General features: G+C 64.0%; 53 protein-coding genes and 1 tRNA gene (1 of these 54 running past the window's edge). 33 read left to right on the top strand and 21 right to left on the bottom strand.

Translation table 11 applies throughout. The features are described 5' to 3' along the window. From topA to tldD, 3 genes are all read right to left on the bottom strand, one after another. On the bottom strand, positions 1–304 hold the beginning of the coding sequence (topA, locus tag AC0IPL_RS17450; protein ID WP_474276194.1) for a type I DNA topoisomerase. 2,357 nt of this gene lie to the left of the window's left edge; only the first 304 of its 2,661 coding nucleotides appear in the window; its start codon is at positions 302–304; its stop codon lies off the left edge, out of view. Between the two features lie 252 nt (positions 305–556). Continuing rightward, the gene (gene dprA, locus AC0IPL_RS17445) at positions 557–1,762 is read right to left on the bottom strand and encodes a DNA-processing protein DprA (RefSeq protein ID WP_474276192.1); all 1,206 of its coding nucleotides are present in this window, start codon (positions 1,760–1,762) and stop codon (positions 557–559) included. Between the two features lie 250 nt (positions 1,763–2,012). After that, positions 2,013–3,434 (bottom strand): metalloprotease TldD, encoded by a 1,422-nt coding sequence (gene tldD / locus AC0IPL_RS17440; protein WP_474276190.1) that lies wholly within the window; start codon positions 3,432–3,434, stop codon positions 2,013–2,015. Positions 3,435–3,627: 193 nt separating this feature from the next. Between tldD and coxB the strand changes: the two genes are divergently transcribed. From coxB to AC0IPL_RS17385, 11 genes are all read left to right on the top strand, one after another. Next, positions 3,628–4,473 (top strand): cytochrome c oxidase subunit II, encoded by an 846-nt coding sequence (gene coxB, locus AC0IPL_RS17435; RefSeq protein WP_474276188.1) that lies wholly within the window; start codon positions 3,628–3,630, stop codon positions 4,471–4,473. Positions 4,474–4,572: 99 nt separating this feature from the next. Then, positions 4,573–5,514: a heme o synthase gene (gene cyoE / locus AC0IPL_RS17430; protein WP_474276186.1), complete on the top strand. Its 942-nt coding sequence runs from the start codon at positions 4,573–4,575 to the stop codon at positions 5,512–5,514. Position 5,515: 1 nt separating this feature from the next. Next, a complete protein-coding gene (locus tag AC0IPL_RS17425; protein WP_474276184.1) occupies positions 5,516–5,704 on the top strand; it encodes a cytochrome C oxidase assembly protein in 189 nt (62 codons plus the stop codon). Then, positions 5,704–6,291: a cytochrome c oxidase assembly protein gene (locus AC0IPL_RS17420; RefSeq protein ID WP_474276181.1), complete on the top strand. Its 588-nt coding sequence runs from the start codon at positions 5,704–5,706 to the stop codon at positions 6,289–6,291. The genes AC0IPL_RS17425 and AC0IPL_RS17420 overlap by 1 nt, the downstream gene beginning before the upstream one ends. Before the next feature lie 24 nt (positions 6,292–6,315). After that, positions 6,316–7,125 carry a cytochrome c oxidase subunit 3 gene (locus tag AC0IPL_RS17415; RefSeq protein WP_474276180.1) on the top strand — a complete coding sequence of 270 codons (810 nt, stop codon included), beginning with the start codon at positions 6,316–6,318 and terminating at the stop codon, positions 7,123–7,125. A gap of 117 nt (positions 7,126–7,242) precedes the next feature. Then, positions 7,243–7,926 carry an SURF1 family protein gene (locus AC0IPL_RS17410; protein WP_474276178.1) on the top strand — a complete coding sequence of 228 codons (684 nt, stop codon included), beginning with the start codon at positions 7,243–7,245 and terminating at the stop codon, positions 7,924–7,926. 5 nt (positions 7,927–7,931) lie between these two features. Beyond that, on the top strand, positions 7,932–9,320 hold the full coding sequence (gene thrC, locus AC0IPL_RS17405) for a threonine synthase (RefSeq protein ID WP_474276176.1): 1,389 nt from the start codon (positions 7,932–7,934) through the stop codon (positions 9,318–9,320). Continuing rightward, positions 9,317–10,579, top strand: coding sequence for a M16 family metallopeptidase (locus AC0IPL_RS17400; RefSeq protein WP_474276174.1), 1,263 nt, complete (start codon positions 9,317–9,319; stop codon positions 10,577–10,579). Before thrC ends, AC0IPL_RS17400 begins: the two co-directional genes overlap by 4 nt. Further along, positions 10,579–11,169: a GNAT family N-acetyltransferase gene (locus tag AC0IPL_RS17395; protein ID WP_474276171.1), complete on the top strand. Its 591-nt coding sequence runs from the start codon at positions 10,579–10,581 to the stop codon at positions 11,167–11,169. Before AC0IPL_RS17400 ends, AC0IPL_RS17395 begins: the two co-directional genes overlap by 1 nt. Positions 11,170–11,626: 457 nt before the next feature. Beyond that, positions 11,627–12,415, top strand: coding sequence for an MBL fold metallo-hydrolase (locus AC0IPL_RS17390; protein ID WP_474276169.1), 789 nt, complete (start codon positions 11,627–11,629; stop codon positions 12,413–12,415). A gap of 92 nt (positions 12,416–12,507) precedes the next feature. Then, positions 12,508–13,926, top strand: coding sequence for an FAD-binding oxidoreductase (locus AC0IPL_RS17385; protein ID WP_474276167.1), 1,419 nt, complete (start codon positions 12,508–12,510; stop codon positions 13,924–13,926). Between the two features lie 273 nt (positions 13,927–14,199). Here the strand turns inward: AC0IPL_RS17385 and AC0IPL_RS17380 are convergent, their stop codons facing one another. The 3 genes from AC0IPL_RS17380 to AC0IPL_RS17370 form a co-directional block, all read right to left on the bottom strand. After that, positions 14,200–14,739: an adenine phosphoribosyltransferase gene (locus tag AC0IPL_RS17380; protein ID WP_474276165.1), complete on the bottom strand. Its 540-nt coding sequence runs from the start codon at positions 14,737–14,739 to the stop codon at positions 14,200–14,202. Between the two features lie 135 nt (positions 14,740–14,874). Then, positions 14,875–15,900 (bottom strand): DUF418 domain-containing protein, encoded by a 1,026-nt coding sequence (locus AC0IPL_RS17375; protein WP_474276163.1) that lies wholly within the window; start codon positions 15,898–15,900, stop codon positions 14,875–14,877. A 174-nt stretch (positions 15,901–16,074) separates the two neighbouring features. Further along, complete coding sequence (locus AC0IPL_RS17370) at positions 16,075–16,938, bottom strand: S-methyl-5'-thioadenosine phosphorylase (RefSeq protein ID WP_474276255.1); 864 nt, start codon at positions 16,936–16,938, stop codon at positions 16,075–16,077. Positions 16,939–17,362: 424 nt separating this feature from the next. Between AC0IPL_RS17370 and AC0IPL_RS17365 the strand changes: the two genes are divergently transcribed. Further along, complete coding sequence (locus AC0IPL_RS17365) at positions 17,363–19,006, top strand: SulP family inorganic anion transporter (protein WP_474276161.1); 1,644 nt, start codon at positions 17,363–17,365, stop codon at positions 19,004–19,006. Between the two features lie 108 nt (positions 19,007–19,114). Here AC0IPL_RS17365 and AC0IPL_RS17360 read toward each other — a convergent pair whose 3' ends face one another. Then, the gene (locus AC0IPL_RS17360) at positions 19,115–19,756 is read right to left on the bottom strand and encodes a CatB-related O-acetyltransferase (RefSeq protein WP_474276159.1); all 642 of its coding nucleotides are present in this window, start codon (positions 19,754–19,756) and stop codon (positions 19,115–19,117) included. A gap of 8 nt (positions 19,757–19,764) precedes the next feature. After that, on the bottom strand, positions 19,765–20,370 hold the full coding sequence (locus AC0IPL_RS17355; protein ID WP_474276157.1) for a flavin reductase family protein: 606 nt from the start codon (positions 20,368–20,370) through the stop codon (positions 19,765–19,767). Between the two features lie 107 nt (positions 20,371–20,477). Between AC0IPL_RS17355 and AC0IPL_RS17350 the strand changes: the two genes are divergently transcribed. The 4 genes from AC0IPL_RS17350 to AC0IPL_RS17335 all read left to right on the top strand — a co-directional run bounded on the left by AC0IPL_RS17350 (position 20,478) and on the right by AC0IPL_RS17335 (position 23,070). Then, a complete protein-coding gene (locus tag AC0IPL_RS17350) occupies positions 20,478–20,966 on the top strand; it encodes a GNAT family N-acetyltransferase (protein ID WP_474276154.1) in 489 nt (162 codons plus the stop codon). Positions 20,967–21,014: 48 nt separating this feature from the next. Then, positions 21,015–21,785, top strand: coding sequence for an EcsC family protein (locus AC0IPL_RS17345; protein WP_474276152.1), 771 nt, complete (start codon positions 21,015–21,017; stop codon positions 21,783–21,785). 70 nt (positions 21,786–21,855) lie between these two features. Further along, entirely contained in the window at positions 21,856–22,389 is a 534-nt protein-coding gene (locus AC0IPL_RS17340) for a DUF1178 family protein (RefSeq protein ID WP_474276149.1), read from the top strand. Between the two features lie 39 nt (positions 22,390–22,428). Further along, the gene (locus AC0IPL_RS17335) at positions 22,429–23,070 is read left to right on the top strand and encodes an SDR family NAD(P)-dependent oxidoreductase (protein ID WP_474276147.1); all 642 of its coding nucleotides are present in this window, start codon (positions 22,429–22,431) and stop codon (positions 23,068–23,070) included. Between the two features lie 320 nt (positions 23,071–23,390). On the opposite strand, the gene AC0IPL_RS17330 is transcribed toward AC0IPL_RS17335, so the two are convergent. Then, a complete protein-coding gene (locus tag AC0IPL_RS17330) occupies positions 23,391–25,166 on the bottom strand; it encodes a trypsin-like peptidase domain-containing protein (protein ID WP_474276145.1) in 1,776 nt (591 codons plus the stop codon). Between the two features lie 257 nt (positions 25,167–25,423). On the opposite strand from AC0IPL_RS17330, the gene AC0IPL_RS17325 reads away from it, so the two are divergent. The 9 genes from AC0IPL_RS17325 (at position 25,424) to AC0IPL_RS17285 (ending at position 36,628) form a co-directional block, all read left to right on the top strand. Next, complete coding sequence (locus tag AC0IPL_RS17325; RefSeq protein WP_474276143.1) at positions 25,424–26,365, top strand: glycine--tRNA ligase subunit alpha; 942 nt, start codon at positions 25,424–25,426, stop codon at positions 26,363–26,365. Between the two features lie 13 nt (positions 26,366–26,378). Next, positions 26,379–26,912 (top strand): DUF6446 family protein, encoded by a 534-nt coding sequence (locus AC0IPL_RS17320; RefSeq protein WP_474276141.1) that lies wholly within the window; start codon positions 26,379–26,381, stop codon positions 26,910–26,912. 76 nt (positions 26,913–26,988) lie between these two features. After that, positions 26,989–29,052: a glycine--tRNA ligase subunit beta gene (glyS, locus tag AC0IPL_RS17315; protein ID WP_474276139.1), complete on the top strand. Its 2,064-nt coding sequence runs from the start codon at positions 26,989–26,991 to the stop codon at positions 29,050–29,052. 164 nt (positions 29,053–29,216) lie between these two features. Next, positions 29,217–31,793, top strand: coding sequence for a putative PEP-binding protein (locus AC0IPL_RS17310; protein ID WP_474276137.1), 2,577 nt, complete (start codon positions 29,217–29,219; stop codon positions 31,791–31,793). A gap of 171 nt (positions 31,794–31,964) precedes the next feature. Continuing rightward, complete coding sequence (locus tag AC0IPL_RS17305) at positions 31,965–32,618, top strand: cell wall hydrolase (RefSeq protein ID WP_474276134.1); 654 nt, start codon at positions 31,965–31,967, stop codon at positions 32,616–32,618. Positions 32,619–32,747: 129 nt separating this feature from the next. Next, positions 32,748–33,668, top strand: coding sequence for a dihydroneopterin aldolase (locus AC0IPL_RS17300; protein ID WP_474276132.1), 921 nt, complete (start codon positions 32,748–32,750; stop codon positions 33,666–33,668). Continuing rightward, positions 33,665–34,660 carry a dihydropteroate synthase gene (gene folP / locus AC0IPL_RS17295; protein ID WP_474276129.1) on the top strand — a complete coding sequence of 332 codons (996 nt, stop codon included), beginning with the start codon at positions 33,665–33,667 and terminating at the stop codon, positions 34,658–34,660. Before AC0IPL_RS17300 ends, folP begins: the two co-directional genes overlap by 4 nt. A 25-nt stretch (positions 34,661–34,685) precedes the next feature. Further along, positions 34,686–36,044: a phosphoglucosamine mutase gene (glmM, locus tag AC0IPL_RS17290; RefSeq protein ID WP_474276126.1), complete on the top strand. Its 1,359-nt coding sequence runs from the start codon at positions 34,686–34,688 to the stop codon at positions 36,042–36,044. 92 nt (positions 36,045–36,136) lie between these two features. After that, positions 36,137–36,628, top strand: a complete 492-nt coding sequence (locus tag AC0IPL_RS17285; RefSeq protein WP_474276124.1) for a hypothetical protein — start codon at positions 36,137–36,139, stop codon at positions 36,626–36,628. Here the strand turns inward: AC0IPL_RS17285 and AC0IPL_RS17280 are convergent. The 3 genes from AC0IPL_RS17280 to ilvC all read right to left on the bottom strand — a co-directional run bounded on the left by AC0IPL_RS17280 (position 36,622) and on the right by ilvC (position 39,648). Beyond that, positions 36,622–37,524, bottom strand: coding sequence for a DMT family transporter (locus tag AC0IPL_RS17280; protein WP_474276121.1), 903 nt, complete (start codon positions 37,522–37,524; stop codon positions 36,622–36,624). The two genes, AC0IPL_RS17285 and AC0IPL_RS17280, sit on opposite strands and share 7 nt — an antisense overlap. Positions 37,525–37,625: 101 nt before the next feature. Beyond that, a complete protein-coding gene (locus AC0IPL_RS17275; protein ID WP_474276119.1) occupies positions 37,626–38,534 on the bottom strand; it encodes a DMT family transporter in 909 nt (302 codons plus the stop codon). Positions 38,535–38,625: 91 nt separating this feature from the next. After that, a complete protein-coding gene (gene ilvC / locus AC0IPL_RS17270) occupies positions 38,626–39,648 on the bottom strand; it encodes a ketol-acid reductoisomerase (RefSeq protein ID WP_474276117.1) in 1,023 nt (340 codons plus the stop codon). 132 nt (positions 39,649–39,780) lie between these two features. Here ilvC and AC0IPL_RS17265 point away from each other — a divergent pair, with 132 nt between their 5' ends. From AC0IPL_RS17265 to AC0IPL_RS17255, 3 genes are all read left to right on the top strand, one after another. Further along, complete coding sequence (locus tag AC0IPL_RS17265) at positions 39,781–40,236, top strand: Lrp/AsnC family transcriptional regulator (RefSeq protein ID WP_474276115.1); 456 nt, start codon at positions 39,781–39,783, stop codon at positions 40,234–40,236. Next, positions 40,233–40,691: an Lrp/AsnC family transcriptional regulator gene (locus tag AC0IPL_RS17260; RefSeq protein WP_474276112.1), complete on the top strand. Its 459-nt coding sequence runs from the start codon at positions 40,233–40,235 to the stop codon at positions 40,689–40,691. The genes AC0IPL_RS17265 and AC0IPL_RS17260 overlap by 4 nt, the downstream gene beginning before the upstream one ends. A gap of 75 nt (positions 40,692–40,766) precedes the next feature. Beyond that, a complete protein-coding gene (locus AC0IPL_RS17255) occupies positions 40,767–41,891 on the top strand; it encodes an aminotransferase class V-fold PLP-dependent enzyme (RefSeq protein ID WP_474276109.1) in 1,125 nt (374 codons plus the stop codon). Between the two features lie 74 nt (positions 41,892–41,965). On the opposite strand, the gene AC0IPL_RS17250 is transcribed toward AC0IPL_RS17255, so the two are convergent. From AC0IPL_RS17250 to AC0IPL_RS17240, 3 genes are all read right to left on the bottom strand, one after another. Continuing rightward, positions 41,966–43,162, bottom strand: coding sequence for a UbiH/UbiF family hydroxylase (locus AC0IPL_RS17250; RefSeq protein WP_474276107.1), 1,197 nt, complete (start codon positions 43,160–43,162; stop codon positions 41,966–41,968). Positions 43,163–43,242: 80 nt separating this feature from the next. Beyond that, positions 43,243–43,491 carry a hypothetical protein gene (locus tag AC0IPL_RS17245; protein WP_474276104.1) on the bottom strand — a complete coding sequence of 83 codons (249 nt, stop codon included), beginning with the start codon at positions 43,489–43,491 and terminating at the stop codon, positions 43,243–43,245. A 110-nt stretch (positions 43,492–43,601) separates the two neighbouring features. Then, positions 43,602–44,246, bottom strand: a complete 645-nt coding sequence (locus tag AC0IPL_RS17240; RefSeq protein WP_474276101.1) for a pyrimidine 5'-nucleotidase — start codon at positions 44,244–44,246, stop codon at positions 43,602–43,604. Between the two features lie 142 nt (positions 44,247–44,388). On the opposite strand from AC0IPL_RS17240, the gene AC0IPL_RS17235 reads away from it, so the two are divergent. Next, positions 44,389–45,033 carry a GntR family transcriptional regulator gene (locus AC0IPL_RS17235; protein WP_474276098.1) on the top strand — a complete coding sequence of 215 codons (645 nt, stop codon included), beginning with the start codon at positions 44,389–44,391 and terminating at the stop codon, positions 45,031–45,033. Here the strand turns inward: AC0IPL_RS17235 and AC0IPL_RS17230 are convergent. After that, complete coding sequence (locus AC0IPL_RS17230) at positions 44,993–46,660, bottom strand: glycosyltransferase (RefSeq protein ID WP_474276095.1); 1,668 nt, start codon at positions 46,658–46,660, stop codon at positions 44,993–44,995. The genes AC0IPL_RS17235 and AC0IPL_RS17230 overlap by 41 nt on opposite strands. Before the next feature lie 364 nt (positions 46,661–47,024). Beyond that, positions 47,025–48,185 carry a glutamine-hydrolyzing carbamoyl-phosphate synthase small subunit gene (gene carA / locus AC0IPL_RS17225; protein WP_474276092.1) on the bottom strand — a complete coding sequence of 387 codons (1,161 nt, stop codon included), beginning with the start codon at positions 48,183–48,185 and terminating at the stop codon, positions 47,025–47,027. A 181-nt stretch (positions 48,186–48,366) separates the two neighbouring features. Between carA and AC0IPL_RS17220 the strand changes: the two genes are divergently transcribed. Beyond that, complete coding sequence (locus AC0IPL_RS17220; protein WP_474276089.1) at positions 48,367–48,840, top strand: GatB/YqeY domain-containing protein; 474 nt, start codon at positions 48,367–48,369, stop codon at positions 48,838–48,840. A 101-nt stretch (positions 48,841–48,941) separates the two neighbouring features. Here the strand turns inward: AC0IPL_RS17220 and AC0IPL_RS17215 are convergent, their stop codons facing one another. Then, positions 48,942–49,430, bottom strand: coding sequence for a DUF2244 domain-containing protein (locus tag AC0IPL_RS17215; protein ID WP_474276087.1), 489 nt, complete (start codon positions 49,428–49,430; stop codon positions 48,942–48,944). A gap of 105 nt (positions 49,431–49,535) precedes the next feature. After that, positions 49,536–51,209: a cytochrome c oxidase subunit I gene (gene ctaD, locus AC0IPL_RS17210; protein WP_474276085.1), complete on the bottom strand. Its 1,674-nt coding sequence runs from the start codon at positions 51,207–51,209 to the stop codon at positions 49,536–49,538. A gap of 241 nt (positions 51,210–51,450) precedes the next feature. Here ctaD and AC0IPL_RS17205 point away from each other — a divergent pair, with 241 nt between their 5' ends. Continuing rightward, positions 51,451–51,876, top strand: coding sequence for an HIT family protein (locus tag AC0IPL_RS17205; RefSeq protein WP_474276082.1), 426 nt, complete (start codon positions 51,451–51,453; stop codon positions 51,874–51,876). Positions 51,877–52,217: 341 nt separating this feature from the next. Beyond that, the gene (locus tag AC0IPL_RS17200; RefSeq protein ID WP_474276080.1) at positions 52,218–53,903 is read left to right on the top strand and encodes an alpha/beta fold hydrolase; all 1,686 of its coding nucleotides are present in this window, start codon (positions 52,218–52,220) and stop codon (positions 53,901–53,903) included. Between the two features lie 83 nt (positions 53,904–53,986). Here the strand turns inward: AC0IPL_RS17200 and lipB are convergent, their stop codons facing one another. Then, positions 53,987–54,640 carry a lipoyl(octanoyl) transferase LipB gene (gene lipB, locus AC0IPL_RS17195; protein ID WP_474276078.1) on the bottom strand — a complete coding sequence of 218 codons (654 nt, stop codon included), beginning with the start codon at positions 54,638–54,640 and terminating at the stop codon, positions 53,987–53,989. Between the two features lie 291 nt (positions 54,641–54,931). Here lipB and AC0IPL_RS17190 point away from each other — a divergent pair. Beyond that, positions 54,932–55,018, top strand: a tRNA-Leu gene (locus AC0IPL_RS17190). 461 nt (positions 55,019–55,479) lie between these two features. Here the strand turns inward: AC0IPL_RS17190 and AC0IPL_RS17185 are convergent. After that, on the bottom strand, positions 55,480–55,692 hold the full coding sequence (locus AC0IPL_RS17185) for a hypothetical protein (RefSeq protein ID WP_474276076.1): 213 nt from the start codon (positions 55,690–55,692) through the stop codon (positions 55,480–55,482). Positions 55,693–55,799: the final 107 nt, after the last annotated feature.

The raw sequence follows: 55,799 nt of genomic DNA, 5'->3' as shown, positions 1-55,799 counted from the left end.
TGGACCGCCGCTTGGTCAGCGCCTCTTGCAGGTGCCAGCTGATCGCCTCGCCCTCGCGATCGGGGTCGGTTGCGAGAATCAGCGCGTTGTCCTCTTTCAGCGCGTCGGCGATGGCCTTGACGTGCTTGCGGGAATCATTTGCGACCTCCCAGGTCATGTCGAAATCGGCCTCGGTGTCGACTGAGCCGTTCTTGGCTGGCAGGTCGCGCACGTGGCCGTAGGACGCCAGAACCGTATAGTCGGGACCAAGATATTTATTGATCGTTTTGGCCTTGGCCGGGGATTCGACGACGACAACTGGCATTAATTCTCTAACCTCTTCGGACCGCTACTGCGGGTTCTATGGCCGGGCAACATGTGGGGTGCAAGGGGAGAATGTCAATCTGCGGCCCCGTATCAGCCTTGTAACGGCCCTGTTTCGGCGGTGCCCAGCTCCGGTTTGGGTCAGGATTTGGTCCGAGCGACACCCAAAAGTCAGAAACGCACGCGCGGGGCAGGCGGGGCCATGGACGGGGCGGCACCGGCTGTGGTCAGCACGCAGTGGGGTGGTCTGCAATCACCCGGTATCGCCGGTGTTGTCGGGCAGGTTTCTGGACAACAGCCCACCGGGCTGGCGCTGGATGCGGCCGTCGAGTTCAAGATCTGTGAGCGCCGGTGCCAGGTCTTGCGGCGGCAGGGCCAGATCGCGCATCAACGCGGCCTCGGAGGTGGGCGAGGGGCCAAGACGACTGAGGATCTGCTGATGCAGGGCATGGGTTTCGGCCAGGCTGCGCCGCTGCGGCGGGGCAGGTGGCAGCTCTGCCATGGCCTGTTGCAGGCTGACGGGCGGCGCGGCAGGCGCGCGCGGCGCAGGGCTGCCAGCCGGGTCCAGCGGTGGCAGGGCTTCGATGACATCAGCCGCGCTGCGCACCAGCACCGCGCCGTCGCGGATCAGCCGGTTGCAGCCGGAGCTGCGCGCATCGAAGGGGTGACCGGGCACCGCCAGCACCTCGCGGCCCAGATCCAGCGCATCCTGCGCGGTTATCAGGGTGCCGGATCTGGCGGCGGCCTCCACCACCACCACAGCGCGTGCAAGGCCTGCGATGATCCGGTTGCGCTTGGGGAAGTCGCGGGCCTGCGGTGTCAGCCCCATGGGTTGTTCGGACAAACGCAATCCGCTTTCGGCAATGGCACCGGCGAGCCGGGTGTTTTCGGCCGGGTAGATGACATCGACGCCGCCCGCCTGCACCGCGATGGTGCCGCTGGTCAGCGTGGCCTCATGCGCGGCCGTGTCAATGCCGCGCGCCAGGCCCGAGACCACGACATACCCCGCGGCACCTAGATTCTGCGCCAGCGCGCGGGTCATGCGCCGCCCCAGGGACGAAGCGTTGCGGGCGCCGACGATGGAAATCAGGGGCCGGTTCAGCAGCGACAGGTCGCCGATGGCCCACAGCAGGGGCGGCGCATCCTTCAGTTCTTTCAGCAGCTTGGGATAGTCCGGATCCGAATAGCACAAAAGCCGCGCTTTGGCGGCTTTTGCGAGCTTGATTTCGGCGTCCACCGCCTTGGCAGGGCATGTTTCATACCCTTTGATACCTGCGGAACGTGCCATTTCAGGCAACGCATCCAGCGCATTCTGCGCTGAACCAAATTGAGCGAGCAGCCGATGGTAGGTCACCGGGCCGACCCGCTTGGAGCGCAACAGACGAAGCTGTGAATACCGGGCGTCTTCCGTGGTGGGTGGGAGTGGGGGGTGAGTGGAAGAATGTGCTTCTCCGGTCATCCGTCGCTCCGCCTGTTTGCAGAACCAGAATTAACCTTCAACCGGTTAACAGGAGGTGAACGCCGCGGCAATTTTTACGAATTCCCGGAAAATTTTCCTAAGTCTCGATAGCGATTGTAAAAACCCGTGCGGATGCGGCCGAGAGCGGTGATCTTCAAAGGATTTCCGCCCCGCGGTCGTGGCTGGCGGGGCGGTGTTTGGGGCTGTTTTATGGAGGCCTTCGCTGGTTTTACGAGGCTTTTGCGGAGGTTCAGGCGGCGGATCCGCCCACCGTCAGCCCGCCCATCAGGACCGAGGGCTGGCCGACGCCCACGGGCACCCATTGGCCTGCCTTGCCGCAGTTGCCCATACCCGGATCCAGCGCCATGTCGTTGCCGAGGCCGCGAATCTGCTTCAGCGCGGTGGCGCCATCGCCAATCAGCGTGGCACCCTTCACCGGGGCGCCGACCTTGCCGTCCTTGACCCGGTAGGCTTCTGTGCACGAGAACACGAACTTGCCATTGGTGATATCAACCTGGCCACCGCCGAACCCCACCGCCCAGATCCCATCCTTGATCCCTGCCACCAGATCTCCGGGATCGGCCTCGCCGCCCAGCATGTAGGTGTTGGTCATCCGCGGCATCGGCGCATGGGCGTAGCTCTGCCGCCGCCCGTTGCCGGTGGGGGCGACACCCATCAGCCGCGCATTCTGGCGGTCCTGCATGAAGCCGACCAGCACGCCGTCCTCGATCAGCGTGGTTTTCTGGCTGGGCGTACCCTCGTCATCCACGGTGATGGAGCCGCGCCGGTTCGGGATGGTGCCGTCATCCAGCACGGTCACCCCTTTGGCCGCGATCTGCTGGCCCATCAGCCCGGCAAAGGCGGACGAGCCCTTGCGGTTGAAGTCGCCCTCCAGCCCGTGGCCAATTGCCTCGTGCAGCAGGATGCCGGGCCAGCCGGGGCCAAGCACGACGTCCATTTCGCCCGCGGGCGCCGGTTCGGCATCAAGGTTCACCAACGCAATGCGCAATGCTTCGCGGACCTGGGTCTGCCAGTGGGCCGGATCCACCAGCCCGTCCAGCCCCAGCCGCCCGCCGCCGCCGGCAGACCCGCTTTCGCGGCGGCCGTCCTTCTCGGCGATCACCGACACGTTGAGCCGCGCCATCGGACGGGTGTCGCGCACCCGCACGCCGTCAGCGCGCAGGATCTCAATCTCTTGCAGGGACGCCGCCAGCGAGGCGGAGACCTGCACCACGCGGCTGTCCAGATCGCGGGCGAAGGCATCGATTTCGCGCAGCGTTTCCACCTTCACCGGAAATGGCATGGCGCTGATCGGGTCGGAATCCGCGTAAAGCTTCTTGTTGGTGGCCTGCGGTGCGTCAGCGTAGGTGCCGCCGCCGTCGCCCACGGCCAGCCTGGCGGTCTCCGCTGCGCGCTTCAGCGAGGCAATGGAGACATCGGTGGAATGGGCGTACCCCGCCACATCGCCGTTCACCGCCCGCAGGCCGAATCCTTCGGATGCGTCATAGCTGGCGCTGCGCAGACGCCCGTCATCAAACGACAGTGCCTCGGATTTGCGCCGCTCGGCAAAGATCTCGCCGTCGTCGGCCCCGTTCAGCGCATCGCGCAGCACCGTCAGCGCCTCGGCTTCGGGCAGCGTGGTTTCAAACGGGCGAAAGGCGGGGGTTACCATGGCACGGTCCTCGGTTTTTTTGATCTAAATCAAGAAAGCGACGGTTTGACGCTTGCCTGCCTCTTTATCTGTTGCCCCGAATATGATTTTAAGCGGCGTCAAAGACAACGGGGCAGGTGCGTTTTCTGGAATCAACGATTCCGAACGCGCAAGCCGCCGCAGGAACAACGCGATCAACCGATCAGGTAGAGATATGAAAAACGCTTTGACGCTTTCGGCCCTTTTCACCGGCCTTTCCAGCCTTCCCGCACTGGCGCAGGAAGGGCTGAGGACCATTGGCAAGCCGGTCAACGGCGGCGTGGACTTTCAGCCAGCAGCCACCCCGCTGATGGAGGGGATCCGCAGCCTGGACGCCATGATCCTGGTGATTATCACCGTAATCTGCGTCTTCGTGGCGGGTCTGCTGCTCTGGGCGATCCTGCGGTTCAACCGCCGCGCCAACCCGACGCCGGCCAGTTTCACCCACCACACCCCGATCGAGATCGCCTGGACCGTGATCCCGATCGTGATCCTGGTTTTCATCGGTTCCTTCTCGCTGCCGCAGCTGTTTGCCCAGCAGGAGATCCCCGAAGCCGACATCAACATCAAGGTCACCGGCTACCAGTGGTACTGGGGCTATGAGTACACCGACCACGAGTTCGGTTTCGAGAGCTTCCTGCTGCCCAAGGACCAGCTGGCCGAATACGGCTATTCCGAGGACGAATGGCTGCTGGCCACCGACACCGCCGTCGTTGTGCCCTCGGGCAAGACCGTGGTGATGCAGGTGACCGCGGCAGATGTGATCCACTCCTGGGCAATGCCCGCCTTTGGCGTGAAGCAGGATGGCGTTCCGGGTCGTCTGGCGGAACTGTGGTTCAACGTCGACGAAGGTATGGAAGGCATCTATTTCGGTCAGTGCTCCGAGCTGTGCGGCAAGGACCACGCCTATATGCCGATCACCGTCAAGGTCGTGACCCAGGAACAGTATGACGCCTGGCTGCAAGGCGCGATCGAGGAATATGCGGGCACGCCGCAGTCCTACCAGGTTGCCGCCAACTGATAGCTGACCTGCCGATGCGCCGCTGCGGCGCTGGCAGGAAAACTGAGACAAGACCTGGGTGCGCAGCCGTGCGCACCCGTTGCCGCCAAGGAACCCAAGATGAGCGACGCAAGCATCAACGCAAGCCGGGCATATGAGGACGAGGCCAGCTTTGGCGACTATTTCGCCCTGCTGAAGCCCCGTGTCATGTCGCTGGTGGTGTTCACCGCGTTCGTCGGCCTGCTGGCGGCGCCGGTGTCGGTGCATCCCGTCGTCGGTTTTGCGGCCATCCTGTTCATCGCCATTGGCGGTGGCGCCTCTGGCGCGCTGAATATGTGGTGGGATGCGGATATCGACCGTGTGATGAAGCGCACCAAGGGCCGTCCGATCCCGGCTGGCAAGGTCGAGGCGGGCGAGGCGCTGGCGTTGGGCCTGGCGCTGTCGGGCCTGTCGGTCATCATGCTGGCGCTTGCGGCGAATGTTTTTGCCGGGGCGTTTCTGGCCTTCACCATCTTCTTTTACGTTGTCGTCTACACCATGTGGCTGAAACGGGCGACGCCGCAGAACATTGTCATCGGTGGGGCCGCGGGTGCGTTTCCGCCGGTGATCGGCTGGATTGCGGCCACCGGCAGCATGTCGGTGGAACCCTGGCTGATGTTCCTTCTGACTTTCATGTGGACGCCGCCGCACTTCTGGGCTCTGGCACTGTTCATGCGCTCGGATTATGACGACGCCGGCGTGCCGATGCTGACCGTAACGCACGGGCGCCGTTCGACCCGCGTGCATATCTTGGCCTATACCGTGTTGCTGGCCGTTCTGGCCATTGGCACCGCGTTCTCGGGCATTGGCGGCCCGCTGTATCTGGCCGTGGCGCTGGTGCTGAACGCGCTGTTCCTTCATGGCGCCTGGAAGATCACCCGCCGCAACGAGGATGATTCCGAGGCCGACAACTTCAAGGTGGAACGCAGCTTCTTCAAACTGTCGCTGCTGTATCTGTTCCTGCATTTTGGTGCGATCCTGGCCGAAGCCCTGCTGAAGCCCCATGGCCTGGGAGGCTGGTAACATGGCGTTGCGCAAGGAACACGAAATCCACAAGCGCCGCTCTGGTCGCAACATCGGGGTCGGCATCCTGCTGGCGGCCTTCGTGGTGCTGGTGATGGCGCTGACGCTGGTCAAGGTCACCGCGCCGGGCTTTCAGCTACCCGATAGCCAGACCGACAGTCAGACCAGCAGCGAAACGGAGCAAAACTGATGGCCTTGCAAGGACCGAAGAAAACCGTTGTCCAGCTTGTTGGCGTTGTTGTGCTGATGGGCGGTCTGTCCTGGGCCTCGGTGCCGTTCTACGACTGGTTCTGCCGGGTCACCGGCTTTGGCGGGGTCACCCAGGTGGCCAGCGCGGGCTCCGATACGGTGCTGGACCAGACCATCAAGGTGCGCTTTGACGGCTCCAAGCAGCGTGGCATGCCGTGGGAGTTCAAACCGGTGCAGCGCGAAATGGAGATCAAGCTGGGTGAAACCGGCCTGGCCTTCTATGAGGCGTACAACCCGACCGACAGGCCGGTGGCGGGGCAGGCGTCCTACAATGTGACGCCCTATCAAGCCGGCTACTTCTTTGAGAAAATCGACTGTTTCTGCTTTACCGAGCAGGTGTTGCAGCCGGGGGAGCGGGTGCAGATGCCCGTGACCTTCTATGTTGATCCCGAAATCATCGACGACCGGGACGCAAAATACGTGCATACGATCACGCTGTCGTACACGTTTCATGAGATCGATCTGCCCGAGGGCGTTGCTGCTCTCGACACCGGGAATGGCACCGGTGCAGACGTAACAACGAACTAGGCCGCTTTGGTGAGGGACACTTAAATGGCGCACGCTAAAAATCACGATTATCACATTCTGCCGCCGTCGATCTGGCCGCTGCTCAGCTCTGTCGGCACGTTTGTCATGCTGCTTGGCGCGGTCCTGTGGATGAAGGGAATGACCGCTTGGGTGTTCTGGATCGGCTTTGTTGCCGTTCTGTACGCCGCCTTTGCCTGGTGGGCAGAGGTCGTCAAGGAAAGCCGGGTCGGCGATCACACGCCGGTTGTCCGCATCGGCCTGCGCTATGGCTTCATCCTGTTCGTGATGTCCGAGGTGATGTTCTTCTTCGCTTGGTTCTGGTCGTTCTTCAAACACGCCATGTACCCGATGGAGACCTATGTCGGCAGCGAATATGTCGCACCGGAAATCTATGCGGTTGACCCGTTCCACCTGCCGCTGATCAACACGCTGATCCTGCTGCTTTCGGGCTGCGCGGTGACCTGGGCGCACCATGCCCTGGTGCACAATAACGACCGCAAGGCGCTGATCCAGGGCCTGTCGATCGGCATTGTGCTTGGCGTCGCATTCACCTTCCTGCAGGGCTACGAATACGCCCACTTGCTGCACGAAGGCTGGAAGTTCGGCGAGGACGAGTTCTTCTCCAACTTCTTCATGGCCACCGGCTTTCATGGCTTCCATGTGGTGATTGGCACCATCTTCCTGACGGTGTGTCTGATCCGTGCGATGAAGGGTGACTTCACGCCCGAGCAGCACGTCGGTTTCGAGGCCGCTGCCTGGTACTGGCACTTTGTGGACGTCGTCTGGCTGTTCCTGTTTGTTGCTGTCTACATCTGGGGCACCTCCGGCCTGTAAGGCGCGGTGTAACCGATACATGTTTGCGGTTGATTATCCGCGGGCATGAGGCCACACACGGGGGCGCGCAAAGGACGAACCTTTGCGCGCCCCTGAACTTTTAACGGAGCAGCGTCGATGCGGCGTGTCATCTTCCTGTTGATCGTCACTGGTGCGGGCCTGGCCGTGTTGATCGGGCTTGGCAGTTGGCAACTGCAACGCATGGCCTGGAAGGAAGGCATCCTTTCCACCATCGAGGCCCGGATCACCGCGGAGCCTGCGGGCAATTTGCCGACCAAGCTGGACCGAGCGCAGGACAAGTACCGCCCGGTGCGCCTGAGCGGCGAGATCGGCAATCGGGATCTGTTCGTCGTCACGTCGTTCCAGGACGTCGGCCCCGGCTTCCGGGTCATCTCGCCTTTCACGCTGGCGGACGGCCGCCGCATCTTGATCGACCGCGGCTTTGCAACTGTGCAGGACAGGTCCGCCGAACGGCTGCGCGGCCCGGCCACCATCAGCGGCAATATCCACTGGCCGCAGGAGGTCGACAGCTACACGCCTGCGCCGGATCTGGCGGCGGGGCTGTGGTATGCGCGTGACGCTGACGCCATGGCACAGCAGCTGGACACCGAACCGGTCATGGTAATCCTGAACGCTGCGCCCCAGGGCGAGGCCCGCAGCCTGAAACCGGTCCCGGTCGACACCGCCACGATCCCCAACAACCACTTGCAATATGCGATCACCTGGTTTTCGCTGGCCGCCATCTGGGCCGCGATGAGCCTCTATTTTTTGCGGCGCAGCCGCCCTGAACCAAAGAGCTGAAGGCGATGAAATATATCTCCACACGGGGCCAAGCGCCCGAGCTGACATTCGAAGACGCCATGCTGACCGGTCTTGCCCGCGACGGTGGTCTCTATGTCCCGGCCGAAATTCCGCAGATGTCCGAGGATGAAATCGCGGCACTGGCTGGGCTGTCCTACGAGGAAACCGCCTTTCGCGTGATGCGCCCCTTCCTTGGCGAATGCTTCACCGACGATGAATTCCGCGCCATCATTGACCGCGCCTATGCGGGGTTCAACCATGCGGCCCGTGCGCCGCTGAAGCAGCTGGCGCCAAATCATTTCCTGCTGGAGCTGTTTCACGGGCCGACGTTGGCGTTCAAGGACTTTGCCATGCAGCTGATCGGTCAGCTGTTCCAGGCCGCGCTGGAGCGCCGGGGGGACCGGGTGACCATCGCGGGGGCCACCTCTGGCGATACCGGTTCGGCGGCGATGGAGGCCTTTCGCGGATTGAACAACGTGGATGTATTTATCCTGTATCCCCATGGCCGCGTGTCGGAGGTACAGCGCCGCCAGATGACCACGCCGCAGGACAAGAATGTGCACGCGCTGGCTGTCGATGGCGATTTCGACGACTGTCAGGCGCGCGTGAAGGACATGTTCAACGACTTCGACTTCCGCGACGGCGTTAAGCTGGCGGGCGTGAACTCGATCAATATCGCGCGGGTTCTGGCGCAGGTGGTCTATTACTTCTCCTCCGCGGTCTCCTTGGGCGCGCCGCAGCGCAAGGTGAGCTTCACCGTGCCGACGGGCAACTTCGGTGACATCTTTGCAGGCTTCATCGCCAAGCAGATGGGCCTGCCGATCGACCAGCTGGTGGTGGCCACCAACCAGAACGACATTCTGCACCGATGCCTGTCGGGGCAGGGGTACTACAAGGGCGACACGCAGCCCTCCGTTTCGCCGTCGATGGACATTCAGGTGTCCTCGAACTTTGAACGCGCCCTGTTCTACGCCTATGGTCAGGATAGCGGCGCGGTCGCGCAGCTGATGGATGAGCTGAAGACCGGCGGCTTTGACGTCTCGCAAGGGGCGATGCAGGCGCTGGCGGAAACCTATGCCTCCGGCCGCACGTCTGAGGAGGAAACGCTGGCGACGATCAAGGCTGAGCTGGCGTCCTCGGGTGAGTTGCTGTGCCCGCATGGTGCGGTGGCTGTGAAGGTCGCGAATGAGCACCGCGATGCCAGCGTGCCGATGGTCACCCTGGCCACGGCGCATCCGGCAAAATTCCCCGCCGCGGTCGAGGACGCCAGCGGCATTCATCCGCCTCTTCCCCCGCGCATGGCGGATCTGTATGACAGGCCTGAACGGGTGACCCGGATTGCCAATGATCTGGCCACCCTTGAGGATCACATCAGAAAGAACATCGCGCATTGACCGTACAGCAGCACACACTCGCCAACGGGTTCCGCATCGTCTCCGAGCAAATGCCGGGGCTGGAATCCGCGGCGATCGGGATCTGGGTGACAGCCGGCGGCCGCCACGAGCGGCTTGAACAGAACGGCATCGCCCATTTCCTGGAACACATGGCCTTCAAGGGCACCAAGACGCGCAGCGCGCTGCAAATCGCCGAGGCGATCGAGGACGTGGGCGGCTATATCAACGCCTACACCAGCCGCGAGGTGACAGCCTATTACGCGCGGGTGCTGAAGGACGATGTGCCGCTGGCGGTGGATGTGATCGGGGACATTCTGTTGAACCCGGTGTTCGACGCCCGCGAAATTGAGGTGGAGCGCGGCGTGATCCTGCAAGAGATCGGGCAGTCGCTGGACACGCCGGACGACGTGATCTTCGACTGGCTGCAGGAAGAATGCTATCGCGACCAGCCGCTGGGGCGCACGATCCTGGGTCCGGCGGAGCGCGTCAGCAGCTTCAGCCGCGCGGATCTGCAAGGCTTTGTCGGCGAGCATTACCGCCCCGGTCAGATGATACTGGCCGCCGCCGGCGCGGTGGATCACGACGTGCTGGTACGTCTGGCTGAGCAGATGTTCGGCCATCTCGAACCGGCGCCAAGTGTGGCCGAAGAAGGGGCCAAGTTCACCGGCGGCGAGACGCGCCATGTCAAGGATCTGGAGCAGGCACATTTTGCCCTGGCAATTGAGGGGCCGGGTTACCGCGACGCTTCGATGTACACGGCGCAGATCTACGCCAGCGCATTTGGCGGCGGCATGTCCTCGCGGTTGTTTCAGGAGGTGCGCGAGAAGCGCGGCCTGTGTTACACCATCTTCTCGCAGGCGGGATCCTATTCTGATACCGGCTCGCTGACCATCTATGCGGGCACCTCCGGCGATCAGCTGGCAGAGCTGGCAGGCATCACCATCGACGAGCTGAAACGCGCGGCCCAGGACATGAGCGATGCCGAGGTCGAACGTGCCCGCGCGCAGATGAAGGCCGGCATGCTGATGGGGCTGGAGAGCCCCTCGAACCGGGCTGAGCGGCTGGCGCGTCTGGTGCAGATCTGGGACCGGGTGCCGACGCTGGAAAGCACCGTGGCGCGGATTGACGCGGTCACCACCCGTCAGGTACGCGAATTGGCCGAGACCATGGCTGTCACCGCCCCGGCGGCGCTGGCACTTTATGGTCCGGTGGACAAGGCCCCATCGCTGGCCCGACTGCAGGAGAGGCGCGCCGCCTGATGCTGCTCAGCCGCCGGAAGGTTCGTATTGAAACGGAACGTCTGACTCTCCGGCCGCCGGTGCATGCGGATTTTCATGGTTGGGCGGCGCTCCGGCAGCAGAGCCAGGCTTATCTGACGCCTTGGGAGCCGGGCTGGGCGACGGATCATCTCAGCCGGAAGAGCTTTACCAACCGGGTCTACTGGGCGCGCCGCTCGGTCTCCAGCGGCACCGCGCTGCCGCTTTTCCTGATCCGCCGCGATGATCAGATGCTGCTTGGGGCGATCACGCTGGACAATATTCGCCGTGGCCCGGCGCAGGCCGGTACGCTGGGATACTGGACGGGCCAGCCCTTTGCTCGCCAGGGCTACATGCGCGAGGCGATCGGCGCGGTGGTGCATCACGCGTTCAGTAAGCTGGAGCTGTCCCGGATTGAGGCAGCGTGCCTGCCGGAAAACGCTGCCTCGCGGGGGCTGCTGGAGAAATCCGGTTTCAAATATGAGGGCGTCGCGCAGTCCTATCTTCAGATCAACGGCCGCTGGCGCACGCATGTGCTCTATGCCGCACTGCGGCACGACCGCCGCGGCAAGACGCTGACCGGCCAGGCCTGAGCCGCGCTTTGCGGGCCGGAGCCTGTCTTGAGAGCGCTCGTTTTCCGGCCAGCAGGATCTCCCGCCCGTCGTCGGCGCATTGTTCATGCACCGCTCCCGTTGGGGGCAGCGCCGCACCTGCGGTGCGGCGCAGGACCGCTGCAACCATCCTGTCAGTTGTGATCTGTTGCGTTGCGGGGCGGCGCTGCCGCGCCGGGCTGCAAGCCCGGCGCCGGGCCCAACGGCACGGCGAAACGTCCTGTTTCGCCAGCGTCGGCGGGAGGGACGCCGGGGATTTTTCGGCGCATAGGCTGACAGCGGCACGCAACAGACTACAACCTTCGACATGAAACTTTTTCTTCGACTGCTTTGTGTGCTCGGTTGCGCTGCCCTTGCCCTTGGGTTCGTGCGCGTTCAGGCTCAGGCTCAGGCTCAGGCTCAGGCTCAGGCTCAGGCTCAGGCTCAGACTCAGGCTCAGATGCAGGTGCAGGCGGAAGGAACGGCGCGCCGGGCCAGCCATTGCATTGCGCTGGCCCGATCAGCGCCGGGCGTTCGTTATCTGCACCAGGCCAGCTGGCGCAGCCCCGTCGCTGCGGACAGCGTGCACATTCGCTACATTGCCCATGCCTCTTTTCTGCTGCGGACCAGCGGCGGGCTGAATGTGGTGACCGACTATACCGGCTTTGTTGGTTCGGCGCCGATGATCCCGGATGTGGTCACCATGAACCACGCCCATGACACCCATTGGACGGCCCAGCCGGATCCGGCGATCGGCCATGTGCTGCCGGGCTGGGCCGAGGACGGTGGCGGGATCCGCCACCATCTGGATCTGGGCGAGATGCTGATCCGCAATGTGCCCACGGACATTCGCAGCATGTTCGGCGGGGTAGAGCCGCAGGGCAATTCGATCTTTGTTTTTGAAGTGGCGGGCTTGTGCGTCGGCCATCTGGGGCATTTGCATCATATCCCGACACCCGCGCAATATGCTGCGTTGGGGCGGCTCGATGTGGTGATGGCTGCGGTGGATGGGGGGATCACCTTGCCGCTGGATCAGATGCTGGAGGTGCTGGGGCGGTTGCGCTCTTCGGTCATCATCCCGATGCACTGGTTCACCGATCAGTCGTTGCAACGGTTTCTGTCGCAAGTCGGCTCCCAGTTTGACGTGGTGGATGAGGGGCAGAGCGCGCTGGATGTGTCACTGCGGAGCTTGCCGGACCGACCCACCATATACGTGCTGCGCCCGCGCTATCTGGCCCCGGAGGAGTAGCGGTGGCTACAGGTCCTGCGGTGCGGAACGGCCCTGCTGCCGGGACATGGTGCCATCTTGCCAGCGCACGGGGGATGCGCCATGGATAGCCCATGCACTTGAATTCCGCCGATCCCGCCTTTGCCGCCCGTCTCTCTGCAGCCCTGCCGAAGGATGTGCTTCGCCCGGCCGAACCCCGCTACCTTGAGGAGCCGCGCGGCCGCTACCGGGGCCAGGCAGGTGTGCTGGCCCTGCCGCGCAGCACCGAAGAGGTCGCGATCCTGATCCGCGAAGCTAATGCCGCGCGGGTGCCGGTGGTGCCCTATGGCGGCGGTACCGGGCTGGTGGGCGGTCAGGTGATGCCGGAAGGACCCGCGCCGCTGCTGATCTCGCTGGAGCGGATGGCGGCAATTCGCGCGGTTCATCCGCAGGAGAACGTGCTGATTGCCGATGGTGGCGCGATCCTTGCGGACGTGCAGGCGGCCGCGCGAGAGGCTGGGCGTTTGTTTCCGCTGTCGCTGGCCTCGGAAGGGTCGGCGCGGATTGGCGGTACGTTGTCGACCAATGCCGGCGGCGTCAACGTGCTGCGCTATGGCAATGCGCGCGATCTGTGCCTGGGGCTGGAGGCCGTCCTGCCCGGCGGCGAGATCTGGCGCGGGCTGACGCGGCTGCGCAAAGACAACACCGGCTACGATCTGCGCAACCTGCTGATCGGTGCCGAAGGCACGCTGGGGATCATTACCGCCGCCACGCTGAAACTGTCGCCACAGCCCGTGTCCTGCGGCACGGCCGTGTTCACGGTGCCGGACCCGGCGGCGGCGGTGGCGCTGCTGGCGCTGGCGCGCGATCACGTGGGCGAGGCGGTCAGCGCCTTTGAACTGATTCACCGGCAGGGGTTGGACTTCCTGTCCGAATGTCTGCCGCAGATCCGTCAGCCCTTGGCGGAGAAGCCGGAATGGTCCGTGTTGATCGAACTGGGCCTGCCGCGCGGACATGAGGCGGAGGAAGCCCTGGCGGCGGTGTTTGAAACTGCACTGGCGGCCGGGCTGGCCAATGATGGCGTGATCGCGCAATCCGAGGCGCAGCGCCAGGCACTGTGGGCGATGCGTGAACACATCCCGGCGGCCAACAAGATGATCGGCTCGGTTTCCAGCCACGATATTTCGGTGCCGATCTCGCAGGTTCCGGCGTTCATCGAAAAGGCGGGCCAAGTCGTGGCCGCCATCGGGAATTTCCGCATCAACTGTTTTGGCCATCTGGGCGACGGCAATCTGCATTACAACGTGTTCCCGCCACAGGGGCAGCCGCGGCGTGCCTTCGATCACTTGCGGACCGAAGTCAAAGAGGCGGTGCATGAACTGGTGGCGGAGTTCGGTGGCTCCTTTAGCGCCGAGCACGGGGTGGGGCGGCTGAAAACGGCTGATCTGGAGCGCTATGGAGATCCGGTGAGACTGGCGACGATGCGCGCGATCAAACGGGCGCTGGATCCAAATGGCATCATGAACCCAGGTGCGGTGTTGCGCACGGATTGATTCTGGGTGCAGAGGCAAAAGACAGGCAGGACGGTCAGGGGGCGGCGCTGCTCCCGCGTCTGCGCCTGCCCGGCTGCGCCGGACCGGCTGGCAGCCTTGGGCCCGGCGCCGCGCCAAGGCGCGGCGCGCCTTTCAGGCCCGGCAGGGCCTGAAAGGCCACGCCCAACCGGCAGCGTCTTTTATGCAGTAAAAGGCGTAGGGCGGGCGGGAGAGCGGTGGCCGTGGCAGGCAAGCAGGGCTGCCCGACAAGCAGCGGCGCGAGAGACTGCGACGTCAGAGACCGTCGAACTCGCACAGCACATGCACATCCTTGCCCATGCTTTCCAGCAGTTTGCGCCCGCCCAGCTCCGGAAGGTCGACGATGAAGGCGCAAGAGACGATGTCGCCGCCCAGCCGCTCAATCAGTTTGATGCCAGCGCCCGCGGTGCCGCCGGTGGCCAACAGGTCATCCACCATCAGGACTTTCTCACCCGGCTTGATGGCGTCGTCATGGATTTCCACGATCGCTTCGCCGTATTCCAGCTTGTACTCTTGGCTGATGGTGGTGCCGGGCAGTTTGCCCTTCTTGCGGATCGGCACGAAGCCGACGCTCAGCTGATGCGCAATGGCCCCGCCGAGGATGAAGCCGCGCGCCTCAAGCCCCACGACCTTGTCGATCTGCTCGCCCGCGTAGGGGTGCAGCATCTGGTCGATCGCCATGCGGAAGCCGCGCGGGTCCGCAAACAATGTGGTCACGTCGCGGAACATGATCCCTTCGTGCGGGAAGTCCACGATGGTGCGGATGTAATCTTTGACGTCGGACTTCTTGGGCATCTGTCGGCTCCATTGGCAGCGGTATCGGCAGCCCCGTGCAACAAGGGCCAACCGGGGTTTGGCCGAAGCAGCGCGGTGTTGCAAGGGGGAACGGCCCGTTGACCCGTTGTGGTTGTGCGCTGATCGGGCCGCTGGTCAGTCCCGCGCGGCAGCGGCGCGGCGCCGGGTACACCAGCGCATCAGCATTTCAAGCGGCCCGCGATCGGCCAAACTGTTCCACCCGCGCGCCAGGACCACCGATAGTACACAGAAACCGATTGAATAGCCAAAGACGCCCACCGTCGAAAGCGAACCGTCCAGTAGCCCCATCGCCTCCAGCGCGCCCATGCCCAGCAGAATATGCGCCACATAGAAGCTGAGCGCCTGACGCCCGGCGACCGTCAGCCAAGAAGAGAGACCCATCCGGTCCGGCGCCGGACACAGCAGCAGGACCAACCCGATCACCGCAGCCGCACTGCCGGTCGCGGCCATGATGTAGACCGGGCCGGGCGGCAGGGTGTCGGTATCGAACAACGCCAGCAGGTCGGGATCCTGCACCAGCAGGCCAGGCAGCCCGCCAACCACGGTCGCGCCACCGCCCCAGAGCAGCAGCCGTCGCTGCACCCGGCGGCTGGCCAGGTCCATGCGCCCCATCCACATGCCGAGGTACAGAAAAGCCACCCAGGGAAACACCGGATGCCAGCCGTTGAAAAAGGCGTGCCGCAGGAAGCCCTCCACCGTCCAGAAATCGCTATAGGTCAGGGTCTCCCAGTTCCAGTGCGCCTCGTAATCCAGCGTCAGCAGCCCAGCCATCCCGGCGAGCACCACCGCTGTGGCGGCCCACAGCAGCACCGTGGGGCGCGCAGAAAGCAGGGGCAGGGCCAGCAAAAAATAAAGTCCGTAGAAATGCAGAATGTCGGCTTCGAAGATAAGCAGGTTCACCAACCCGGCCAGAAACAGGAACACGGCGCGTCGCAGCACCTCGGCGACATCGGGGCGTCCCAGAGACAGGCCGATCCCTGCCAGAACCACAAACAGCGCGGCCGCGCGGCCCTCCAGCGCGTCGGTGAGCCGCGATGCCAGGTCGGTGCCGGGGGCGACCTGTGCCGCAATGCGGAAATTGACCAGAACCATGCCGCAGAATGCCAGAAAGCGGGCGATGTCCAATCCGTAAAGTCGCATGTGAAAATCCTGAAAGTGACTGGCCTGAAAGCAATAGCCTCAAGGTAGAGGCTGCACCCGGGCAGGAAAACCGCGTAACATCAGAAAGATCCGAAGGAAAAAGTCAGTGGGTTCGCAAGAAAAAGGGCGACCCATCTGGACCGCCCGAACCCCGTGAGTCAGCTTTTAAGGGGGTCAGCCCAGCACCCGGCCCGCCACCGCGTCCAGACGCGCCAGCAGCGCCGGGTCGCGTTTTTCCGGTGCGGTCATGATGGCGTATTCCAGGGCCTTGTCGCAGCGATGCGGGCAGTCGGTGCGCTGCGGGCCCAACAGGCCGGGCAACCGGCGCACCAGTTCGCGGGCATTGGCGGAGTTGCCCTGTAGGGTGGCGATAATTTCGGTAATTTCCACCGCGCCGTGGTCGGGGTGCCAGCTGTCGTAATCGGTGACCATGGCGACGGAGGCGTAGCAGAGTTCCGCCTCGCGGGCGAGTTTGGCCTCTGGCATGTTGGTCATGCCGATCACGTCGCAGCCCCATTGCTCGCGGTAGAGTTTGCTTTCCGCCATGGAGGAGAACTGCGGCCCCTCCATGCACAGATAGGTGCCGCCACGGTGGATGTTGATGCCCGCGTCCCTGGCCGCTGTTTCGGCCGCATCGCCCAGCCGTTCGCAAGTCGGATGCGCGACGCTGACATGGGCAACGCAACCGCTGCCGAAGAAGCTTTTCTCGCGCGCGAAGGTGCGGTCAATGAATTGATCCACGACGACAAAATCGCCGGGGGCCATATGGTCGCGGAAGGAGCCGCAGGCGGAGACGGAAAACACATCCGTCACGCCCAGCCGCTTCAGCGCGTCGATATTGGCGCGATAAGGGACCTCGGTCGGGGCATGCACATGGCCGCGTCCATGGCGCGGCAGAAAGGCCATTTTGACCCCCTCCAGGGTGCCGGTCAGGATCTGGTCCGACGGCGTCCCCCAGGGCGTGTCGACCGACACCCATTCGGCATTTTCAAGCCCGTCGATGTCGTAAATGCCGGAGCCGCCGATTACGGCGATCATGGTGTTACGGGGGTCTGATGCGGTCACGAGCTGGCCTCCTGTTGCTGCTATCCGGGATATGCGCAAGCGATGGCGGATTTGGCAAGGGCAAGGTGATCAACAGGCGGTGACGCAAGCATGCCGCACCCTCCGCAAGTCACCGAGGGACACCAGGGCTGCGCCTCTGGCGGGAGTATTTGGGGAAAGTTAAAAAGTCTGGGCGTCGCGACGGGGGGGGCGGCTGGCAGAGGCGGCGCATTGGCGGGGCTGGGAGCAGGTGAAGGATGCTGAGAAGGGGGACTGGAATGGCGCCCGTGTCGGCGTGCCTCAGCTTGCGTTTCCGCGTCCATCGGCGCAGGCGCGGCGGCGGCACCCTTGCCCAGTTGGCGATTTTCCGCTAACGGGCAGGCAGCGAACACACCTCCTCCAACCGCAGGTATCCTGAATGAAACGCGCAGCCGTGGCTTTGCTGGCCAAGCAGATTTCCCCACCCAACCTATCGATCATGCAGGATGAGGGCTTTACCGTGGCCCGTGTCCGCACTGAGCTTCTGTCCGGATTGACCGTGGCGCTGGCATTGGTGCCGGAAGCGGTCGCCTTTGCCTTTGTGGCCGGGGTGCACCCACTGGTGGGGCTATACGCGGCGTTTATGGTGGGGCTGATTACCGCGGTGTTTGGCGGACGGCCCGGGATGATCTCCGGCGCGACAGGCGCGCTGGCGGTGGTCATGGTGGCGCTGGTGGCCCAGCACGGGGTGGAATATCTGTTTGCCACCGTGGTGTTGATGGGCATCCTGCAAATCATCGCGGGCGCCTTGCATTGGGGCAAGTTCATTCGTCTGGTGCCGCATCCGGTGATGCTGGGGTTTGTGAATGGTCTGGCGATTGTAATCTTCCTGGCGCAGCTGACCCAGTTCAAGGATCCGGCCACCGGCGGTACGGAATGGCTGCAGGGTGGCTCGATGCTGCTGATGCTGGGGCTGGTGGCCCTGACCATGGTGATCATCTGGGGCATGCCCAAGGTGACCAGTATCATCCCGGCGCCTTTGGCAGGCATTGGCATCGTGGCCGTTCTGGTGATCGTCATGGGTCTGGATGTGCCGCGGGTGGGCGACATGGCGTCGATCGAGGGTGGCTTCCCGACCTTCCACAACCCGTTCGGCACGGGGGAGGGGCTTTATGGCACCGCGCTGGCGCCGTTTACGCTGGAAACCCTGTGGATCATCCTGCCCTACGCGGTGATCCTGGCCGCCATCGGCCTGATCGAGAGCCTGCTGACACTGAACCTGGTGGGAGAGATCACCGGCAAGCGCGGTGGTGCCAGCCAGGAGTGCATTGCACAGGGCGCATCAAACGTGGTGACCGGCTTCTTCGGCGGCATGGGGGGCTGTGCCATGATTGGCCAGTCGATGATCAACGTCAAATCCGGCGGCCGCACGCGGATTGCGGGCATTGCAGCGGCACTGTTCCTGCTGGCCTTCATCGTCGTCGCCTCGCCGCTGATCGAACAGATCCCGCTGGCCGCCTTGGTCGGCGTGATGTTCATGGTGGTGATCGGCACCTTCGCTTGGAACAGCTTCAAGGTGATGACCAAAGTGCCGCGCATGGATGCCTTCGTGATCGTCTTGGTGACCGTGGTGACGGTCATGACCGACCTTGCGATTGCGGTGGTCGTGGGTGTGGTCGTCTCGGCGCTCGCCTATGCCTGGAACAACGCGCGCCGCATTCACGCCATCACGCGCGAGTCTGCAACCGACAAGGGCGCCAAGGTCTATGAAATCGAAGGACCGCTGTTTTTCGGCTCGACCGACGGCTTTATTGAGCTGTTCGACGTGGCGGGTGACCCGGAGCGGGTGATCGTGGATTTTGCCCGCAGCCGGGTGGTGGACCAGTCGGCACTGCAGGCGATTGAGGCGCTGGCCGCCAAATACGAGGCCGAGGGCAAGGCGCTGGTGCTGCGGCACCTGAGCCGCGATTGCCACCAGCTGCTGACCAAGGCGGGCCATCTGATGGTCGACAGCGACGATGACCCGGACTACGAGCTGGCCGTGGATTACTCGGTGCGGACCGGAGTCCTGGGCAGCCACTGACCGCCCGTCTACCGGATCGCCGGAATACGAAACCCGCGGCTTGCAAAAGCCGCGGGTTTTTCTGTTGATCTGTCTGCTTGGACGCCGGTCCGGGGATGGCAGCGCGGCTCAGTCAGGCGCCAGCGTCTCCAGCATGTCAAGATCGCCGGATAGCAACGCCGGTTCGGCGCGGGAGATCAGCTCGGCGGGCCAGTCCCACCATCCAAGGCTCAGCAGTCGGGCGATCTGGGGTTTTGCAAAACGGTAGCTGTGCACGGTGCCTGGGTTGCCGGTGATGATGGCATAGGGCGGGACGGTGCCGCGGACCACCGCGCCTGCGCCGATGATGGCACCGTCGCCGATGCGTGCGCCGGGCAGGATCAGCGCGCCATAGCCGATCCAGACGTCATTGCCTATCATCGTGTCGCGGGTGTCGGGCTGAAAGCCGGCCATCTTGGCTTGGTCGAACACAGGAAACGGATAGCAGCTGAGCCCGTCCTGCGCGTGGTTGGCCGAGGCGGTGATGAAACGCACCCCATGGGCGAGCTGACAGAATTTGCCGATGACCAGCTGCTCGCGCGAGCCGGGGAACAGATATGGCGCAAGATGTTGCGCCCAATCCTGCGGCGGCGTGAAATCGGAGGCATAGCTATAGTCGCCGACCTTGATGTTGGGGTGATCCAGCACCTGCGACAGCATCACGGTTCCCGCATGGGAGCTGCCGTCGGGCAAGGTGATCGGATTGCGTTTTCTGGGATCGGGCAGGGGCATCGAAGTCCTTACTGGTCGGGGCGGGTCAGCGAAAACAGCTCACGTACAACAGAATAGTCGCGGTAGCCGAGCCGCGCCAGTGGCTGGAAGGTGGTGACGTCAAAGGCTCCGTCGCGCAGGCAATCGTCGCGCATATGCACGCCGGTCACCTCTCCGAATACCACCTTGTTGGCCTCGCCCGGAAGGGTGACGATCTGCGTCAGGCGGCATTCCAGCGCGGCGGGGGCGGCGGCCACACGGGCGCAGTTGATGGTCTCGCATTCTGCGGTCTCCAGCCCGGCATGGGCGAACTCGTCGGTCTCCTTGGCCAGGGCGGCCGAACTGGCGTTCATGGCGTCGCGCAGCGCATAGGACACGACGTTGACACAGAACACCCCGGTCTCGCGGATGTTGGCGACGCTGTCCTTGGTGCCGTCCTGATCGTGCTTGGCGCTGGTGGAGGCAAACATCACCTGCGGCGGCGTGTAGGCGACCGCGTTGAAGAAGGAATAGGGGGCCAGGTTGTTCACACCGTCCGCGTCGCGGCTGGAAATCCAGCCGATGGGACGGGGGGTGACAATGGCGTTGAACGGGTTGTGCGGCAGGCCGTGGCCGTCTTCGGGGCGGTAAAACATCGTGATTTCCTGCTCTGGGCGTTAACGCTTAGGTGTTTGCCCAAGACTTACGCCCGTGCTACGCCGAACGCCAGCCCGCAGGGGACTATTGGCGGAGGCAGGGCAGCGTGATCGAGCTGAGAGCGGAGCAGGCGGACGACCGGTGGGAGGTCGAGGCGCTGTATGACCTGTGCTTTGCCCCGGGGCGCGAAGCGCTGTCGTCTTATCGATTGCGCGATGGCGTGCCGCCGGTTTCGGGTCTCAGCCAGGTGGCGCGTGACAGCGACGGCATCCTGGCAGCGGCGATCCGGTACTGGCCGGTTCTGATTGGGGATGCGGCAGCGCTGCTGCTGGGGCCGGTGGCGGTCCATCCCACGCGCCAGGGCGAAGGCTTGGGTGGGTCGCTGATCCGCGACAGTTTGGCCAAGGCGCAGGACAGCGGCTGGGCGCGGGTGATGCTGGTGGGCGATGCCCCCTATTACAAGCGGTTCGGTTTTGTCAGGCTCGACGGCGTCGAGATGCCGCCGCCGACCAACCCGGAACGGGTTCTGGGTCTGGCCCTGCAGGCGCAGGCCTGGGACGGGGTTCGGGGGCTGGTGAGCCGCTGGCAGGGTTGAAATTACCGGTCCGGCCGCCGATCTTTAAGATGGCAGAGGAGGCAACTGGTGACGGATATTCTGACAGGGGCGCGGCGGCTCAGCCCGCAGGAACTGGAAGCGGAGCTGGATGCTTTGGCGCGGCGCTACCGGGTTGCAGGTGGCTTCGGCGTGGACCTGCTGAACCGGCTTGGCAGCAGCGGCGAGTCCCTGCTGGAGCGCTTGCCCGCGCCGGTGCGCGCGGGTCTGACGGCCTCAACGGCCAGCGCCCTGCGGCTGGCGATGAAGGGCGCCAGCACGTCGCGGCGGCTGGTGCCGGACCAGAAGCCCGGCATCGATCGGGTTGTCAGCGCCGCAATGGGCGCGGCGGGCGGCGCTGCGGGCCTGCCGGGCGCGCTGGTGGAGCTGCCGGCAACCACGGCTTTCCTTCTGCGCACGATCCAGGGCGCGGCGGCCGCCGAAGGCTTTGAGGCGGAGGCCGAAAGCGTCACTTTCGACTGCATACAGGTGTTTGCCGCCGCTGGGCCGCTTACGTCGGACGACGGGGCAGATCTCGGTTTTGTTTCGTTGCGGCTGGGGTTGCCGGGCGGTGTGCACCGGCTGATTGCCCAGGTGGCGCCCAGGTTGGGGGCCGTTCTGGGGCAAAAGCTGGCAGCACAGGCTGTGCCAATTGCCGGTGCCGTGGCCGGGGCGGCGGTGAATTACGTATTCGCCGGATATTACCGGGAAATGGCCCATGTGCATTTCGGCCTGCGTCGGCTTGCCCTTGAGGCGGACGTCCCGGCACAGGACCTGGTGGCGAAGCTGCAGGACCGCCTGAAGGTGACCGCACCCGGCTGATCGCGTCGGTGGCCCCTTGCACTCGGCGAAATTGCGGATTTAATCGCGGCCACCTGCGAAGGAAACGGAAATGATTCAATACAGCCTCAAATGTGCAGAAGGGCATAGCTTCGATAGCTGGTTCCAGTCTGCGGCGGCGTTCGATAAGTTGGCAGCTGCTGGCATGGTCAGCTGTGCCGTCTGCGGCGGCTCCCGCGTCGAGAAGGCCATCATGGCGCCGCGGGTGCGTCCTGGCCGCAAGGCCGTGTCCGCTGTGGGAGAGCCGGAGACACCGGCCACCGCGCCTGCGCGAGAGCCGCAGGCGCCAGAGCAGACGGCTGCTGCCGTGTCCCGTGGGTCTGTTACGGCGCGCAAGGACGCGGGTATGCTGAGCCGTCCCACAGGTGACGTGGAAAAGGCGCTGGCCGAACTGCGCCGCAAGGTCGAGGCCAATTCCGATTACGTCGGCGACAATTTCGTCAAGGAAGCGCGGGCGATGCACCTTGGGGAGGCTCCGGAACGGGCCATCCATGGCGAGGCCCGGCTGGAAGATGCAAAGGAACTGATCGAGGAGGGCGTGCCGGTGTTGCCGCTGCCTTTCCGGCCGGGACGCAAAACAAACTGAAGGCCGCGATGGGCGGTCGAAAATAAAGGACAGGGCAGAATGCATGCAGTTGTAACGGGAACCAGCCGCGGCATCGGCAAGGCGCTGGTCGAGCGGTTGCGGCAGGACGGCCACGAGGTGACCGGCACCTCTCGGGATCATTCCTCCGGCGTAAAACTGGATGTTTCGGACCCTGGTCAGCAGGCGCGGTTTGCCGCCCAGATCAAGGGTCGTCCGGTAGATCTGCTGGTTTGCAACGCCGGTGTCTATATCGACAAGGCTATGGCGCTGGAGGATTACTCGGCCGAGGTCTGGGGCAAGACGCTGGCGGCGAATGTGACCGGCGTGTTCCTGACGGTGCAGGGAATGCTGCCGAACCTGCGACTGTCCGGGGCGCCCAAGATCGCCATCCTGGCGTCGCAGATGGCCAGCCATGCGCGGGCGCCGGGCGGCAGCTACGCCTATCGTGCCTCCAAGGCGGCGGCCTTGAATATTGGCCGCAATCTGGCCACCGACTTGCAACCCGAGGGGATCGCGGTGGGCATCTACCATCCCGGCTGGGTGCGCACCGACATGGGCGGTCAGGACGGCGAGATCTCGATCACGGAATCGGTTAGCGGGCTGGTCGATGAGTTCGACCTGTTGAGCCTGGAGACCACCGGCTGTTTCCACGCCTGGGACGGTCGCATCCTGCCGTATTGAACCGCTGACCCGGCCACACTGGCCCGACGGACGCCTCCGCACGGGTCTGCGGCGCGCTCCCGCGTCCACGCGTGCCAGGCTGCGCCTGACCCGCTGGCGGACTTGGGCCGGGCGCCGTGCCTGCGGCACGACGCGCCACCGCACGTATGTGCGGTGGCATGCCCAACGGGCACAGGGCCTGAACAGGCCCGAAGCCGGGCGGAAATACCGACGTTGGCTGTTCTATACGCAGTGGTCACAAAAAGACCGGCGCGACAGTCACGCCGGTCTTTTGCATGTTTTGGTGTGCCACCCTGCCTGAGCCGGGGCGGTGGTCGCCGTCAGTCCCAGCAGTTGACCAGAACGGTCATGCGCGAGGCCAGCCGGGTCATTGCGGCGCTGGGCAGGCTTCCGGCCGCATCCGAGCGCGCAGCGGGCGAGAGGCCGACTGCATCCAATGCGCTTCGGATGGCGCCCGCATCGATGGCAAAGCTGACGTCCTCGGGCAGTTGTTTGCCGTCGACCTGCGGTGACAGCAGCATCCCCAGAACCGCGCCGGTACGGTCGAGAACCGGGCCGCCGACGTCGCCAGGTTGCGCGGTCAGCGCCAGGCGGGTCACATCGCTGTCCCCCTCAAGGCTTTCGAGACCTGCAATCTTGCCCCAAGTCAGGCTGGGCGCGCCCAGCACGCCTTCGTAGGAAAAGCCGGACACGGCAACCTCGGATTGCAGCCGCGGCGCGGCGGCGCTCAGCTCGGCCACCGCCGCGGGCACCAGCGGCTCGGCCGGGCGCAGGATGGCGATGCCATCGTCGCTGTTGTTGGCCGCGATCTGCACCTGATAGCCGTGGTCCAGGGTGACCCGGTTACAGCCAGCCACCGCATCGGATGTGGTGAGTACGCTGCCATCGGCATCGACGTAGAATCCCGACCGCGACCGTTTCGGTCGGCGTATTTCCAGCCCGGACACCAGATCTATGTCCTGTACCGCGTCGCCCCCAGCGGCCGGGTCCAACACCCCGTCCAGCCGGGTGAAGCTGGCCTGCATCGCGGCCAATACGCGGGCACGGCGGTCCTCGTCTCCCGCGGGCCAGATCAAGGTAAAGCCTTTGACTTCCCCATTTTTCAGACTGGCCTGCGAGAAGGAGACGATCCGTTGATTGCGCCCCTCGATTGTGAAGCTGTTGCTGCCGCGCTGCCGCGGGCCTTCCATCGGCACGATCTCCAGCGTTTGCAGAATGTCGTAAAGGCCGAACAGGGTGCGCTGGTCGCCGGGCTGGCTGATCAGCAACAGCTGAGCGCCCAGATCTCCCTTGCTGGTGTAATGGGCAAAGGGCGATTCATAACGATCAAAGGCGACTTCCTTGGCGGGAATGTCGAGAGCGATACCCGCCTGTTTGTCCTCGATCCGGGTCATGCCGACTGAGATCAGCGGCGCGTTGTATTCGTCCATCAAAGCCTGGCGCTGGCCTGTGGTCAGCACGCCGGTGGGCTCATATCCGCGCGCGGTCTGCCAGTCGCGCATGGAGGCGCGTGTGCCTCGACCAAAGGCGCCGTCGATACCGGAGCTGTAAAAACCCGCAGCCTTGAGCGCGAGTTGCAGGTCCATGCGCTCATCACGGCTGAGCGCGCGTTCGCTGCGCCGCGCCTCGGCGGGGCTTTCGTCGGGCAAGGTGGTCTGCACGCCCGGCTGGCTTGCGTCGGGCTGCACCTGTTCGGGTGCGGCGGGAACCGGGGCAGGTTGCGTGGTCTGCCCGGCATCCGCCGCCACCGGATAGAACTGGCTACGCAGGTTGCGGCTGAAGGCGATGAAACTGTCGCGCGGGATCTGGCCTTCGCTGCGGTAGACCTGAAGCACCCGCTCCGCATCCGCGCGCGCGTAGGGGCCAAGCACCACGCCATACCAGCCGCCACCCAGCGCATACCCCGACACGTCGGGCAGGCGGGCGGCATAGCCGCGGGCTTCGTCCTCGGCCTCGCGCAGGGACGAGCGGGCGGCGATCTGGATCCAGACCGCATCGGCCCCACTTTGCGCCGCAACCGGCGCGGTGAAGGCCGCGGTGAACGCCATGGCCAGCGCAAACAGCGGCAGAACCAGAGCGGCAATCAGTTTTTTCATTGTCAGGGCCTCGTATCCCGGAATTCAGGTTGGTGATTGACGCGGAGATTAAGCATTTTGGGCGGGCGAAGGGAACTCCTCTTCACAGGGGGAATTCCCGGCCCGTTGCCGCATTCCCGCACTTTTGTTGCCGATGTGCTGCACCCTGCGGCCCGCCCGTCGCCGCGCGGGCGGTCAGAGGGCGTTGACCCTGCCCGGAGCCTTGCATAGGAAGATCCCCGCAATTGCTGCCCCAGCTGCCCCCGAAGGATTGAAAGATGACCCAGACCAATGGCGCGCCGCGCTCCTTCCAAGAGATTATCCTGAGGCTTCAGACGTACTGGGCCACCAAGGGGTGCGCGATGATGCAGCCCTATGATCTGGAGGTGGGCGCGGGCACGTTCCACCCGGCGACCACGCTGCGCTCGCTGGGCAGCAAGCCCTGGGCCGCGGCCTATGTACAACCCTCGCGTCGCCCGACCGACGGGCGCTATGGGGAAAACCCCAACCGGCTGCAACACTACTACCAGTATCAGGTGCTGATCAAACCCAGCCCGCCCAACCTGCAAGAGCTGTACCTGGGTAGCCTCGAGGCGATCGGCGTCGACATGACGCTTCACGATATCCGCTTTGTCGAAGATGACTGGGAAAGCCCGACGCTGGGTGCCTGGGGGTTGGGCTGGGAAGTCTGGTGCGACGGCATGGAAGTCAGCCAGTTCACCTATTTCCAGCAGGTTGGCGGCCATGACTGCCACCCGGTATCCGGCGAGCTGACATATGGTCTGGAACGACTGGCAATGTACATCCTGGGCGTTGACCACGTTATGGACATGCCCTTCAACGACCCGGATGCCCTGATCCCGCTGAGCTATGGCGATGTGTTCAAGCAGACCGAGGAAGAATACGCCCGCTGGAATTTCGATGTGGCCAACACGGAGGTGCTGCTGCGCCATTTCGAGGAAGCCGAGGCAGAATGCGCCGCTATTCTGGCGCAGGAGCATAAAGACCCAAAGACCGGCAAGCGCATCATCATGGCGCATCCGGCCTATGATCAGTGCATCAAGGCGTCGCATATCTTCAATTTGCTGGACGCGCGTGGCGTGATCTCGGTGACCGAACGCCAGGCCTATATTGGCCGCGTCCGGGCGCTGGCCAAGCAATGCGCCGATGCCTTCGTGCTGACCGAGGCCGGCGGCCACTGCGCCGAAGGCGCGGCTTAGGCAGGGGCGGAGAATGGGAAAATTTCTGGCGCTCATCCTGATCGTCTCGGCCCTCGCGGCCGGGGGGGCGATGTATTATTTTCAGGTCTACGGCTTTTACGACACGGTCAAGGCGCAGCCGGGGCGCGACGTGATGCTGGTACCGCTGGACGGCGGCACGGCGCAGCCGATTGCCTATTCGGATTTCGAGGCGATCGACGCGGGCAGCTCCCCCATCCGCTACCGCGCCTGCTTCCGCACGAAGATGTCGCCGGATGAGCTGGCGCAGGTGTTTACCCTGTCGGACAAGCTCGAACCGCGTAACGCACCACCCTGGTTCGATTGTTTTGATGCCGCCGCCATCGGCGCCCAGCTGGCAGAAGGGTCGGCCCGCTCATTCCTGTCGGTCAAGAACATCTCTTATGGGGTGGACCGCATCGTTGCCGTGACTGATGACGGTTTCGGTTATGTATGGCACGAGCTGAACAATTGCGGTCACAAGGCCTATGACGGCACCGTGGTGGGCGAGGAATGCCCGCCCCGTCCCGAGACGGGTGAGGGCAACTGATGCCGCTTTGGCCCATGCCCGCCTGTTGTAATTCTCTCGCTGCGCCCGCCCGCGCGGCCACGCTCAAGGACATCCAATGCCCGATCTTCTGATTGAACTTTTTTCCGAGGAAATTCCGGCCCGTATGCAGGCGCGCGCGGCCGAGGATCTGAAAAAGCGCGTGACCGATGGCTTAGTCGAGGCGGGGCTGACCTATGCGGGCGCCGCCGCCCTGTCGACACCGCGCCGCCTGACGCTGGCGGTGGATGGCCTGCTGGCCGAAAGCCCCACCATCCGCGAAGAGCGCAAGGGCCCAAAGGTCGGCGCGCCGGACAAGGCGATCGAGGGCTTTTTGCGCGGCGCAGGACTGAGCCGCGAGCAGCTGGAAGAACGCGACACGCCGAAGGGCGCGGTCTATTTCGCGCAGATCGAAAAGCCGGGCCGCCCTGCGGCGGAGATCATCGCCGATGTGCTGGAAGTCACTATCCGCACCTTCCCTTGGCCGAAGTCCATGCGCTGGGGCACGGGCTCCTTGCGTTGGGTGCGCCCTTTGCATTCGATCCTCTGCATCCTGTCGGATGGCGCCGGTGCAACCGTGGTGGATCTGGATATTGACGGGATCACAGCCGGCAACACCACCCGCGGGCACCGTTTTATGGCCCCGGATGAGATCACTGTGACCGGTTTTGACGACTACACGACCAAGCTGAAGCGGGCCCATGTGGTACTGGATCCAAGTGAGCGTGCGGATGCGATCTGGCAGGAAGCCACCAATCAGGCCTTCGCCAGTGGCCTTGAGGTGGTCGAGGACAGGGGCCTGCTGGGTGAAGTTGCCGGTCTGGTCGAATGGCCTGTGGTGCTGATGGGCGCCATCGACGCCGAATTCCTGGAGCTGCCTGCCGAGGTGCTGCAAACCAGTATGCGCGAGCACCAGAAGTTTTTCTCGGTCCGGAACCCCAAGACCGGGCGGATCGAGAAATTCATCACCGTGGCGAACCGCGAAACTGCTGACAACGGCGCGACCATTCTGGCAGGCAACCAGAAGGTTCTGTCGGCCCGTCTGGCCGATGCCAAGTTTTTCTGGGAGAATGACCTGCGTACAGCCAAGTCCGAGGTCGGCATGCGCGCGTGGGTGGAAAACCTGTCCAACGTGACCTTCCACAACAAGCTGGGTACCCAGGCCGCACGCATCGACCGCATCGCCGCGCTGGCGCGCGAAATCGCGCCGGTTGTTGGGGCCGATGCGGATTTGGCAGAGCAGGCGGCGCGGGTGGCCAAGGCCGACCTCAGCTCGGAGATGGTCTATGAATTCCCCGAGCTACAGGGCCTGATGGGCCGTTATTACGCCGAGGCCGCGGGCCTGCCGCAAGAGGTCGCCACCGCCTGCGAGGCGCATTATTCGCCGCTGGGACCGGGGGATGACGTGCCGCAACAACCGGTGACGGTGGCGGTGGCGCTGGCCGACAAGCTGGACACGCTGACCGGTTTCTGGGCGATTGACGAAAAGCCGACCGGCTCGAAAGACCCCTTCGCGCTGCGCCGTGCCGCGCTGGGGGTGATCCGACTGGTGCTGGAAAACGACGTGCGCGTGAACCTGCGAGAGGTGATCGCCAAGGCGTATGAGGGGGCCGATGCCGAAAACCTTCTCACCTTCTTCCACGATCGCCTCAAGGTGTTCCTGCGCGACCAGGGCATCCGCCACGACGTCATCGACGCCTGCATTGCGATGGACGGCAACGACGATCTGACGCTGCTGGTCAAACGTGCCCGCGCGCTGGAGGATTTCCTGAAGACCGACGACGGCACCAACCTGCTGCAGGGCTTTAAACGCGCCAACAACATCCTCTCGAAAGAAGAGGAAAAAGACGGTGTCGAATATTCCTTCGGGGCCGATCGCAAGTTTGCCGAGGACGACACGGAAAAGGCGCTGTTCGACGCGCTCGAGGCCGGGGGGGCAGCGATCTCCCCGGCCATCGAGGCCGAGGATTTCGCGGCGGCCATGCGGGGCATGGCCGCCCTGCGTGCCCCGATCGATGCGTTCTTTGAGGCGGTGCAGGTCAATGCGGACAACGCAATCCTGCGCCGCAACCGGCTGAACCTCCTCAGCCAGATCCGCAAGGTCTGCGGCCAAGTGGCGGACCTCACTCGGGTCGAGGGCTGAAAGGCCGACCGGTTTCTTTCTGGTCACAAATACTCCCGCCGGAGGCGCCGGTCTTTCCGTTAGGGAAAGGCCGGTTTTTTTTGGGGTGAAGCCGGTTGCTGCAACTGCACTCTTGCGCGATAGCCGCTGCGCCTTATGGTGACAGGCAAAGGAGACGCGCCGCAGTGCAGAAAGATTTCGAACAGATCCCTCAGGCCTCGCTGATCACCGCGACCGCTCCGATCACCACCGCCAGCCATGGCGGACGGGCGAAATGTTTGCAGCGGCTGGTTCGGCTGGAGTTGCCGGTGCCGCGCACTGTCGCGCTCTCGTTCGACGCGGTCCATGCCATTGCCGAAGGTCAAATGCCGGATCTGGCAGCGGTGCTGGGCGAATTCGCGCCCGATACGCTGCTGTGCGTCCGGCCGTCGTCCGAAGATCCAGACTGGGGCGGTCCGGGGGCGATCCTGAACATCGGCATGAACGACGCACGCTTCGTCGACCTCTGCGACACGTTGGGGCGCAATGCCGCTGCGGCACTCTATCTGCGGTTCGTACAGTCCTACGCGGTCCATGTGGCTCGGCTGGATCCGGATGTCTTCGACGATGTCGAAGATGGCGGCCCCGATGCGCTGAGCGAGATCCTGCACGCCTATGAGGCGGAGACTGACGAACCCTTTCCGCAGGATCCGGGCGAGCAGCTTGCGGCGGTGCTACGCTCGATGGCGCGGGCTTGGGAGGGCACCTCGGCCAGGCTCTTGCGGCAGGCCAAGGGCGCACCCGCGGATGCGGGACTTGGCCTTGTGGTGCAGGAAATGATTCCAGGTGTCGGCCAGGGCGAATGCGGCTCAGGCGTGTTGCAATTGATCGACCCGGTGACCGGCAAGCGGCAGCTGACGGGGCGGTACCTGAGCCAGAGCCAGGGGCGCGATGCGTTGGGGGCGGGCGTTCAGGCGCTCTATCTCGCCCAGGATCCGCGCGGCCCCTCGCTGGAGGAGGTGGCACCGGAGGCCTTTGCCCAGCTGCAGTCCCATGCGGCGTTGATGCGGCGGCGGCTGCGCGAGGAAATGCAGCTGGAGTTCGTCATTGAGAACGGCCATGTGCATATCCTGGACGGGGTGCGGGTGGCGCGCTCGGCGCGGGCGGCGGTTCGGATCGCGGTGGCGCTGGCCGAGGACGGCATCATCGCGCAGGAAGAGGCGCTGATGCGGGTTGACGCCCATGTGCTGAACGAGTTGCTGCACCGGCAGGTCGCCCCCCAGGCCGAGCGTGACGTGATCGGCCGCGGAATCGCCGCCAGCCCTGGCGCGGCCACCGGGCGGCTGGTGTTCACCGCGGCGGACGCCCAGGCCAGCGCGGCGCGCGGCGAGCCGTGCATCCTGGTGCGCCGGGAAACCTCACCCGAGGACGTGCGCGGCATGCACGCGGCCGTGGGCGTGCTGACGGAAAAGGGCGGCATGACCAGCCATGCGGCGGTGATCGGCCGCGGCCTGGGCCTGCCCTGCATCGTCGGCGCCTCCAACCTGAAATTCCACAGCCGCCGCCGCATGCTGGGCGCCGAGGATGGGCGATTGTTCAAGGCGGGTGACCTCATCACCATCGACGGCAGCAGTGGCCAGGTTCTGGCCGGCCAGCCGGAAATGCTGGAAGCGGCGGAGGATGGCGCGCTGGGCACGCTGCTTGCCTGGGCCGACGAGGCCCGCGACGTCGGTGTGAGGGCCAACGCCGACACGCCGGAAGATGCGGAAACCGCTCGCCGCTTCAATGCCCAGGGCATCGGGCTCTGTCGCACCGAGCATATGTTTTTCGAACCCGGTCGCCTGACGGTGATGCGGGAGATGATCTTTGCCGAGACACCCTCGGGCCGCGCTGCGGTGCTGGAGCGTCTGCTGCCGATGCAGCGCGACGATTTCCGACAGCTGTTCCGCATCATGGAGGGGATGCCGGTCTGCATTCGCCTGTTCGACCCGCCGCTGCACGAATTCCTGCCCGCAACCAAGGGTGGCCAGCGCGAGCTGTCCGAGGCACTGGGCATTCCGGTCAGCGACGTGACCCGCCGGGTCGAGGAGATGCACGAATACAACCCCATGCTGGGCCTGCGCGGGGTGCGGCTGGGGGTCACCGTCCCGGAAATCTATGACATGCAGGCACGGGCTATTTTCGAGGCCACGCTGGAGGCTTCTAAGTGCGGCGCGCCGGTGGTGCCGGAGATCATGATCCCGCTGGTTTCGGCCAAACGCGAGGTGGAGCTGGTCAAGGCCCGCATCGATGCGGTGGCGGCGGCTGTAAAATCCGAGCGCGGCGAAGACTTCACCTACCGGCTGGGCGTGATGGTGGAAACGCCGCGTGCGGCGCTGCGGGCGGGCGAAATTTCACCGCATACGGCGTTTCTCAGCTTTGGCACCAACGACCTGACCCAGATGACCTATGGCCTGTCGCGCGACGATGCCGGGCGGTTCATGTCGGAATATGTCAATCAGGGCGTCTTTCCGGAGGATCCGTTCCACGTGCTGGACACCGACGGGGTGGGAGAGCTGCTGAAACTAGGCGTTCAGCGCGGCCGGGCGGAGAATGGAGACATCACGCTGTCGATCTGTGGCGAGCATGGCGGCAACCCCGAATCGATTGCGTTCTGCCGCGACGCGGGCTTCGATTACGTCTCCTGTTCGCCGTTCCGGGTGCCGGTGGCGCGATTGGCCGCAGCCCAGCTGGCGATTGCCGACAAAACCGGTAGGATCGCCCCAACATACGCAAAATATTAATAATTTAAAGGGCATCACGCAGCGGCCAACGAAATTATGGCGCTGTGTGTTTCCCCCCTTCATCTGCAGTCCGGCGGCCAAAGCTGGACCTTGCGCGTCAATTCCTATAAGGAATGCGACCGCGTGCGTTGGGGAGGCCGAGCGCAAGCTGATAGGACGGGGGAACCCTGAATGAAACTGTTGACTATGATTGCCGTGATGGCTGCCACCATCGCGATGGGTAAAAGTGTTTTTGCCGAAACCGGTCTGACAACGCTGATCGCGCGCGAACAGACCAATCTGAATGCGGTGCCGACGCGAAAATTCAGCGGGTTCTTCGGGATCCGCAATGCGCCGTTGAAGAAACGCCGCGCCGCGCCGAAACTGGAATACTCGAAAGCCTGGCTGGACGCCCGCCCAGCGGCCAAGGGGGGCGAGCAATTCGCCTGTCTGGCTGAGGCATTGTATTTCGAGGCGCGCGGTGAAACCGTCAAGGGCCAATTCGCGGTGGCCGAAGTGATCCTGAACCGGGTCAAAAGCTCCCAGTTCCCGAACACGCTGTGCGGGGTGATCAACCAGGGAACAGGCCGCAAATATCAGTGCCAGTTCACCTACACCTGCGACGGCTACGAGGAAGTCATCCGCGAAAAGAAGGCTTATCAGCGGGTGGCCAAGGTGGCGCGAGCGGCGCTGGATGGTTTCAAGACCGAACTGACCGGTGGCGCGACCTATTACCACACCACCGCGGTGCGCCCGCGCTGGAGCCGGACCTTTACCAAGACCGCGCGCATCGGGGTGCACCTGTTCTACCGTGACGAACGGTACCGGACCGCGCTGAGCAACTGACGCGTGAATGCGGCACAGACTGTGCCGCATTCGACCACTGGCGTGGCGCATGCGGGCCTGTTATGAGGCCGCGGAATGACTAAGATTGGGTCCCATCACCCGTCACAGCCAGCCAAAGGCCCGTTTCCCATGCCCTCTGAAATTCGCCTTGCCTTTGCGCATCCCTCCGAACGTTCCATGGCCACCGCGGCGCCGGGGCCGCTGGACCGCATCTCCTTGCGGGACCACATTGTGGAGGTGGAGATCGGTGCCTTTCAGGCGGAGCGGGGCACCACCCAGCGCATCTGCTTCAACGTGGTTGTAGAGGTGGCACCGCTGCCCAAGGATCTGGACGATGACGTGGACCGGATCCTGTCCTACGACAAGGTGACAGAGGCGATTGCGCATGAGCTGGCCGCGGAGCGGTTGAACTTGCTGGAAACCTTGGCGGAACGGGTGGCTGAGCGCATCCTGCTGGAGCCGCAGGCAGTGCGTGCCTTTGTGCGGATCGAGAAGCTGGACCGTGGCCCCGGTGCCCTGGGGGTCGAGGTGGTGCGGTCGCAGGATCAGATCAGCCACCAGGTGGATGAAGAAGAGCGCCCGCATCCGCGGCTGATGTACCTGTCCAACGCGGCCATCGACAGCGCCAATCTGCCGGGTTGGATCGACCAGATGGAATGCCGCCAGCGGCCGTTGATCCTGTGCGTTGGGGCGCATCCGCTGGCGATCCCCGTGACCGGGCACAAATGGACCCAGCGCCGCATCGACCTGCTGGCGATCGAACAGAACGCCTGGCGGCTGGCCGCCAAGGACGATCGCTGCGTCGTGGTCTCAACCCGGACCGAACTGGACTGGGCGATGAAAAACGGACAGATCTGTGTCTGGGCGCCGTCCAAGATCGTGCTGGATGCGGTCGAAGGCCCGGCCGCGCCGCCCTCGGACACGGTGGCGCTGGCGGCCTGGTTTGCCGCGACGTTCGAGGCGGGTGAAATGATTGTGCTTGGCGGGGAATTGCCTGATAATCCCGGTGTCCCGCTGCGGGGCGTCAGCGTGGAGCAAGCACAACTGTGACATATTACCGGCCGTTGGTTCAGCATGGCGAGGCCCGCCCCGAGGGGGCGGTTCCGCTGGCGGGCAGTGCTTTGTGGTTCACGCAGGTTGAGATCCTCAGCCGTGACGCGCCGCCGCGGATTGCCCCGGTTGGATTGGTGCCGGAGCCGCTGCGCCGCAGGTTGACGGCACGCCGGGCCACCATCGCCGGGCTGGACGTGACCCAGCCGCAGATCATGGGCATATTAAACGTCACCCCCGACAGTTTCTCGGATGGTGGGCAGCATGCCAATGTGGCCGCTGCCCGCGATGCGGCATTACAGATGGTCGCCGATGGCGCGTCGATCATCGACATTGGCGGCGAATCCACCCGCCCCGGCGCGGCCGAGGTGCCGGAGGCCGAGGAGGTGGCGCGCACCGCGCCGGTAATCGCCGCGATCCGCGCGACAAGCCAGGTGCCGATCTCGATCGACACCCGCAAGGCCACCGTCGGACTGGAGGCGCTGGAGGCGGGGGCTGATCTGTTCAACGATGTCTCCGGCTTCACCTTTGACCCGGCGCTGGCCCCCCTGGCGGCCCAGGCCAGCGTGCCGGTCTGCATCATGCATGCGCAGGGCGACCCCGCGACCATGCAGGAGGATCCCCAGTACGGGGATGTGCTGCTGGACGTCTACGACTATCTCAGCGCGCAGATCGACCGGCTGGAGGCAATCGGCGTGGTCCGCGAGCAGATCGTGATCGACCCCGGTATCGGTTTTGGCAAGACGCTGGAGCACAACCTGACATTGCTGCGCAATCTCAGCCTGTTTCACGCTCTGGGCTGTCCGATCCTGCTGGGGGTTTCTCGCAAGGGGTTCATCGGCAAGATCGGCAAGGAGCCGCAGGCGGCGGCCCGCGGACCCGGATCCATCGCGCTGGGGCTTGCAGCCTTGGCGCAAGGCGTGCAGTTTCTGCGGGTGCATGACGTCGCCGAAACGGCGCAGGCGCTGCGCTTGTGGCAGGCCGTCCGTTAAGGCCAAGATTGGCAGGATACTGATAATGCGAAAACTTTTTGGCACCGATGGCGTGCGTGGCACCGCCAACACCCACCCGATGACGGCGGAAATGGCGCTGCGGATCGGTGCTGCCGTCGGGCGCTATTTCCGGCGTGAAGCGGGGGGCGTGCATCGGGTTGTGATCGGCAAGGACACCCGGCTGTCAGGCTACATGTTTGAAAACGCGTTGACGGCGGGGCTGACCTCGACCGGCATGAATGTGCTGCTGCTGGGGCCCGTGCCGACGCCCGCGGTCGGCTTGATGACCCGTTCAATGCGTGCGGACCTCGGTGTGATGATCTCGGCCAGCCACAACCCGTCCGAAGACAACGGCATCAAGTTTTTTGGCCCCGACGGCTACAAGCTGTCGGACAGTGCCGAACTGGAGATCGAAGCGCTGGTGGAGGCGGGCGTGGAGTCGGCCCAGGCCGCCAACATCGGCCGCGCCAAACGGATCGATGACGCCCGGTTCCGCTATGGCGAGCGCGTCAAAAGCTCCTTGCCCCGCAATCTGAGCCTGAGCGGCCTGAAGGTGGTGATCGACTGCGCCAACGGCGCCGCCCACCGCACCGCGCCGGAGATCCTGTGGGAACTGGGTGCCGACGTGATCCCGATTGGCGCGTCGCCGGACGGGCTGAACATCAACCTAGGCTGCGGCTCAACCCAGCCGCAGGCGGCCGCGGATGCGGTCATGGCACATGGCGCCCATGTCGGCATTTGCCTCGATGGCGACGCCGACCGGGTGATCGTGATCGACGAAACCGGAACTGTGGCAGATGGCGACCAGTTGATGGCGCTTCTGGCCAGCCGCTGGGCTGAACAGGGCCTGCTGGCAGGTAATACGCTGGTGGCGACGGTGATGTCGAACCTCGGTCTGGAGCGGTTTCTGAACGACAAGGGGCTGGAGCTGGAACGCACGGCGGTGGGCGACCGTTACGTGGTGGAACGCATGCGCGAGGGCGGCTTCAACCTGGGCGGCGAACAGTCCGGTCACATCGTGATGAGCGATTACGCCACCACCGGCGATGGGCTGATGGCGGGGCTGCATTTTCTGTCCGAAATGGTTCAGACGGGGCAGAAGGCTTCGGTGCTGGCGCATCAGTTCCAGACGGTGCCGCAGCGGCTGCGCAACGTGCGGTTCCAGACCGGTCAAGCGCCCTTGCAGGATGCCCACGTGCAAGAGGCCATCGTGGCGGCCGAACGGATGCTGGACGGACAGGGGCGTCTGTTGATCCGCAAATCGGGTACGGAACCGCTGGTGCGGGTGATGGCCGAATGCGAAAACGCCGAGCTGATGACCTTGGCCGTCGACAGTGTGGTCGCCGCGGTTGAGGCGGTTGTGGGTGCTGGTAGCGACTCCTGACGTCACCAAGGCGCCCCGCGCGCCGGAAAACCCTTGCATCGCCAGGCTGCGCAGCACAGGCTCAGGCTGTATTGTCTGAGGAGTTTTCCATTATGAAGCGTGTATTTTCCGCCCTGGTCCTGACATTGAGCACGGCCGCCGCCGCCCAGGCAGGGATGTCTGTGCAGCTGTTGTCACCTTGGGACGGCAAAAAGATCCCTGCGGGCCAACAGTGTTCTGTGCAGGGGGGCAAGGCGGCGACGCCGCCCATGCAGGTCAGCGGGTTGCCCGCCGGCACCAGCATGGTGGTGGCAGAGTTCAACGACCGCAGTTACCAGCCGCTCAGCCGCAATGGTGGGCACGGGGTGATTGGCTGGCCGGTCGAGGGCAGCGATGCGAAGCTGGCACCGATTCCAGAAGGGGCGGCGAAGGGGCCGGGTGGAGCGATGGTGGTGAAAGACACGCGCGGCACGCTGGGCAGCGGAAAGGGCTATCTTCCGCCCTGTTCGGGCGGTCGCGGCAACTCCTATGAAGCGGTGATCAAAGCGGTCGGCGCCGATGGCAAGGTGCTGGAAAAGCTGCGCGTCAAACTGGGGCGTTACTGAGCCCGGAACAGCTGTCTCAGCCGGCCCAGCTGGCTGAGACCAAGCCCGCCGAGGATCATGGCCAAGGCGAGCAGCAGCGTGGGCGGCAGCGCCTCGTCCAAGAACACAGCGCCCAGAACCACCGCCCAGACAGGCACCTGATAATTGGTGAGGGTCATGAAGGTCGGCCCGGCCTCGCGCACCACGATGACCCGCAGCAGGTTGGCAGCGGCCGTGGGGATCAGGCCGAGGATAGCGGCGATCAGCAACGTGCGATTGTCCGGCATCACCGGTGGGCCTTCGACCAGCCAGGCCACTGGGCAGATGATGACAAATCCGATCACCAACAGCATGGCCGCTAACCCCAGCGGGTCCACCGGCGGCAGCCGGCGGGTCAGGATGGAGCTGACTGAATAGCAGGCCGCCGCCGACAGGCAGGCCGCCCTGCCGTAGGGCTCCAGCGCCGCGCCGCTGCTGGCAAAGGCCTGCCCCCCGATGAGCAACGCCACACCGCCAAACCCGATGACGAACCCGACGAGGCGGCGCAGGGTCATCTGCTCCCCCGGCACAAAGATGTGTGCAAGCGGCAGCACCATCAGCGGGATCGCCGCCATGCTGACGCCGGTAAAGCCGGAGGACACATGCTGTTGGCCCCAAGAGATCAGCATGAATGGAACGGCGGTGCTGATGACGCCGATCAAGCCCAAAGAGGGCCAGTTTGCCTCTTCTCGAAACAGCGTGAAGCCCCGCCAACCCCAGATTGCCCCCAGCAACAAGGCGGCAAATCCGGTACGTCCAGCGGCCAGCCAGAACGGCGTTGTGCCCTCCAGGGCCAGTTTTATCAGCAGGAAGGTCGCTCCCCAGACCAGGCCGAGGGTGGCGATCATCAGCCAGTAGCGCGGCGCGGTGGGGGGCATCAGTGTCTCCGTCCGTTCACCGCGCGACAAGACCCCTTGGAAAGGGCCGGGTCAAGGGTGGGCGCCTTGGTATCGACCGCCCGAAGTGGTCCTGCGCGCGTTCAAACCACGCGGCCGCGACGCCCACGGCTGAGCAGCAGCCCGCCGAGGATCAGCGCCATGGCGGCAAACAGCTGCGGCGGCAAGGTCTCATTCAGCAGCACGGCGCCGAAAATCACCGACCAGATCGGCACCTGATAATTCACAGTCGACAGAAAGGCCGGGCCTGCACTGCGGGCGATTTGCACCAGCAGCACTTGTGCGAGCGCCGTCGGCAACAGGCCAAGGTACACCACCGCTGCCAAAGGCAACGCCGGGGGCAAGGCGGGCACGCCCTCAATCCAGAGCGCGACGGGAACCATCAGCGCAGCGCCGCACAGCAGCGCTGCGGCGGACAGCGACAGCATGTTCACCTGTGGGCAAAGCCGGGTGAGGATCGCCCCAATGGCATAACACAACGAGGCGCCCAGGCAGGCGAGCCGGGCCAGGGATTCATAATCGCTGCCAGCCGACCGGAAGGCATCCAGCCCGATCAGCACCACCACCCCGGCGAAACCGATGAAAAAGCTGACGGTGCGGCGCAGCGTCATGTGTTCTCCCGGCACCAGCAGATGCGCCAGCGGCAGCACGAACAGCGGCACCACCGCCATGCAAACCCCGGCAAAACCGGCGGCCACATGGGTCTGCCCCCAGCTGAGCAGCGTAAAGGGCAGGGCGTTGGAAAAGATCCCCATGCCAAGCGCACAGGCCCAGATTATGCGGCCTTGGCCATGTCTCAGCGATGGCAGGCGCAGGCCCAGGGCGAAGAGGACCCCAAATAGGCTGAGCGCCCCGATCAGGATCCGCAGCGCGGCAATGGTCATCGGCGGCAAGCCCCGAAGCGCCAGTGACACCGCCATGAAAGAAGCGCCCCAGATCACGCCGAGGAACAGGAGCTTGGCCCAATTGGCGGCGCCGGGGCTGTCTGACATGGGGTAACCTCATAGTTCTGATGGGAAAAGGGCGCCCCAAGTTGGAGCGCCCCGCAGAGGAAAACGGCTGCGGGCCTTGCCCGCGGGCGCCTTAGTTCTTCTCTTTGTCGACCATCTTGCCGGCCGAGATCCAGGGCATCATGCCACGCAGTTTGGCGCCGGTCTCTTCGATCAGGTGCTCATCGTTGGCACGACGCGACGCCTTCAGGGTCGGCTGGCCAACAGCGTTTTCCAGCATGAAGTCACGCACGAACTTGCCCTGCTGGATGTCTTCCAGGACGGCCTTCATGCGGGCTTTGGTCTCGTCGTACTGCAGAATGCGCGGACCGGTGACGTACTGACCGTATTCGGCCGTGTTGGAGATCGAATAGTCCATGTTGGCGATGCCGCCTTCATAGATCAGGTCGACGATCAGCTTCACTTCGTGCAGGCATTCGAAGTAGGCCATTTCCGGCGCATAGCCAGCTTCGACCAGGGTCTCGAAGCCGCAGCGGATCAGCTCTACCAGGCCACCGCAGAGGACGGCTTGCTCCCCGAACAGGTCGGTTTCACATTCTTCGCGGAAGTTGGTCTCGATGATGCCCGAACGACCGCCGCCGATGGCGGAGCAGTAGGACAGGCCGATTTCCAGCGCCTTGCCGGTGGCGTCGGTGTCCACGGCCACCAGGCAGGGCACGCCGCCGCCTTTGGTGTATTCGCCGCGCACGGTGTGGCCGGGGCCCTTGGGCGCCATCATGATGACGTCGACGCCTTCTTTCGGCTCAATCAGGCCGAAGTGCACGTTCAGGCCGTGGGCGAATGCGATGGCGGCACCGGGCTTGATGTTGTCGTGGACGTATTTCTTGTAGGTCTCGGCCTGCAGCTCGTCGGGCATGGTGAACATGATGACGTCGCACCAGGCGGCTGCTTCGGCGATGCCCATGACCTTCAGGCCTTCGGCTTCGGCTTTCTTGGCAGAGGCCGAGCCGTCGCGCAGCGCAACAACAAGGTTCTTGGCGCCGGAATCGCGCAGGTTCAGCGCGTGGGCGTGGCCCTGGGAGCCATAGCCCAGAATGGCCACTTTTTTGTCCTTGATCAGGTTCACATCGCAATCGCGGTCGTAATAAACGCGCATGATCCACGTCCTTTCGTTATGTGTTTGAAGGCATCATACGGCGTTCGCGTGGGATTGCGATTGCAGTATGGTATGAAATCGCCTGAACTTTCGACGTAGTCATTCGTAAATTGCCCTGATAGTAGTGGAAACATGCTAGATGATCTCGACCGGCGCATTTTGCGCCACCTGCAAGCTGATCCGGCGCAATCGATTCCGGACCTGGCCGAACGCCTGGGGCTTACGCCTGCGCGGCTGTCGCGCCGGCTGGAAAAGCTGCGCGACGGCGGCGTGATCCTGGGCCAGCGTGCGGTGATCGACTGGCGCGCCCTGGGGTATGAGGTCGAGGTCTCGCTGCGGGTGACACTGGACAAGACCAACCCGCGCGCCTTTGACGAATTCATCGACGGTGCGCGCAATATTCCGGAAGTTCTGGAAATCCAGACCTTTCTTGGGCAGGTCGATGTGCGGCTCTCGGTGATCGCGCGGGACATGCCGCATTACCAGCAGATCTACCGCGCCGCCATTTTGAACCTGCCACATATCGCCGACATCGAGGCGCTGATGCATGTGGCGCGCCTGAAATCGGACGAGGGTCTGCCGGTATGACCGCGCTGGATGACATCGACTATGGTCTGTTGCGCGCGCTGTCGCGCGACGCCAGCCAGTCGGCCGGTGCGCTGGGGCGGCAGCTGGGGCTCAGCCAGCCTGCCACTTGGCGGCGGATCAAGCGGTTGCAGGAGGCGGGCATCATCGCAGGTCGGCGGTTGGATCTGGACAGCGATAAGCTGGGGTTTGGCGTCACCGTTTTTCTGGGGGTCAAGCTGGCCACCAAGGGCCGCATCAGCCTGGAAGACTTTGAACGCGCCGTTGCCGCGATCCCGGAGGTGCAGACGGTGGAACATGTGCTGGGCATGTATGACTACCGGCTGCGGGTGGCGGCGCGCGACATTTCAGACTTTGAGCGGGTGCTGCGACGGCGGGTGATGACGTTGCCGGGGGTGGGCAGCGTTGACGCCAATGTTTTGCTGAGCGAGGAACGCCGCCCCGGACCGCTGGGCTGAGACAGCAAAAAGCAGGGTTTGCCAAACCGGGCGGCAGCGGCTAGCCCTTTGGGCAGAACAGAATGGGAGGCCGACATGGCATTGCTCGACACCGTAGACCCTGAGGGTCTGGATGAATTCTCGGTGGTTTTCACCGACCGCTCGCTCAACCATATGTCCAAGACGTTTCAGCAGGTCATGCTGGATATCAACGACATGCTGAAAGAGGTCTACAGGGCCGAAGCCGCGGCGCTGGTGCCCGGTGGCGGCACCTACGCGATGGAGGCCGTGGCCCGCCAGTTCGCCCGCGGCGCGGATGCGCTGGTGGTGCGCAATGGCTGGTTCTCCTTCCGCTGGAGCCAGATTTTCGAAACAGGCGGCCTGACCGCGTCTTCCACCGTGATGAAGGCCCGTCGCACCGGCAATGAGACCGCGTCGCCGTTTGAGCCCGCGCCAATTGCCGATGTGGTGGCCGCGATCCGGGAGCAAAAGCCGGGCATCGTCTTTGCGCCGCATGTTGAAACCGCTGCCGGCGTGATCCTGCCTGATGACTATGTGACGGCTATGGCGGCCGCCGCGCATGAGGTTGGCGCGCTGATGGTGCTGGATTGCATCGCCTCAGGCTGCGCCTGGATCGACATGCAGGCCACCGGCGTCGACGTGCTGATCTCCGCCCCGCAAAAAGGTTGGAGCGCCTCGCCCTCGGCCGGTCTGGTAATGTTCTCGCAACGCGCGCTGGCGCGGCTGGAGGACACCACTTCGGACAGTTTCGCCCTGAACCTGAAACAGTGGCGTACGATCATGAAGGCCTATGAAGACGGGGCGCATGCCTATCACGCCACCATGCCCACGGATGCGCTGAAGGATTTCCGCGACACCATGCTGGAAACCAAGGAATACGGCTTCGAGCGCCTGCGCGAGGCGCAATGGGCGCTGGGAGATGGCGTGCGCTCCATGCTGAAGGCCAAGGGCATCACCTCTGTCGCTGCCGAGGGCTTTGGCGCGCCGGGGGTGGTGGTGAGCTACACCAATGATCCGGAGGTGCAGAACGGCAAGAAATTCCTGGCGCTGGGCACCCAGATTGCCGCAGGCGTGCCGCTGCAATGTGATGAACCGGACGATTTCCGTACCTTCCGGCTGGGCCTGTTTGGCTTGGACAAGCTCTATGACGTTGAGGCAACCTTGGCGCGGTTGAAAACTGCGGTGGATCAGGTGCTGTAAGCGCCCCGGCGTTTCACCGTATCAAAAATACCTCCGTCGGCGGCAGCGGCTTTCCCATCGGGAAAGCCGCTTTTCTATTTCACGCCCAGCCCCATCTGCATCAGCGTCCGGCGCACCGGTGCCAGTGAATACAGCGCATTCAGACCCAGCGCGCGCAAGTCGCGCAAGGGCCGCGGCGCCAGCATTGACGTGCGGTTCAAAAGGTCGATGCCCTTCACCCGCAGCAAGATGTCGCTGTGGCGGGCCTTGTGGTAGGCGGCCAGCATCGCAGCGTCACCCAGCCCGTCCGGGCGGGCCTCTGCCAGCTCCAGCAAACACCGCAGATCGGCCAGCGACATGTTGAGACCTTGGGCGCCGATTGGCGGAACCACATGCGCGGCTTCCGCCATAAGCGCCAGCCGCTCGCCATTCAGACGCTGGGCCGACTGGCTGATGATCGGCCAGATCGTGCGGCGCGAGGCCAGTTTCAGATCGCCATACAGTCCGCAGCTGCGCGTGGTCATCTCTGCCTCAAAGGCCCGCGGCTCCAGGCGCAGCAATTCCTGCGCACGCGGACCACGTTCCATCCAGACAACGGCAGAGGAAGGCTGCCCTTGGTAATCGGGCAATGGCACCAGGGTGAACGGCCCGCCGGTGCGGTGGATCTCGGTTGAGACGTTCTCATGCGGCACCGGATGGGTCACCGCAAAGGCCAGCGCCTTTTGTCCATAGCGTGTTGTTTTCACCGGAATGCCCGCCGCTGCACGCATGGGCGAATTGCGCCCGTCGCACGCGACGACCAATTTTGCCGAGACCTGGCTGCCGTCGCTGAGTGTGACGCGCGCGTCATCCGTGCGGGTGAACAGGTCTGCTGTCCCGGTGCCAAACCGCAGGCTGGCGTTTGGCAGTTCGGCCAACCGGGCGATCAGTTCGCGCCGCAGCAGCCAGTTGGGAAGGTTCCAGCCAAAGGGCTGACCGGAAATATCGGCCGCATTGAAATTCTTGACCACCCGCGGCGTCGGCCGCGCCCCCCCGGCATCAACGATGCGCATGACCTGCAATGGCGTTGCGTAGGCTTCAAACCGGGCCCAGAGCCCGCAGCGCGCCAGCAGAGCTTGCGCAGGCTGCAAGAAGGCGGTGGTGCGCAGGTCGGATCCGTCGGCGTCGCGCTCCGTCACCGGCGGGGCAGGATCGGTGCAGATTACCGAGTGGCCGTTGGCGGCAAAGGCCACGGCCGCAGTCAGCCCGGCAATGCCGCCGCCCGAAATCAGGATGTCGCAGGTTTCGACCATATGTCTGCCCTCCGTGTCTGGTGCCAGAGATAGGCCCGCAAGGGGCGCAAACACAAGCGGATACCGCCGGGCTGCGGGCTTCAGCCGCGGGTGATGCCGAGCAACAGAAGGAACATCACCGGCACAAAGCACAGCGCCGGAATGTAGAGACCAGGCAGGCCGAACAGCAGAATCGAACATCCCCACAGACAGACGAGTGTCGCCAGCGCGTAGGAGAAATTCTCCTCTGGCCCATAGGCGACCTCTTTCAGGACGCGCCCCAGAAGCGGGATGGCAAACAGGATGCGCTGCCAGAGCGGCAGGCGTTGGGGCAGGGCATATGCAGGCATGGGACCATCTCCGGTGATCTGTCTCTGCGGCGCATATAGGCAGCCGACGATGTATGAGACAGGCACATTTTGCCGCAGTCGGCCACATTGTGCCGCCATCCGCTGGCGCGTCAGAGCAGGCGGGCCAGAAAACCGGTCAGATCGTCCGCGTGATGATGGATATGCTCTGCGACCAGGGCCTCCGGCGCCACGTGCACGGTGCGCATCCCCATGTCATGCGGGGCAGAGAGGTTGCGCGGATCATCCTCGAACATGGCGGCGTTTGCAGGGTCGATATTCGCGCGGGCGAACACCCGGTCAAACGCGCGGCGCTCGGGCTTGGGGTGGTAATCGGCGTGTTCGACCCCATAAATGCCATCAAACAGGCCGCTCAACCCGCGTGCGGCAAGAACCCGTTCCGCATAAGGGGCGGAGCCGTTGGTATATACGTACTTGGTCCCCGGCAGATCGTTTATATGAGAGGCCAGATCCGGGTCCGGCAGCAGATGGTCGAGCGAGATGTCGTGCACCGCGTCCAGATAGGGCACGGGGTCCAGCCCATGTACCCGCATCAGCCCGGCCAGGGTGGTGCCATGGTCGCGCCAATACTGGCTGCGCAGCCGGTCGGCCTCGGCCTGATCAACCCCTAGTGCGGACATCACGTAATCCGTCATCTTGACCTCGATCTGGTCAAACAGTCGGGCCGCGGGCGGATAAAGGGTGTTGTCGAGGTCGAACACCCATTGTCGGACGTGAGAGAAATGGTGTTTGGGCATACGTCTCCCCTAGGCCGGGACTGGGCGGTTTGCAATCAAAAGCATGGTTTGCCCCCCGGTTTTTGGCGCCGAGCGCGGCGCAGGGTTGAATGCCGCGCCGCGGGCTGTAGAGATTGGCAAACCACACAGGACGGGATAGACGATGAGCCAGAGCCGCAGCAACCAGAAAGATGCCTATGCGTTGATCCTCGAAGCGATCGACAGCGGGATCTACAAACCCGGCGATCGGCTGGTTGAAAGCGATCTGGCGGAGCGTTTCGGGGTGTCGCGCACTCCGATCCGCGAGGCGCTGCAGCGGCTGGAGACGCAATCGTTGCTGGAGCGCGACGGGCGGTCGCTGATCGTCGCGTCGCTGGACCACAACCAGATGGCAGAGCTGTACATCGTGCGGCGCGAACTGGAAGGGTTGGCGGCCCAGCTGGCGGCACGCCACGCCACCGAAGAAGAGATCCGGGTGCTACAGGAAATGGTCAGTGACGATGACCGGCTGATCGGCGATCCGGCGGCGCTGTCCAAGGCCAACCGCCGTTTTCATGAGCAGATCCATCTCGCCTCGCACAACCGGTATCTGGTGCAGCAACTGGATCTGGTGCATCGCACCATGGCGTTGATGGCGACCACCTCGCTGGCGGCCGAGGGTCGCAGTGAGATCGCCCAGTCGGAGCACAAGGGTATTGTCGACGCAATCAGCCGCCGGGATGAGACCGCGGCGGGCCAGGCGCTGAAGGATCACATCTCGATTGCCTTCATGACCCGGCTGAAGCAGGACGCCAGCGGCCGCGGTTGAGCCGCAGCCAGCGGCGCAGCCTTGGCGGCTTCTTCGGGGGGGCCTTGATGCCATGGGCGGTCTTGTCCCAGAAAAACGGGCAGGCCAGCAGCTCGTAGGCCGCCTTGGCCACGGCCACCGCCCCCATGGGAAAGTACAGGATCATCGTCGGGGCCCACAGCGCCATCCACGGGCGGCCCATGGCAAAGGCCGCAGCGATGCCAAGAATGAGCCCCAGGAGTTCGAAAAACACCAGGGCCGCAGCTGCCAGCCTCAGCACCTCCATCGGCACCGCGCCGGCGCCCGGATGCGGCAGACCCAGGGCAATCAGCCAGAATGACCACAGGATCGGTGCAAACAGGAATTGCCCGATGGTGCCGATGAAAAAGGCCTGAAACCCGAGAAACCGCCGCCAGCCCAGTTCCGCCAAAAGCCGCATTGGCTGACGCATGTGGACCAGGTAGGTGATCATGAACCCCTTCAGCCAGCGCGAGCGTTGCTTGACCCAGGGCCAGGGAAGGCAGTTCGCCTCTTCATAGGTGGTGCTGGACAGCATCTGGGTCCGATAGCCCGCGCGATACAGGCGCACACCGAGGTCTGCGTCTTCCGTCACGTTGTGGGCATCCCAGCCGCCCAGCTCCTCCAGCACCTGGCGGCGGATGAACATGGTGGTTCCTCCCAGCGGCACCACCAGTCCCAGCCGGGCGATGCCGCGCAGAACAATGCGGAACCAGCTGCCGTATTCCAGCGTAAAACAGCGCGCAATCCAGTTGGTTCCGGGGTTGTAGTAGTCCAGAACTCCCTGAAAACACGCGGTCTGCGGCGGCGCCGTGGCGAAGGCGCGGGCGACCGTCTCCAGCTGGTCGGCCTGCGGCGCATCTTCTGCGTCCCAGACGCCGACAATCTCGCCCCGGCAAAAGTTCAGCGCGTAGTTCATCGCTCTGGGCTTGGTTGTCAGCCCGCCAAACGCGGGGACTTCGACCACCCGGATCCAAGGCGGCAACTGGATGCGAGCGAGCGCGCGGCGCGTGACATCGTCGTGGGCCTCCAGCACCAGAATGATGTCGGTCAGGGCCCGTGGATATGTCAACTTTTGCAGCCGCCGCAGCAACGCGCGGCTGATCGCGGCCTCCCGGAACAGCGGCACCATGACGGAAATCACTGGCTTTGGCGGCGGGTCTCTGTCGGCGGTTGGCCGTGGTGGAGGGGCATCGCGGTCGGCCCGGCTGCTGGCCAGTCCGCCGAGCTTCAGAAAGGTAAACAACAGCACGGACAGCAGGGCGGCAAGCGACAGCCCCGCAAAGGCTACCGCCGGCGCTACCGCGAACAGAAGCGTCGCTGGCAGCAGGCAGCACATCAGCAGCGCCTTGCCGCGCGCCAAGTTGAGGTTGCGGCAACTGACCTGCTGCGGAACACAGCAACTGGCCTGCCGCACCATCGCCGGGCTGAAATGCCGGGTCAGCAACGCGGTGATCTGGCGCTCGCTGGCCAACACCGGAGTGATGCTGTCAAAGCAGCCGCGCAGTTCCTCGCGCAGCTGGTCAAAGCGGTCGGGGTGGGCAATGGCGATGGTCACGGTCTGCCCCAGCTGCAACCAGGGCAGGGCGCCGTGGCGCAGCCAGAAGCGGGCGGGTTTGGCGGCCAGCAACCGCGGCGCAGCGATCTGCCCCCCAGATCCGTTCGCGGCATTCGGTATTGCTGTGACAGCGCCGCCAGGACTTGGTCTTCGTCGGCCAGCCCCTCGGCGATCAGAACACGGCCGAGTTCGGCCTTTTGATGCTGGCGCAGCACCAGCGCCTTTATCAGGTCATCCCCTGATACCGGCGGCGGCGCCGTCGGGGCGCCAACCTTGTCTTCGCGCTGCGGTCGACGATACCGCAGCGGATGCGAAACGATGCTCATCGTCACCCCGCGACCAACCTGAACCAAGGCGTTCAGGCTGGGGAAGGGGCTTTAACAAATGGTAAACGCAGCCTTAACCACGACGACAAGCGTCTGATTTAACGTGCGTTTTATGCCATTTCACGCTGGGCCATCGCTTCGGCGAAGCGTTCGAACAGGTAGAAGCTGTCCTGCGGGCCCGGGCTGGCCTCCGGATGGTGCTGCACCGAATAGACCGGGCGACCAGACAGGCGGATGCCGCAGTTGGAGCCATCGAACAGCGACACATGGGTCTCCTCGACGCCCTCGGGCAGGGTTTGGGCATCCACCGCAAAGCCGTGGTTCATCGAGGTGATCTCGACCTTGCCGGTGGCATGTTCCTTCACGGGGTGGTTGGCGCCGTGGTGGCCGTGGTTCATCTTGACGGTCTTGGCGCCAAGGGCCAGCGCCAGCATCTGATGGCCGAGACAGATGCCAAAAATCGGCAGGTCGGCTTTCAGCACCTCTTGGATCATCGGCACCGCATATGTACCGGTGGCCGCGGGATCACCGGGGCCGTTGGACAGGAACACGCCATCGGGGTTGTGCGCCAGCACTTCCTCGGCGGTTGCGGTGGCGGGCAGCACGGTCACGTCGCATCCGGCGCTGGCGAGGCAGCGCAGGATGTTGCGCTTGGCGCCATAATCGATGGCAACGACCTTGTGCTTGGGGGCGTCCTGACGCGGGTAGCCGTCCGGCCAGGCCCACCGCATTTCGTCCCAGCGGTAGCTTTGGGCGCAGGTCACATCCTTGGCAAGATCCATGCCTTCCAGCCCCGCCCAGTTGCGGGCCCTGGCCACCAGCGCTTCGACGTCGAAGTTGCCGTCCGGATCATGTGCAATGGTGACATGCGGCGCGCCTTGCTGGCGGATCGCGCGGGTCAGCCGGCGGGTGTCGACGCCGCCGATGGCGATGCGGCCGGTGCGGGTCAGCCAGGCCTTCAGCTCCTCCGTCGCGCGCCAGTTGGAGGCCAGCGTCGGATCCCATTTCACCACCATGCCGGCGGCAACCGGATCTGCGGTTTCGTCATCCTCGGGGGTGACGCCGGTGTTGCCGATATGGGGGAAGGTGAAGGTGACGATCTGTCCGGCATAGGAGGGATCTGTCATGATCTCCTGATAGCCGGTCATCGCGGTGTTGAAGCACAGCTCGGCCACAGCCTCGCCAGTGGCGCCGAAACCGGTGCCGTAAAAGACGGTGCCATCTGCGAGCGCCAGGCAGGCGGTGGGCTTGGTCGGTGCGGAAGCGGCCATTGCGCGAGTCTCCATGCGGGTGAAATTCATGGGCTTGTAAGGGCGGTACCGGGGCGGGTCAAGCCTGCTGCCAGGGGCAGGGTGACGCGGCGGCGTAAATGGAGATTTTACGCTAAACTTGCACTGCCGTCGCAGAATGGCTAACCATCGGTGTTCGGCAACCATGGGAATGCTTTTGCAAATGGATACGCGCACGCGGGTCAACCAGGCCCTGAAGCAAGCGATGAAAGACAAGGCGGCCGACCGGCTGGCCACGCTACGGCTGATCAACGCCGCCATCAAGGATCGGGAGATTGCGGCACGGGCGGATGGTGAGGAAACCACCATCGGAGACGCGGAAATTCTGGCGATTCTGGGCAAGATGACCAAGCAGCGCAATGAAAGCGCGCGGGCCTACGAGGAGGGCGGCCGTCTGGACCTGGCTGAGCGGGAGCTTGGCGAAATTGCCATCATAGAAGAGTTTCTGCCGCAGCAGCTGAGTGATGACGAGGTCTCGGTCGCAATCAAAGAGGCCGTGGCGGAAACCGGCGCTGAGTCGATTCGCGACATGGGCAAGGTTATGGGGGCGCTGAAGGCCAAATACACCGGTCAGATGGACTTTGGCAAAGCGGGCCCACTGGTCAAGGATCAGCTGTGCAGCAAGGGTGACTGCTGACGGCAAGAGCCGGGCCAAACGGTGCTGGCGCGCGGCGTCTGCGGCGCGCGTATTTTGACCAGAAAGAAACGGACGGGGCCCATTGCGGGCCCCTTTTCGTGTCAGCTTCGGCGCCTGAATGCGGCCAGAAGGTCCTCGTATAGCGTCATCCGCTCCGCCTCGGAGAGGAAAGCACCAATCTCCACCTCGCGGCCGCCGCCCCGCAGGGTGACATAATGCGGAACCGGGCCATCATGCGCGTGCATTTCGACCCGCGCCCAGTGGCGGTTGCAGGACCAGCTTTGTTGCGCCCCGTCGGGATTGGTCCGTTCCAGCCGGGCCTCTGCGGGATCAATGGTCAGCACCTCCAGGGTCTGTTGGTCGTGACGATTGCGATCCAGGGCCCATTTCATGCCGAACAGTGCCAGCGCCGCAAACGGCAACAGCCCCCACATCAGCGCGGTTCCAAGAAACGCGAGCAGCGGGATGCAGATCAGCGCCGCCGTTGTCCCGATGAACCGCACGTAGCCGCGCGGGCGCAGCGATTGATGCGGCCACAGATGCAGCTCTGCCGTCGGGGCGTCGTAGGGGCGGATCCAGGTGTAGGGCATCGTCGGGCCTGTCGGAGCGGTGGGTCTGGGTAGGAAACGCGGCTTCAAAAAAGCCCCCGGAGCTGTGAGGCGCCGGGGGCTTTTGGTTTTCAGTCCGTCAGACGCTTAGTGCGAATGCGAGCGGTCCCAGTCTTCCTGCTTGGGCAGGATTTCAAAGGTGTGCTCCGGCGGCGGAGAGGGCAAGGTCCACTCCAGAGTATCCGCGTACTCGTTCCAGTAGTTGTTCTGTGTGACGCGGGCGCCGCGCAGCAGCGAATAGATCACCACGCCAAAGAACAGCAGGAACGAGGCAAAGGACAGGAACGCGCCATAGGACGAGATCTTGTTCCAGTAGGCAAAGCCTTCGGGATAGTCGATGTAGCGGCGCGGCATGCCCTGACGACCCAGGAAGTGCTGCGGGAAGAACGTCAGGTTGGCACCGATGAAGAACATCCAGAAATGGATCTGGGCGCCCAGTTCGTTGTACTGACGGCCGGTCATCTTGCCGAAGTAGAAGTAGATGCCCGAGAAGATTGCGAAGACAGCGCCCAGCGACATCACGTAGTGGAAGTGCGCAACCACGTAGTAAGTGTCGTGATAGGCACGGTCGACCGCGGCCTGCGACAGGACAACGCCGGTCACACCGCCGACGGTGAACAGGAACAGGAAGCCGAAGGCGAACATCATCGGCGCCTTGAACTCGATCGAGCCGCCCCACATCGTGGCGATCCAGGAGAACACTTTCACGCCGGTAGGCACCGCGATCACCATGGTGGCCAGCATGAAGTAAGCCTGCTGGTTCAGCGACATGCCGACGGTGTACATGTGGTGCGCCCAGACGACGAAACCCAGAACACCAATCGCAATGATCGCCCAGACCATCGGCAGGTAGCCAAACACCGGCTTGCGCGAGAAGGTCGCGATGACGTGGCTGATGATGCCGAAGCCCGGCAGGATCACGATGTACACTTCCGGGTGACCGAAGAACCACAGGATGTGCTGGTACAGGATCGGGTCACCGCCACCGGCCGCGTCAAAGAAGGTGAAGCCGAAGTTGCGGTCCATCAGCAGCATGGTGATGGCACCGGCCAGCACCGGCAGCGACAGCAGGATCAGCCAGGAGGTGACGAAGATCGACCAGGAGAACAGCGGCACCTTGAACAGGGTCATGCCGGGGGCGCGCATGTTCAGGAAGGTGGTGATCATGTTGATCGCGCCGAGGATCGAGGACGCACCCGAGACGTGCACGGCAAAGATCGCCAGGTCCATCGAGTAGCCGCCTTCGTTCACCGACAGCGGCGGGTACAGAACCCAGCCCACGCCGGAGCCCAGCTGGTCATTGCCGCCCGGTGACACCACGGACAGAACCGCCAGCGAGGTGCCCGCGACATACATCCAGAACGACAGGTTGTTCATCCGCGGGAAGGCCATGTCCGGCGCGCCGATCTGCAGCGGCATGAAGTAGTTGCCAAAGCCGCCGAACAGGGCCGGGATCACCACGAAGAACATCATCAGGATGCCGTGGGCGGTGATCATCACGTTCCACAGGTGGCCGTTGGGGGTACATTCCGCAGAGGCGTCCGCGATCAGCCGCGCACCCTCCAGGCACATGTACTGAACGCCGGGATCCATCAGCTCCAGCCGCATGTAGACGGTGAAGATGACAGAGATGAGACCTGCAATCGCCGAGACGATCAGGTAAAGAATGCCGATATCCTTATGGTTCGTGCTCATGAACCAGCGGGTGAAGAAGTTCCGCTCGTCCTCGTGGCCGTGACCATGAATGGCTGCGTCTGCCATTTAGGTGCCTCCTGCTGCAATACGAAAGACCCCAGGAGACGGACTCCGGGCGGTCTGGATTCCTTGGGGTTTTAGTGTGGCGTGAGGGGGCCTTCAATGGCGGAGTTTGATATGGATCAAGATTTATTGCCGCAGGGGGGGGCGTCTCTGCGGCGGTCTGAGCGCGCACAGCTGGCGCTTGACCTGCGCCAGCGGCACGCCCACAACCGGGTAAGAATGATGCGATTGGAAGGAGATGCCCATGGCGCCTTATGATTTCGACAATATTTTTGCCAAGCTGCTGCGCGGGGAGATCCCCTCGACCCGTGTTTACGAGGATGCGCAGACCCTGGCCTTCATGGACATCATGCCGCGGGCGGATGGCCACGTGCTGGTCATTCCAAAAACCCCGTGCCGAAACCTGCTGGACGCCAGCCCCGAGCAGTTGGCGGCGGTCATGCAGACTGTGCAGAAAGTGTCGCAGGCGGTGATGATCGCCTTTGATGCGGATGGCGTGACTGTGCAGCAGTTCAATGAGGCCGCTGGTGGGCAGGAGGTCTTCCATCTGCACGTCCACGTTCTGCCACGCCATGAAGGCGTCTCCCTGCGGGCTCCGGGCCAGATGGGCGACAAGGACGCGATCAGCAGTCAGGCTGAGCAGATCCGCGCGGCTCTGGACGCGGCATAGGACCTTCACGGTCTTGCAGGCCCCCTCTGTGCGGCAATTTTGTCAATGCGGTGCAGAGGGGATGGCGGGGATCAAAAGCGATCATTTGAAATAAATGTTGAAAACTGGGCGAGTGTTCGCATAGCTGTTCGCAAAATGGTTGTGATGTGGTGGGCCGTGGGCGCGCGACACTGTGAAACCCCGGCTGTTGCGGCGGGGGTGCCGTGTCGGGGCGGTGCAAATCCGACCGTCTATCAACCGCCAGGCCATCGGCCTGTTGGGACGGCCAGAAGGCTTTAGTCAGCAGGCGCACGTCGCGCGCTGCTTTTTTGGTTCGGAATGGTGCATTCGGAGGGGCAGGAGTGACGCTCTTGTGTCGTGCGCACGCCTTGTCGCAGGACCAGGTCGTTGCGGCTATTTATGAAACGGTGATCCGCCCTGAGCAGTACGACCGGTTTTTCCGGCCACCTTCGGGGGAACAGGCGGTCAGGCTCCAGACGGGTATCGCGGCGGCTCCTGCGCGGGGCAGGGCGCCGCAGCTGCTGCAGTCGCATTTCGCACGGGCTGCCGAAATTCACGAAGGCCAGTGGCAGCAAGCCAATCGGCAGCATCCCGGTAGTTACAAGGGAACCTGCAACCGGTTCTGGCTTCTGGCGGACGCGATGGGGGGTGGCAGGCTGGTGAATGCGTCGCAGCGGGCGGCGCGGCAGCTGACCGCGGGTGCAGATCTTGTGGCGGCGTTGGAGCTGACAGACATGGCCGTTGGCCGCTGGCGGAATTTCCTGGAGCAGGTACGTCAGGGGGCGGTCACCGGGCAGGAGGTGCTGCTGCTCGAAACGCGGTCTCCCGCCGAGTACATCCTGTGCAGGCCGGTGCTGACGGCCCGATCCGGCGGCGCTGCGCGTTCGGTCATGGCGGAGCGGCTGGAGGTGGAGTGGCACCGCGAGGCCGTAGCGGCAGTGGCGGCGGCGCTCGGCCTGACAACCCAAGAGTTCGGGCCGCTGGCAGACGTCCTTGAAGGCGGCGCGGGCAACGCGCGGGAGCTGGCCGGGCTGGCGGCACGCATCGGCGCACCCAACCCGGCTGCGGTGGTGCGGCTTGCGGCGTTTCTGGTGACCGAACATGTGCACGATCTGAAGATCGCCCGCGGCGAAGTCTTGCCGCCAGCGTCAACATTGGTGGACCGAAACGGGCGGCGCAGCCAGTATTTCCGTCTTGGCGCGGACACCGGGCAGCCGGTGATCTTCCTGCATGGAATTCTCGATGGAATTGCGCCGCTGCAGCGGTTGCAACCACAGCTCAGGATGCTGGGGTTTCGGGTGTTTGCGCCGATGCGCGGCGGTTATGGCAGTTCGGACCCGGTGGGGCCGGGCGAAAATCCCACGGATGCCTGCGTTCGGCAACTGGACGCGCTGATCGCCAAGGAACGCTTGCAGCAACCAGTGCTGCTAAGCCACCGGGCCGGGGCCCGGTTTGGGTGCATCGCGGCAAACCGTTTGCATCCTAGGGTGCCCGGCCTGGTGGCGGTGGCCGCAAATTGCAACGCCAGCTCGCCGCGCCAATTCACCGGAATACGGGGCTATGCCTGGCTGGTGGCCCTGTGCGCAGGCCGTGCGCCTTGGATGCTGCCCATGCTTCTAAAGGGCTGGTCGGCGGCAATGCGCTGGTACGGCCATGACATCCCGCTGCGCGCCCAATCCGTGCCCGGCAGTCGGGAGTGCGCCCGCCTGGCGACGCTGGATCTGGTGCCGTTGCTGAAACAGAACCAGGATCTGTTCCTGCAGCAAGGTGGCGCCGGTTGTCTGGCCGATGTGCGGGCGATACGCCACGGGTTCGACCAAATGGGGTTGACGCGCAGGACGCGGGCGGTCTTTGTGCATGGCGGCGACGATCGGGTCGCGCCGCTGCCACAGGTGCGAGAAGCCCTGCGCGGCATGGGCAACGCTCAGCTCTGCGTCAGCCAGGAGGCGGGGGCGTTGCTGTTTTACACATTCCCCGAACTGGTTCTGACGGCGCTTCAGGACTGTGCCGCCGCCTCGCGCGAGTGAGATGCCGGGCGCGGGCGGGCGCCAGTAGGGCCGACTTGCACCAATATGCGGCGCAGATCGCCCGGAGGTGAAACGGTCCGAAATCAGGTCTCGCCGAAGACCTGCGCGAAGCTCCGCTGCAGCGCCACGTCCACATCCGCCATCGTTACCGGCAGCCCCAGGTCGACCAGGCTGGTGACCCCGTGTTCGGAAATGCCGCAGGGAACGATGCCCGTAAAATGCTCCAGATCCGGCTCCACGTTGATCGAAATGCCGTGGAAGCTGACCCACTTGCGCAGACGAATACCAATGGCGGCGATCTTGTCTTCCGCGAGGGCCCCATGAAGCGTGCGCGGCTTGTCGGGCCGTTCCACCCAGACGCCAACCCGGCCGTCCCGGATGTGACCTTGAATGTTGAACTCCTCGAGTGCGGAGATCACCCAGTGCTCCAACTGCTGCACGAACCGGCGCACGTCGTGGCCGCGTTGGCCAACGTTCAGCATCACATAGACCACCCGTTGGCCAGGGCCGTGGTAGGTGTATTGGCCGCCCCGTTTGCTGTTGAACACCGGAAACCGACCGGGGTCGGTCAGATCCGCGGGCTTGGCCGACGTGCCCGCGGTATAAAGTGGCGGATGCTCCACCAGCCAGATGCACTCATCGGCCTCGCCCGTGGCAATTGCTGCGGCGCGGGTTTCCATGAAGGCAACCGCGTCGTCATAGTCAACCAGACCGTTTGCGGTGATCCATTCAACCATGGCTGCTGCCCTTCCTGTTGCGCCTGGAATGCCCCGCTGTCATCGGGGTGATGCTGTCAATATCCCGATTCCGGGACAAGTATCCAGAGGCCCGAAGATTGTCTGCTACCCGCCACTTAACTGGCGGCAATTTTCGCGAGACGGCATCGTGGGAACGTGTCTCTTCCGCCAGATCTCCGCCTTGCTGAGGGGTAGTTGGGCGGCGGCGAACATTCTGGCAGAAATGCTGATTTTCGGCTTCACATCGCTGACGCGCTGGTCTATACGCCGCTACACCAAGCCTAAGACAGTGCGGTCGTGGCGGAATTGGTAGACGCGCAGCGTTGAGGTCGCTGTTCCTTAACCGGAGTGGAAGTTCGAGTCTTCTCGACCGCACCATTTTAGAGCAAAAAGCCCCATGTTTTCATGGGGCTTTTGCTTTTCTTCACATAGTTACCCCACAGATTGCCCCACACCTTGAGGGGGTAAACCCTCGATCACATTTGCGAGATCTTCAGTCCGGACGAAGGACATTCGACCCCGTTTGAAGATTGTTATAAGGTTTTTACGCGCCCAGATGCGTACTTGGTCGTCTGAGACGCCAAAGAGTTCCTGGACCTTGTTCATCCGGACGAAGAGCGGGCGGGTGAGGTTCATGCGTGGTCCCCAAACTTATTGCTGGCGTTGGGCGAGGGCTCATGAGTTTTGGGCCCGGCGCCGGGTGGTATGATGGGCAGGTGTGGATTGCTGTTTGACATGGTGGCAGGTCGTTCTCTGAAGTTGGGCTCCGGTGGAGCTAGTTCAGGTATGGATACTGGCCTGTACCAATTACATCACAGAGGGTGCTAGGTCTGTAGGATCTAGTTCAGCTTTTTCGAGCTGATGTTCAGCACATGGTCAACTACCTCAGGAACAGAAACGCCAGCGTGCCGGAGGAAGAAACTGGCCTCGCCCAGTAGGCACAGTTCCTCCGAAAACTTGTCGCGGGAGAGCGTATGGTAGTTCAGGTCGAGCTGTAATGCGAAATGGCGGGCAAGAGTGGAAACCAAGTCAACAGTGGTCTTGGGAGCCATACTAGATCTTCCTTCATGTTGAGCTGTAGCTGGGGTGGACGAGGGGCTAGGCCTTCGACTGTCACGACTGAGAGCTGACTGGATGAAAGGAGATCAGTGGCCTTTTA

It is taken from the genome of Leisingera sp. SA32 (assembly GCF_056033425.1).
The sequence above is the reverse complement of the archived record's forward strand: the minus strand, read 5'-3'. Positions and strand labels throughout refer to the sequence as shown.

What these genes read in the sequence shown, in the direction of transcription:
- dprA (WP_474276192.1), bottom strand. Translation starts at nt 1,762, where the DNA reads ATGACCGGAGAAGCACATTCTTCCACTCACCCCCCACTCCCACCCACC.
- tldD (WP_474276190.1), bottom strand. Translation starts at nt 3,434, where the DNA reads ATGGTAACCCCCGCCTTTCGCCCGTTTGAAACCACGCTGCCCGAAGCC.
- coxB (WP_474276188.1), top strand. Translation starts at nt 3,628, where the DNA reads ATGAAAAACGCTTTGACGCTTTCGGCCCTTTTCACCGGCCTTTCCAGC.
- cyoE (WP_474276186.1), top strand. Translation starts at nt 4,573, where the DNA reads ATGAGCGACGCAAGCATCAACGCAAGCCGGGCATATGAGGACGAGGCC.
- AC0IPL_RS17425 (WP_474276184.1), top strand. Translation starts at nt 5,516, where the DNA reads ATGGCGTTGCGCAAGGAACACGAAATCCACAAGCGCCGCTCTGGTCGC.
- AC0IPL_RS17420 (WP_474276181.1), top strand. Translation starts at nt 5,704, where the DNA reads ATGGCCTTGCAAGGACCGAAGAAAACCGTTGTCCAGCTTGTTGGCGTT.
- AC0IPL_RS17415 (WP_474276180.1), top strand. Translation starts at nt 6,316, where the DNA reads ATGGCGCACGCTAAAAATCACGATTATCACATTCTGCCGCCGTCGATC.
- AC0IPL_RS17410 (WP_474276178.1), top strand. Translation starts at nt 7,243, where the DNA reads ATGCGGCGTGTCATCTTCCTGTTGATCGTCACTGGTGCGGGCCTGGCC.
- thrC (WP_474276176.1), top strand. Translation starts at nt 7,932, where the DNA reads ATGAAATATATCTCCACACGGGGCCAAGCGCCCGAGCTGACATTCGAA.
- AC0IPL_RS17395 (WP_474276171.1), top strand. Translation starts at nt 10,579, where the DNA reads ATGCTGCTCAGCCGCCGGAAGGTTCGTATTGAAACGGAACGTCTGACT.
- AC0IPL_RS17390 (WP_474276169.1), top strand. Translation starts at nt 11,627, where the DNA reads ATGCAGGTGCAGGCGGAAGGAACGGCGCGCCGGGCCAGCCATTGCATT.
- AC0IPL_RS17385 (WP_474276167.1), top strand. Translation starts at nt 12,508, where the DNA reads ATGCACTTGAATTCCGCCGATCCCGCCTTTGCCGCCCGTCTCTCTGCA.
- AC0IPL_RS17380 (WP_474276165.1), bottom strand. Translation starts at nt 14,739, where the DNA reads ATGCCCAAGAAGTCCGACGTCAAAGATTACATCCGCACCATCGTGGAC.
- AC0IPL_RS17375 (WP_474276163.1), bottom strand. Translation starts at nt 15,900, where the DNA reads ATGCGACTTTACGGATTGGACATCGCCCGCTTTCTGGCATTCTGCGGC.
- AC0IPL_RS17370 (WP_474276255.1), bottom strand. Translation starts at nt 16,938, where the DNA reads ATGATCGCCGTAATCGGCGGCTCCGGCATTTACGACATCGACGGGCTT.
- AC0IPL_RS17365 (WP_474276161.1), top strand. Translation starts at nt 17,363, where the DNA reads ATGAAACGCGCAGCCGTGGCTTTGCTGGCCAAGCAGATTTCCCCACCC.
- AC0IPL_RS17360 (WP_474276159.1), bottom strand. Translation starts at nt 19,756, where the DNA reads ATGCCCCTGCCCGATCCCAGAAAACGCAATCCGATCACCTTGCCCGAC.
- AC0IPL_RS17355 (WP_474276157.1), bottom strand. Translation starts at nt 20,370, where the DNA reads ATGTTTTACCGCCCCGAAGACGGCCACGGCCTGCCGCACAACCCGTTC.
- AC0IPL_RS17340 (WP_474276149.1), top strand. Translation starts at nt 21,856, where the DNA reads ATGATTCAATACAGCCTCAAATGTGCAGAAGGGCATAGCTTCGATAGC.
- AC0IPL_RS17335 (WP_474276147.1), top strand. Translation starts at nt 22,429, where the DNA reads ATGCATGCAGTTGTAACGGGAACCAGCCGCGGCATCGGCAAGGCGCTG.
- AC0IPL_RS17330 (WP_474276145.1), bottom strand. Translation starts at nt 25,166, where the DNA reads ATGAAAAAACTGATTGCCGCTCTGGTTCTGCCGCTGTTTGCGCTGGCC.
- AC0IPL_RS17325 (WP_474276143.1), top strand. Translation starts at nt 25,424, where the DNA reads ATGACCCAGACCAATGGCGCGCCGCGCTCCTTCCAAGAGATTATCCTG.
- AC0IPL_RS17320 (WP_474276141.1), top strand. Translation starts at nt 26,379, where the DNA reads ATGGGAAAATTTCTGGCGCTCATCCTGATCGTCTCGGCCCTCGCGGCC.
- glyS (WP_474276139.1), top strand. Translation starts at nt 26,989, where the DNA reads ATGCCCGATCTTCTGATTGAACTTTTTTCCGAGGAAATTCCGGCCCGT.
- AC0IPL_RS17305 (WP_474276134.1), top strand. Translation starts at nt 31,965, where the DNA reads ATGAAACTGTTGACTATGATTGCCGTGATGGCTGCCACCATCGCGATG.
- AC0IPL_RS17300 (WP_474276132.1), top strand. Translation starts at nt 32,748, where the DNA reads ATGCCCTCTGAAATTCGCCTTGCCTTTGCGCATCCCTCCGAACGTTCC.
- glmM (WP_474276126.1), top strand. Translation starts at nt 34,686, where the DNA reads ATGCGAAAACTTTTTGGCACCGATGGCGTGCGTGGCACCGCCAACACC.
- AC0IPL_RS17285 (WP_474276124.1), top strand. Translation starts at nt 36,137, where the DNA reads ATGAAGCGTGTATTTTCCGCCCTGGTCCTGACATTGAGCACGGCCGCC.
- AC0IPL_RS17280 (WP_474276121.1), bottom strand. Translation starts at nt 37,524, where the DNA reads ATGCCCCCCACCGCGCCGCGCTACTGGCTGATGATCGCCACCCTCGGC.
- AC0IPL_RS17275 (WP_474276119.1), bottom strand. Translation starts at nt 38,534, where the DNA reads ATGTCAGACAGCCCCGGCGCCGCCAATTGGGCCAAGCTCCTGTTCCTC.
- ilvC (WP_474276117.1), bottom strand. Translation starts at nt 39,648, where the DNA reads ATGCGCGTTTATTACGACCGCGATTGCGATGTGAACCTGATCAAGGAC.
- AC0IPL_RS17265 (WP_474276115.1), top strand. Translation starts at nt 39,781, where the DNA reads ATGCTAGATGATCTCGACCGGCGCATTTTGCGCCACCTGCAAGCTGAT.
- AC0IPL_RS17260 (WP_474276112.1), top strand. Translation starts at nt 40,233, where the DNA reads ATGACCGCGCTGGATGACATCGACTATGGTCTGTTGCGCGCGCTGTCG.
- AC0IPL_RS17255 (WP_474276109.1), top strand. Translation starts at nt 40,767, where the DNA reads ATGGCATTGCTCGACACCGTAGACCCTGAGGGTCTGGATGAATTCTCG.
- AC0IPL_RS17250 (WP_474276107.1), bottom strand. Translation starts at nt 43,162, where the DNA reads ATGGTCGAAACCTGCGACATCCTGATTTCGGGCGGCGGCATTGCCGGG.
- AC0IPL_RS17245 (WP_474276104.1), bottom strand. Translation starts at nt 43,491, where the DNA reads ATGCCTGCATATGCCCTGCCCCAACGCCTGCCGCTCTGGCAGCGCATC.
- AC0IPL_RS17240 (WP_474276101.1), bottom strand. Translation starts at nt 44,246, where the DNA reads ATGCCCAAACACCATTTCTCTCACGTCCGACAATGGGTGTTCGACCTC.
- AC0IPL_RS17235 (WP_474276098.1), top strand. Translation starts at nt 44,389, where the DNA reads ATGAGCCAGAGCCGCAGCAACCAGAAAGATGCCTATGCGTTGATCCTC.
- carA (WP_474276092.1), bottom strand. Translation starts at nt 48,185, where the DNA reads ATGGCCGCTTCCGCACCGACCAAGCCCACCGCCTGCCTGGCGCTCGCA.
- AC0IPL_RS17220 (WP_474276089.1), top strand. Translation starts at nt 48,367, where the DNA reads ATGGATACGCGCACGCGGGTCAACCAGGCCCTGAAGCAAGCGATGAAA.
- AC0IPL_RS17215 (WP_474276087.1), bottom strand. Translation starts at nt 49,430, where the DNA reads ATGCCCTACACCTGGATCCGCCCCTACGACGCCCCGACGGCAGAGCTG.
- ctaD (WP_474276085.1), bottom strand. Translation starts at nt 51,209, where the DNA reads ATGGCAGACGCAGCCATTCATGGTCACGGCCACGAGGACGAGCGGAAC.
- AC0IPL_RS17205 (WP_474276082.1), top strand. Translation starts at nt 51,451, where the DNA reads ATGGCGCCTTATGATTTCGACAATATTTTTGCCAAGCTGCTGCGCGGG.
- lipB (WP_474276078.1), bottom strand. Translation starts at nt 54,640, where the DNA reads ATGGTTGAATGGATCACCGCAAACGGTCTGGTTGACTATGACGACGCG.
- AC0IPL_RS17185 (WP_474276076.1), bottom strand. Translation starts at nt 55,692, where the DNA reads ATGGCTCCCAAGACCACTGTTGACTTGGTTTCCACTCTTGCCCGCCAT.